At 69.5% G+C, this 43,581-nt stretch carries 36 protein-coding genes and 2 pseudogenes; 12 read left to right on the forward strand and 26 right to left on the reverse strand.

The genetic code is table 11. The annotated features are described in order from the left end of the window. Positions 1-136: 136 nt before the first annotated feature. On the reverse strand, positions 137-1,315 hold the full coding sequence (pobA, locus tag SLW56_RS18050) for a 4-hydroxybenzoate 3-monooxygenase (RefSeq protein WP_295935213.1): 1,179 nt from the start codon (positions 1,313-1,315) through the stop codon (positions 137-139). Positions 1,316-1,408: 93 nt separating this feature from the next. Between pobA and SLW56_RS18055 the strand changes: the two genes are divergently transcribed. Next, a complete protein-coding gene (locus SLW56_RS18055) occupies positions 1,409-2,308 on the forward strand; it encodes a helix-turn-helix domain-containing protein (RefSeq protein ID WP_267103470.1) in 900 nt (299 codons plus the stop codon). Positions 2,309-2,611: 303 nt separating this feature from the next. On the opposite strand, the gene SLW56_RS18060 is transcribed toward SLW56_RS18055, so the two are convergent. From SLW56_RS18060 to SLW56_RS18095, 8 genes are all read right to left on the reverse strand, one after another. Further along, positions 2,612-4,081, reverse strand: a complete 1,470-nt coding sequence (locus SLW56_RS18060) for a benzaldehyde dehydrogenase (protein WP_320695256.1) — start codon at positions 4,079-4,081, stop codon at positions 2,612-2,614. 37 nt (positions 4,082-4,118) lie between these two features. Beyond that, entirely contained in the window at positions 4,119-4,886 is a 768-nt protein-coding gene (locus tag SLW56_RS18065; RefSeq protein WP_152235708.1) for a coniferyl-alcohol dehydrogenase, read from the reverse strand. A gap of 27 nt (positions 4,887-4,913) precedes the next feature. After that, complete coding sequence (locus SLW56_RS18070; RefSeq protein WP_320695267.1) at positions 4,914-5,876, reverse strand: transporter; 963 nt, start codon at positions 5,874-5,876, stop codon at positions 4,914-4,916. A gap of 232 nt (positions 5,877-6,108) precedes the next feature. Then, on the reverse strand, positions 6,109-6,585 hold the full coding sequence (locus tag SLW56_RS18075) for a MarR family transcriptional regulator (RefSeq protein ID WP_017908083.1): 477 nt from the start codon (positions 6,583-6,585) through the stop codon (positions 6,109-6,111). A gap of 138 nt (positions 6,586-6,723) precedes the next feature. Continuing rightward, positions 6,724-8,046, reverse strand: coding sequence for an MFS transporter (locus tag SLW56_RS18080; protein WP_320695257.1), 1,323 nt, complete (start codon positions 8,044-8,046; stop codon positions 6,724-6,726). 14 nt (positions 8,047-8,060) lie between these two features. Beyond that, the gene (locus SLW56_RS18085; RefSeq protein WP_295965781.1) at positions 8,061-9,413 is read right to left on the reverse strand and encodes an alginate export family protein; all 1,353 of its coding nucleotides are present in this window, start codon (positions 9,411-9,413) and stop codon (positions 8,061-8,063) included. 132 nt (positions 9,414-9,545) lie between these two features. After that, positions 9,546-11,411: a feruloyl-CoA synthase gene (locus SLW56_RS18090; protein WP_320695258.1), complete on the reverse strand. Its 1,866-nt coding sequence runs from the start codon at positions 11,409-11,411 to the stop codon at positions 9,546-9,548. Between the two features lie 81 nt (positions 11,412-11,492). Continuing rightward, the gene (locus SLW56_RS18095) at positions 11,493-12,323 is read right to left on the reverse strand and encodes a p-hydroxycinnamoyl CoA hydratase/lyase (RefSeq protein WP_152235712.1); all 831 of its coding nucleotides are present in this window, start codon (positions 12,321-12,323) and stop codon (positions 11,493-11,495) included. 326 nt (positions 12,324-12,649) lie between these two features. Between SLW56_RS18095 and SLW56_RS18100 the strand changes: the two genes are divergently transcribed. Then, positions 12,650-12,967, forward strand: coding sequence for a hypothetical protein (locus SLW56_RS18100; protein ID WP_320695259.1), 318 nt, complete (start codon positions 12,650-12,652; stop codon positions 12,965-12,967). Between the two features lie 252 nt (positions 12,968-13,219). Here the strand turns inward: SLW56_RS18100 and SLW56_RS18105 are convergent, their stop codons facing one another. The 3 genes from SLW56_RS18105 to SLW56_RS18115 all read right to left on the reverse strand — a co-directional run bounded on the left by SLW56_RS18105 (position 13,220) and on the right by SLW56_RS18115 (position 16,120). Beyond that, a complete protein-coding gene (locus SLW56_RS18105) occupies positions 13,220-14,110 on the reverse strand; it encodes an alpha/beta fold hydrolase (protein WP_320695260.1) in 891 nt (296 codons plus the stop codon). Positions 14,111-14,112: 2 nt separating this feature from the next. Next, positions 14,113-15,213 (reverse strand): DUF3182 family protein, encoded by a 1,101-nt coding sequence (locus SLW56_RS18110; RefSeq protein ID WP_320695261.1) that lies wholly within the window; start codon positions 15,211-15,213, stop codon positions 14,113-14,115. 475 nt (positions 15,214-15,688) lie between these two features. Further along, positions 15,689-16,120, reverse strand: coding sequence for a hypothetical protein (locus SLW56_RS18115; RefSeq protein ID WP_017914839.1), 432 nt, complete (start codon positions 16,118-16,120; stop codon positions 15,689-15,691). A gap of 299 nt (positions 16,121-16,419) precedes the next feature. On the opposite strand from SLW56_RS18115, the gene SLW56_RS18120 reads away from it, so the two are divergent. After that, entirely contained in the window at positions 16,420-18,042 is a 1,623-nt protein-coding gene (locus SLW56_RS18120; RefSeq protein ID WP_295907048.1) for a SulP family inorganic anion transporter, read from the forward strand. Between the two features lie 139 nt (positions 18,043-18,181). Then, positions 18,182-18,688: a cupin gene (locus SLW56_RS18125; RefSeq protein ID WP_320695262.1), complete on the forward strand. Its 507-nt coding sequence runs from the start codon at positions 18,182-18,184 to the stop codon at positions 18,686-18,688. An 18-nt stretch (positions 18,689-18,706) separates the two neighbouring features. On the opposite strand, the gene SLW56_RS18130 is transcribed toward SLW56_RS18125, so the two are convergent. Then, entirely contained in the window at positions 18,707-19,894 is a 1,188-nt protein-coding gene (locus SLW56_RS18130; protein ID WP_295907085.1) for a putative peptide maturation dehydrogenase, read from the reverse strand. A 173-nt stretch (positions 19,895-20,067) separates the two neighbouring features. On the opposite strand from SLW56_RS18130, the gene SLW56_RS18135 reads away from it, so the two are divergent. After that, entirely contained in the window at positions 20,068-20,391 is a 324-nt protein-coding gene (locus SLW56_RS18135; protein WP_026144210.1) for an NHLP-related RiPP peptide, read from the forward strand. Here the strand turns inward: SLW56_RS18135 and SLW56_RS18140 are convergent. From SLW56_RS18140 to aceB, 4 genes are all read right to left on the reverse strand, one after another. Next, positions 20,343-22,970: a putative peptide modification system cyclase gene (locus SLW56_RS18140; protein ID WP_320695263.1), complete on the reverse strand. Its 2,628-nt coding sequence runs from the start codon at positions 22,968-22,970 to the stop codon at positions 20,343-20,345. The genes SLW56_RS18135 and SLW56_RS18140 overlap by 49 nt on opposite strands. 28 nt (positions 22,971-22,998) lie before the next feature. Beyond that, positions 22,999-24,042 carry a GGDEF domain-containing protein gene (locus SLW56_RS18145; protein WP_017908068.1) on the reverse strand — a complete coding sequence of 348 codons (1,044 nt, stop codon included), beginning with the start codon at positions 24,040-24,042 and terminating at the stop codon, positions 22,999-23,001. A 245-nt stretch (positions 24,043-24,287) separates the two neighbouring features. Continuing rightward, positions 24,288-25,583, reverse strand: a complete 1,296-nt coding sequence (gene aceA / locus SLW56_RS18150) for an isocitrate lyase (RefSeq protein ID WP_017908067.1) — start codon at positions 25,581-25,583, stop codon at positions 24,288-24,290. A gap of 140 nt (positions 25,584-25,723) precedes the next feature. Then, the gene (gene aceB, locus SLW56_RS18155; protein WP_320695264.1) at positions 25,724-27,364 is read right to left on the reverse strand and encodes a malate synthase A; all 1,641 of its coding nucleotides are present in this window, start codon (positions 27,362-27,364) and stop codon (positions 25,724-25,726) included. A gap of 108 nt (positions 27,365-27,472) precedes the next feature. Here aceB and SLW56_RS18160 point away from each other — a divergent pair, with 108 nt between their 5' ends. From SLW56_RS18160 to SLW56_RS18170, 3 genes are all read left to right on the forward strand, one after another. Then, on the forward strand, positions 27,473-28,441 hold the full coding sequence (locus SLW56_RS18160; protein WP_026144209.1) for a LysR family transcriptional regulator: 969 nt from the start codon (positions 27,473-27,475) through the stop codon (positions 28,439-28,441). Positions 28,442-28,517: 76 nt separating this feature from the next. After that, on the forward strand, positions 28,518-29,240 hold the full coding sequence (locus SLW56_RS18165) for a helix-turn-helix domain-containing protein (protein ID WP_017908064.1): 723 nt from the start codon (positions 28,518-28,520) through the stop codon (positions 29,238-29,240). Positions 29,241-29,310: 70 nt separating this feature from the next. Continuing rightward, a complete protein-coding gene (locus SLW56_RS18170; RefSeq protein WP_153751637.1) occupies positions 29,311-29,664 on the forward strand; it encodes a VOC family protein in 354 nt (117 codons plus the stop codon). Positions 29,665-29,789: 125 nt separating this feature from the next. On the opposite strand, the gene lepB is transcribed toward SLW56_RS18170, so the two are convergent. The 6 genes and pseudogenes from lepB to SLW56_RS18200 all read right to left on the reverse strand — a co-directional run. Next, entirely contained in the window at positions 29,790-30,419 is a 630-nt protein-coding gene (gene lepB / locus SLW56_RS18175) for a signal peptidase I (protein WP_295843445.1), read from the reverse strand. A 134-nt stretch (positions 30,420-30,553) separates the two neighbouring features. After that, the gene (locus tag SLW56_RS18180; protein WP_295946363.1) at positions 30,554-30,946 is read right to left on the reverse strand and encodes a hypothetical protein; all 393 of its coding nucleotides are present in this window, start codon (positions 30,944-30,946) and stop codon (positions 30,554-30,556) included. Positions 30,947-31,090: 144 nt separating this feature from the next. Beyond that, the gene (locus tag SLW56_RS18185; RefSeq protein WP_295914886.1) at positions 31,091-31,600 is read right to left on the reverse strand and encodes a hypothetical protein; all 510 of its coding nucleotides are present in this window, start codon (positions 31,598-31,600) and stop codon (positions 31,091-31,093) included. A gap of 100 nt (positions 31,601-31,700) precedes the next feature. After that, positions 31,701-33,860, reverse strand: a complete 2,160-nt coding sequence (dcp, locus tag SLW56_RS18190; protein WP_017908059.1) for a peptidyl-dipeptidase Dcp — start codon at positions 33,858-33,860, stop codon at positions 31,701-31,703. Positions 33,861-34,076: 216 nt separating this feature from the next. Further along, positions 34,077-35,042, reverse strand: coding sequence for an isoaspartyl peptidase/L-asparaginase (locus tag SLW56_RS18195; RefSeq protein ID WP_232757215.1), 966 nt, complete (start codon positions 35,040-35,042; stop codon positions 34,077-34,079). Between the two features lie 216 nt (positions 35,043-35,258). Continuing rightward, positions 35,259-36,023 (reverse strand): annotated as a pseudogene (locus tag SLW56_RS18200) (cyanophycinase); the annotation flags it as partial. A gap of 157 nt (positions 36,024-36,180) precedes the next feature. Here SLW56_RS18200 and SLW56_RS18205 point away from each other — a divergent pair. From SLW56_RS18205 to SLW56_RS18215, 3 genes are all read left to right on the forward strand, one after another. Beyond that, on the forward strand, positions 36,181-36,753 hold the full coding sequence (locus tag SLW56_RS18205; RefSeq protein ID WP_043094104.1) for a sigma-70 family RNA polymerase sigma factor: 573 nt from the start codon (positions 36,181-36,183) through the stop codon (positions 36,751-36,753). Continuing rightward, positions 36,734-37,792, forward strand: coding sequence for a FecR domain-containing protein (locus SLW56_RS18210; protein ID WP_043094103.1), 1,059 nt, complete (start codon positions 36,734-36,736; stop codon positions 37,790-37,792). The genes SLW56_RS18205 and SLW56_RS18210 overlap by 20 nt, the downstream gene beginning before the upstream one ends. A 123-nt stretch (positions 37,793-37,915) precedes the next feature. Beyond that, positions 37,916-40,945: a TonB-dependent receptor gene (locus SLW56_RS18215; protein WP_320695265.1), complete on the forward strand. Its 3,030-nt coding sequence runs from the start codon at positions 37,916-37,918 to the stop codon at positions 40,943-40,945. A 752-nt stretch (positions 40,946-41,697) separates the two neighbouring features. On the opposite strand, the gene SLW56_RS18220 is transcribed toward SLW56_RS18215, so the two are convergent. Both SLW56_RS18220 and arfB read right to left on the reverse strand, forming a co-directional pair. Beyond that, positions 41,698-42,252, reverse strand: coding sequence for a lysophospholipid acyltransferase family protein (locus SLW56_RS18220; protein WP_017915508.1), 555 nt, complete (start codon positions 42,250-42,252; stop codon positions 41,698-41,700). A 51-nt stretch (positions 42,253-42,303) separates the two neighbouring features. After that, entirely contained in the window at positions 42,304-42,735 is a 432-nt protein-coding gene (gene arfB, locus SLW56_RS18225; protein ID WP_017907723.1) for an alternative ribosome rescue aminoacyl-tRNA hydrolase ArfB, read from the reverse strand. Between the two features lie 164 nt (positions 42,736-42,899). Here arfB and SLW56_RS18230 point away from each other — a divergent pair, with 164 nt between their 5' ends. Beyond that, entirely contained in the window at positions 42,900-43,424 is a 525-nt protein-coding gene (locus SLW56_RS18230; RefSeq protein WP_017907724.1) for a DUF2059 domain-containing protein, read from the forward strand. Positions 43,425-43,466: 42 nt separating this feature from the next. Here the strand turns inward: SLW56_RS18230 and SLW56_RS18235 are convergent. Next, positions 43,467-43,581 (reverse strand): annotated as a pseudogene (locus tag SLW56_RS18235) (IS110 family transposase); the annotation flags it as partial.

Raw genomic sequence — 43,581 nt, forward strand, 5'->3', positions numbered from 1 at the left:
CCGACGGCTCTTCTGTCGAGAGTGGGAATTCGGAATTCGGGATTGAAAGAAAGCGGAGAAAGGACACCATCGACGTGCGCAGGGGAACCGGGACGCGGCTTTACGAATCCCCAATCCCGACTCCCCAATCCCCCCGCTAAAGCGCCAACGGCAATCCCGCGTAATTCTCGGCAATGGTCGCGCGTCCTGCGGCACTGCCGAGCAGGTAGTCCAGTTCCGCATCGTGCAGGCGCCGGCTGAACGCGTCCTCGTCCGGGAAGCGGTGCAGCATCGTGGTCATCCACCAGGAGAAGCGCTCGGCCTTCCACACGCGCTGCAGGGCCAGTTCCGAGTAGCGCTGCAGCGGCGCGTCGCTGCGCTCCTGCTGCGCCTGCGCGAACAGGTGCGCGAGCAGGCCGACGTCGCCGGCGGCGAGGTTCAGGCCCTTGGCGCCGGTCGGCGGCACGATGTGCGCGGCATCGCCGGCCAGGAACAGGCGGCCGTACTGCATGGGTTCGGCGACGTAGCTGCGCAGTGGCGCGATGCTTTTCTCCAGCGACGGACCGGTGACCAGCGCCTGCGCCACGTCGTCGGGAAGACGCCGACGCAGCTCGTCCCAGAAGCGATCGTCCGACCAGTCCTCCACCCGCTCGTCCGCCGGCACCTGCACGTAGTAGCGGGTGCGGGTGGGAGAACGCATGCTGCACAGCGCGAAACCACGCGCATTGCGCGCATAGATCAGTTCGTCGGCCACAGGCGGGGTGTCGGCCAGCACGCCCAGCCAGCCGAACGGATAGATCCGCTCGTACACACGCAGCACCTCGGCCGGAATCGCGCGGCGGCTGACCCCGTGGAAGCCGTCGCAGCCGACCACGTAGTCGCAATCCAGGCGCTGCGTGACGCCATCCTGCACGAAGCTCAGCCACGGCTGCAGCCCGGCGATGTCGTGCAACTGCACATCCTCGACGGAATAGAGGGTGGCGGCGCCGGCGGCGCGGCGTGCGTCCATCAGGTCGCGGGTCACTTCGGTCTGGCCGTAGACGGTGACCGCACGGCCACCGGTCGCCGCACTCAGTTCGATGCGTTCGCGGCGCTGCTCCAGCGCCAGTTCGAAGCCGTGGTGGACGATGCCTTCGCGCCGCATGCGCGCGCCGGCACCGGCGGCGCACAGCAGGTCGGCGGTGCCCTGCTCCAGCACGCCGGCACGGATCCGCGACAGCACGTGTTCCGGCGTCTGCCGCTCGACGATGACGGTGTCGATGCCGTGGCCGTGCAGCAACTGCCCAAGCAGCAGCCCGGCCGGGCCGGCGCCGACGATGGCGACCTGGGTACGCATACGTCCTCCGAAGGATGGGACAGACCCACAGTGTTCCGGTTGCGGCGTGCCGAGGACATGGATCATCGCGACCGATTCCGGTACTTTTCGCCGATGCCCCGCAATGCCTCCGCCGCTGTCGCGTCGCCCGCCACGGTCCCGGCCTTTCGCCTGTATGGCGAGACCGGCGACAGAGGGACATCGGACCTGTTGCACTGGGAATCCATCGCCGCGCGCAGCCGCCTGCACGACTGGCACATCCGCCCGCACCGCCACGGCGATCTGCTGCAACTGCTGTATCTGCAACGCGGCAGCGCCGGCCTGCACTTGGACGGAACGCAGCAGCGCCTGCGCGGGCCATGCCTGCTGCTGTTGCCGCCGCTGTGCGTGCACGGCTTCCGTTTCCAGCGCAACGTGCGCGGCCATGTCGTGACCGTGTCGGCGCCGCTGCGGCAGCGCCTGGCGGCGCAATGGCCGAATCTGGACGAAGCGCTGGCGCGGCCGCTGTGCCTGCCCGCCGGCGATCAGCAAGCGGTGCTGGACGCCTGCTTCGCCGCCATCGCCGCCGAACACACACAGCACCGCCCCGGCCGCGAGCCGATGCTGCAGGCGCTGGTCACGCAGGCCTTGCTGTGGGCGGCGCGCGGCGCGCTGGCGGATGCCCATCGCGATCCGCACGATGCCGACCGCGGCGCGCGCCACGTGCGCGCCTACACCGCGCTGATCGACGCGCATTACCGCGAGCATTGGCCGCTGGCCCGCTATGCCGACCGGCTCGGGCTGAGCCGCAGCCATCTCAACGCGCTGTGCCGGCGCCTGGCCGGCGCCTCGGCGCTGGAACTGTTGCAACGCCGGATCATGCTCGAGGCGCGGCGCAGCCTGGTCTACACCACCTTGACCGTGCAGCAGCTGGCCGAAGTCCTGGGTTATGCCGATGCGGCGTATTTCAGCCGCTGCTTCCGGCGGCATGCGGGGTGTTCGCCGATCCAGTTCCGGCAGCGTGCGCAAGGGTGACACGACCCGCAGCCAGTACGGAGATCGCGGTGCGGTCGCTTTACTGTGGGAGGGACTTCAGTCCCGACGCGTGATCGATGATCGACCAGTCCCGCTTCGTTCGTCGCAGCTGAAATGGCGAGTCACCGCAGAAGCGTCGGGACTGAAGTCCCTCCCACAATGCAGTGTCGGCGCCGGTGCCGGTGTCAGGGCCCTATTGGCCGCGCGTAGCTCAACACGCACGCAATGGAACAATCATCTCTCCCGCAATCAATGCATCCACGAGCACAACCGGGCGCCACATCGACGCCCGGCGACTTGTCCTCAGAACGGATACTGCGGCGCGCTGTCCTGGATCGTCACCCACTGCCAGTGCGTGTACTGGCCCCAGTCGGCCGGGCCGCCCATGCTGGTGCCGTTGCCGGAGGCGCCGGTACCGCCGAACGGATTGGTGACTTCGTCGGCCACGGTCTGGTCGTTGATGTGCAGCAGGCCGGTGTGCAGGCGCTCGCCCAATGCCATCGCGCGACCGACCGACGCCGACAGGATGCCGGCGGACAGGCCGTACTCGGTCTGGTTGGCCAGCGCCACCGCCTCGTCGTCACTGTCGAAGGCGATGACGTTGGCGACCGGGCCGAACACTTCCTCCTCGAACGCCGGCATGCCCGGCTGCACGTTCGACAGAACCGTGGCCGCATAGAACAGGCCCTCGTGGGTGCCGCCGGCCTCGACCACGGCGCCCGCCGCCACCGAGGCATCGACCACGTCCTTGACGTGCTGCAGCTGGCGCTGGTCGATGATCGGACCGAGTGCCACGTGGGCGGTGGCCGGGTCGCCAACCGGCAGGTGCCGTGCCTTCTCGGCCAGGCGTCGGGTCAGTTCGGCGGCGATGCTGCGCTGGACCAGCACGCGACCGGTGGCCATGCAGATCTGGCCCTGGTGGAAGTACGCGCCGAAGGCGATCGCCGACACCGCCTTGTCCAGGTCGGCATCCTCGAGCACGATCAACGAGTTCTTGCCGCCCAGTTCCAGCGCGGTCTTCTTCAGGTGCTTGCCGGCCAGTTCGCCGATACGGCGGCCGGCGGCGGTGGAACCGGTGAACGCGATCATCGGCACGCCCGGCGCTTCGACCAGCGCCTGGCCGGCATCCGCGCCGCCTGGCAGCACGTGCAGCAGGCCCTTCGGCAGGCCGGCCTGCTGCAGCACCTCGGCGATGACGAAACCGCCAGCGTACGGCGTGCGCGGATCGGGCTTGAGCACCACCGCATTGCCCACCGCCAGCGCCGGCGCCACCGAACGCAACGACAGCACCAGCGGGAAATTGAACGGCGAGATCACCCCGACCACGCCCAGCGGCAAGCGTCGCGCCAGGCTCAGCCGGCCCGGCGCGGTCGGCAGCACCTGGCCCTGCGCCTGCAGCGGCATCGCCGCGGCCTGCTGCAGCAGCACGATCGCCTCGCGCACCTCGTGCTCGCCCTTGGGCAGGATGCCGCCGGTCTCGCGGGCGATCAGCGCCGCGGCCGCCGCCGCATGCTGCTGCAATACCTGCGCGGCGCGATGGAACACGGCCGCGCGCTCGCGCGGCGGCGTGGCCGCCCAGGCGCGTTGCGCGTCGCGCGCCTGCGCTACCGCCATGGCCACGTCGGCCGCATTGGCCTGGCCGACGCGGTGCAGCGGCGTGCCGCTGCCCGGTTCGATCACCTCAAGGACGCCGCCCTGGGCGGCGACCCACTCGCCGTTGAAGATGCGCTCGCTCCAGGTGGATGCGGCGGCCAGGGGTTCGGTGCTGTGCATGCTGTGTGCTCTCGTGGAAAGAGGAAGAAAGAGTGGTTCAGAGGGCGGTGGCGGCCAGGCCGCCATCCACCGGCAGGTTGACGCCGTTGATCCAGCGCGCCGCATCGGAGGCGAGGAACACCACCGCTTCGGCGACCTCGTCGGCATAGGCCGGGCGCTTCATCTTGCCGGCATCGGCCTGGACCCGCTCGGGCCCGAGCATGGTGACGAAATCGCCCAGGATCGGCGTGAACACCGGACCAGGCGCGACGCTGTTGACCCGCACCGAATGCGCTGCGAACCAGTCGCGCGAGCGCAGCAGCGTCCACACGATCAGCGCTTCCTTGAAGTACTGGTAGCAGGTCGCCTGCGGCACCGGATGCGCCGCCAGCCAGTCGCTGCCGGCGGCGTAGCTGTCGGCGGCGGCCAGCTGCTTGTGCAGGTCCAGCCGCTGCGGCCACTCGGCGCCGAGGATGGAGGCGATGTTGATGATGCTGCCGCCGGGCACGATGCGCGGCAGCAACGCCTGGCTGAGGTGGCGCAGGCCCAGGTAGTTGACCTTCGCCACCACGTCCACCGGCGCGGTACCGGGCACGCCGGCGATGTTGGCCAGCGCATCGATGCGCTCGGGCAGCTGCGCCACCAGCGCGTCGATCGAGGCCGGGTCGCCCAGATCGGCCTGGTGGAAGCCGTGCAGGGTCATGTTGACCGGCTGGCGGTCGATGCCGATCACGGTGGCGCCGTGGAAGCGCGCCAGGCGTGCGACCTCGGCGCCGATGCCGGAGGCCACGCCGGTGACGAGGATTGTCTTGTTGTGCAGGTTCATGGCAGCGCGTGTCCGTTGCGAAGTTGGTCAGAAGACGTGGATGTATTGCAGGTTGACGTTGTGGCCGGAGGGCGCGTTCTTGACCTCCACCGGCATGTAGAAATTGGCGTTGAAGATGTTCTTCTGGTCGATCCGCCACGACAGGCCGGGGCCCAGGTAGAACTGCGTCTGCTTGCTGTCGGCGACGCGCTGGCCATTGGTGCGGTTGTCGCGCAACTGCTTGAGGTAGTAGCCGTTGATGCCCAGGTGCAGGTCCTTGACCACTTCCAGCGAGCTGGCGAAGTTGAGCCACGCCGCGTCGCCGGCCTGGCCGTTGCGGAACACGAAACCGTCGCCCTGCGGCACGTTGGAGGCCTTGTCGGCGCGGAAGTTGTAAATGTAGTTAAGCCGTCCGCTGATTTCCCAGCGCGGCGTCGGCAGGATGCTGAACGCCCAGCTCGGCAGCACCGACCAGTAGCCCGCGCCCTGGTTGACGTCGCGGTTGCGGTCGAACTTGCCGATCGGCGCCAGCACATCCAGTTCGAAGCGTTGCGAGAACACCGGGCGGCCATTGCGGATCACCGGTGCCATCTGCAGGTAGGGGCCGATGGTCAGGTCGCCCAGGCCGGCGCCGTTGTCGCGCAGCGCCACCGGGCTGTCGTACGCGAACGACGTATCCAGATCGACCAGCGCTGCCAGTGCAGTGATGCCGAGGGAGCCGCCGAACAGCTTGTAGTCGCTGAGGTAGGCGACCTGGGTGACCCACACCGAGGAGCCGATGTGCGGATCGCGAAACACCGGCACGTCGTCGCCGTGCGCGTCCTTGATCGCGTCGAAGTCGTAGCGGCGCAGGTACTGGATCGCGGTCCAGCCCGGGTTGGGCTTGCTGAAACCGTCGAAGAAGCTGGTGCCACCGATATTGATGCCGGTCGGCAAGGTGGCGCTCTGCGGCACCGATTGCGCGGCCGCCGGTGCGACCCAGGCGATGGCCAGCACGGCGAGCAGAGACAGGCGCGCAGGGGCACGCGGCGACGAGGGGACACGGTAGCGGACACGCTTCACGGGCAGGCACTCCAAGCGAAAGGGGAACGGCGGGGTGCGGGGGGACAGGAACGCGAACACGCAGCGCGCGCAGGGCGCGACCACGCGGCGACGCACGCCGTCAGCGGGACGCTGGCGGCGGGTCGGGAATCAGCGAGAAAGAAGGGCGGGCGGCAAGAACCAGCCGCGCCGCAGGGGGCCGCTACAGGCGGTCGAGCGCGTCCAGCCGGTCCAGCGCCTGCAGCAGCGCGCGTGCCGAGGTCGCGCCGAGCGCGGTGCCGAGCTGCTGCTCCATCCGCACCACTTCGGCTTCGGCCTGCGCCAGCAGCGCCGTGCCGGCGGCGGTCAGATGCAGATGCTGCATGCGCCGGTCCTGGCGCCCGCGCACCTGCCGCAGCAGTTTGCGCTTGACCAGGCGCGCGACCACGATCGCCAGGTTCGGCGGCGACACGCTCAACACCTCGCCCAGCTGCCGCTGGTTGATGCCGGGATTGGCGTCCACCAGCACCAGCAGCGAATACTCCACCGGCTTCAGCTCGAAGGCGCGCACGCAGTCCTGGAACAGGCGCCGCACCTGCAGTTCGGTGCGGGTGATGCGGTAGCCGATCAGGCTGGTCAGGCGTCGCTGGTCCACGCTGTCCGCCGTGTGCGGATCGGCGGGCAACGCGCTGTTGGACATCTCGGGACTCGGTTTCGAACTCACTGCGCTTCCTGCATGGGGCGTCCTGCGGCCAGGTCACGGCGGCTGCGCACGCATCCGTCGGCGCCGGCCGGCGGTGCCGTCGCCATTGCATTGTAGGGGCATGGCCGCGCATGGTCACAACGCCGCGTCCACGCGCCGCAGCAGCGCCCGGTAAGGCGCGGCGGCGGTCCATAGGCACAGCGCGCCGAGCAGCGCCGCACCCATGCACACCACGCCCAGCGACAGCCCGACCTGGCGCTCGTCGGCGAGCACGTGGTCGGTGCCCAGCGCCACCAGGTACGGCCCCAGGCCCAGCCCGATCAGGTTGACCAGCAGCAGGTAGATCGAGGTGACCTGGCCGCGCAGGCGATTGGGGGTGACCGCCTGCAGGATCGCCGGCGCCAGCGCCACCGGCATGCCCAGCACGAACGTGGTCAGCGCGATCGCCGCCAGCGCCGGCCACGGCCCTGGTGCCACCGCGAACAGCGCACTGCTGATCACCAGCAGCACGGCGCCGACCAGCGAGATCTTCAGTGCCGCGTCGCGGCTGCCGCGTGCGGCCAGGCGGTCGGCCAGAAAGCCGCTGAACAGCATGCCGGCGATGCCGAAGGTGAGGATGATGATGCCGTAGGCCGGGCCGATCTCGCCCGGGGTCCACTGCCAGCGGCGGATGAAGGTGGCCGGCAACCAGGCGGTGATGCCGAAGGTGATCATCGCGATCACGCCGTTGGCCAGGAACAGCGCCAGGTACACCCGCGCGTTGTCACGCAGGTGGCTCAGGTCCGGGCGCACGCTCGGCACCGCGGCGGCCTGCTCGCGCCGCGCCGGCTCGCGCACCGTGGCCATCAGCGCGATCACCGCCAGCCCGGGCAGCGCGACCAGGATGAAGGCCGCCTGCCAGGGCCGGAAGCTGCCCAGCAGCGGCAGCAGCACCGTGCTCTCCTTGCTGGTGGCCGCGATCACCAGGCCGCCGACGATGAACGCCGCCGCCGAGCCGATGTAGACGCCGGAGGTGTACACGCTCATCGCCCGCGCGCGTTTTTCCGGCGGGAAGTAGTCGGCCAGCATCGAGTACGCCGCCGGCGACAGCGAGGCCTCGCCGACGCCAACGAACACCCGCGCCAGGAACAGGGTGAAGAAGCTGGTGACGTAGGCGCCGGCGGCGGTCGCCGCGATCCATATCACCACGCCGAGCACGATCAGGTTGCGGCGGTTGCGGCGGTCGGCGACGCGGCCGAGCATCACCCCGATCAGCGTGTAGAACACCGCGAAGGCGAAGCCATGGACCAGGCTGAAGGCCGAGTCGGACAGCTGCAGGTCGCGCTTGATCGGCTGCACCAGCAATCCGAGGATCTGCCGGTCGACGAAGGACAGCGTGTAGGCCAGCAACAGCACGATGGTGACGTACCACGCATACAGCGGGCGGTACGGCGCAGACGATGGCAGCGGATCGCGCATGGAAAGGCTCCGGCTCAGAAGCGCAGGGTCAGGAAGGGGGCGATGTAGAAGTAGTCGCGGCCGCGCACCGGTCCCTCGCGCAGGAACGGCCCGGCCTGGGTGTAGTGGGCGTACACGTCCAGGCTGGCGAAGGCGTTGAAGCGATACTTCACCCACAGCACCGAGCGCGTGCCGATGTCGCGCGCGTCGTTGGCGTCGCCCGGCTGCAGCACCCGCCAGCCGGCCGCGTACACGCCGTCGTGCAGGCTCTGCCGCTGCAGCTTGAGCACGTACATGTCGATCCACAGCCGCTCGCTGGGACGCAGTACCAGTTCCGGGCCGATGGCGCGCACGTTGCTGCTGATCATGCTGCCGTCGAACACCGAGGCGCGCGCGTACAGGCCATTGAAGGTGTTCAGTTCGCCATCGCGCGGATCGCGGTCGCCGGAAGACACCTCCATGCGCCAGCCCAGGCGCGGCGACCACGTCGTCGTGGCGAAGGTGTAGCCGCCGAACAGCGTGCCCTGCCAGGCGCGCACGCGCTGGCCGGCGAAATGGCCGCGCTGGCCGATCAGCTCCAGGTCGTAGTCCCAGCCCTGCACCGCGCCGCTCAGGCGCGTGGACAAGGTGTGCCGATGCTCCTCGCCGACCACCCCGCCATAGCGACGCCCGTCCTGCACGGTGTCCAGGTACAGCGTCTCCAGCAGCGCCGCCTTCGGCTGGCTGGGCGACAGCGGCACTTCGGCGTGCGCGCCCCACAGGCGCTGGTCGCGGTTGGCACGGTCGTCGAAGCTGCCGGTGCGGGTCAGCACCGGGCGTCCCCACAGCAGGCCGCCGCTCCAGCGCGGCTGCCGGGTCAGCAGCCGCACCGCATCGAACGGCATGCGCGAGTTGGCCGGATCGCGCGGGTCGAGCAGGCGCTGCCAGGCGTAGGCGATCTGCTGGCGGCCAGCGCGCAGGCGCCAGGCCGGCGCCTTCTGTCCGTCGGACAGTTCGACGAACCCCTGCTCCAGGTCCAGCGGATTGCGGTCGGTGGCCTGCACCGGCCGCGTCTGCAGGCCGGCCACGCGGCTGTCGGCGAGTTCGCCGAACAGACGCACATACGCCGACGGCCGGTAGTCGGCCCACAAGCGCAGGCGCTGCTGCGCATAGCCGTGCGGATCGGTGGCGAAGCGGCCGAAGCCGGCGTGCTCGCGGTAGTCGTACAGCGTGCGGCTCTCGCCGCCGAGGCTGAGCCAGCCGTCGCCGAGCGGGAGGTACTTCCACTTCTCCCAGCCCTGGCGCGGACGCTCGGCCAGCGCCGAATAGTCTTCCTGATCGGCCAGCAGCTTGCCCTGCGGGCCGTTGGGTTCGGCATCGGCCTGGGCGCAGCCGACGCTGCACAACATTGCCAGGCACGCGGTACGGGGCGCACGGCGCGCGCGCGCATGAGGCACAGTCATCGATTCCCTCCCAAGTCTCGAAGCCGGTGATGCGAAGGAGCGCGGTCCGCTATCCGGTCGCGCGGCCGAGTGGTGCGGTCATGACGGCGGCGCCGCCACCGCGCCCGGTGCGGTGCCGGCGTAGAGCTGTTCGACCAGCGCCGCCCGCGCGCGCAGCACGTTGCGCTGGTTGATCGAACCCTTGTCGGTGATTTCGCCGGCCTCCAGGTTCGGCGGCTGCTCCAGCCACGCCGCGCGCGCGACATGGCTGGCGCTGCCGGTGGCGCTGCGGTTGAGCGTGTCGAGCAGGCGCTGCAGCCAGGCGCGCACCGGCGGCGCCTGCAGCACCTGCGCCGTCTCGGCCTGCGCCGGCAGCCCGGACAGCGCCTGCAGCGCGTCCAGCCGCGGGAACAGCAGCAGGCCGATGGCGTCGCGGTCGGCACCGGTGACCACCACGTCCTGCACGTACGCAGCACCTTCCATCAGCACCCGCGTGCGCAACGGGCCGACGCTGACGAACACGCCGGAAGACAGCTTGAAATCCTCGGCCAGGCGGCCGTCGAACAACAGGCCGCGCTCGGGATGCTGCGGATCGATCGGCTTGAGCGCGTCGCCGGAGCGGTAGAAGCCTTCCTCGTCGAAGGCCTCGGCGGTCTGCTGCGGCGCGTTCCAGTAACCCGGCATCACGTGCGGCCCGCGGAAGCGCGCTTCCAGCTTGTCGCCGACCGGCACCAGCTTGACCTCGCAGCCCGGTGCCGGCACGCCGACATCGCCGGGGGTATTGCTGGTGCCGTGGGTGAAGGTGCACGACGGCGCGCATTCGGTCATGCCCAGGCCGGCGAGCATGCGGATGCGTTCGCCGCAATGCGCCTCGGCGATGCGCTCCAGGCGGTCCCACACTTCCTGCGACAGCGCCGCGGCGGCGAAGAAGAACATGCGCATGCGCGACAGGAACGTCTCGCGCAGCGCCGCATCCTGTTCCAGCGCCTGCGCCAGTTGTTCCCAGCCGCGCGGCACGCTCAGGTATACGGTGGGCGCGATCTCGCGCAGGTTGCGCAAGGTCTGCTCGAACAGCGCCGGGGTCGGCTTGCCGTCGTCGAGGTAGAAGCTGCCGCCGTTGTATAGGGCGATGCCGATGTTGTGGCTGCCGCCGAAGGTGTGGTTCCACGGCAGCCAGTCGACCAGCACCGGCGTCTCGCCAAGCACCGGAAAGGTCTGCAACAGCATCTGCTGGTTCGCGCACAGCATGCGCTGGGTGGTGATCACCGCCTTGGGCAGCAGGGTGGAGCCGGAGGTGAACAGGAATTTGGCGATGCTGTCCGGGCCGCAGGCGGCGAAAGCGGCATCGGCGGCGTCCAGCGCGCGCGGCGCCAGCAGTTCCTCGAAGCGCAGGCAAGCACGATCGCGCAGGGTGCCGCGCACGCACACTGCCGGTACATCGGTGGGGAACACGGCAGCGATCGCCGGGGCGAATGCGTCGCCGTCGCTGGCGAACAGCAGGCCCGGGCGCAGCACCTCGGCCACATGCCGCAGCTTGGCGAAATCGCGCGACAGCAACGCGTAGCCCGGCGACACCGGGCAGTACGGGATGCCGGCATACATCGCCGCGAACGCGAGCTGCAGGTGTTCCAGATCGTTGCCCGACAGGATCGCCAGCGGCCGTTGCGCCGACAGGCCCATGTCCAGCAGGTGCGCGGCGATGCGGCGGGTGCGCTCGAGCATCTGCGCGTAGCTCAGCCGCCGCCACTGCCCGGCTTCGTCGCGCTGCGCCACGAAGGTCGCCTCGGGGGTGTGCAGCGCCCAGTGCTGCAGGCGCTGCAGCAGGTGCCTGGGCAGCGGCGCCAGCGGTTCGCGCGCGCGCAGGCGCAGCACGCCGTCGGTATCGCGGTGGACCTCGGTATCCGCGTGGCTCAGTCCGACAGGACGGTAGCGCGCGGCGGTGGCAACGGACTCAGCGGCATTCATCGGAACCATCCGGGGGAGAGAGACGGCACGGCGTGCGGCAACGCCGCCGCGGCCCCGCGGGGCCGCAGGCGACGCGACGGGTCAGCGCTTGTAGGTCTGCAGACCGGGCTTGATGGTTTTGTCGTCCAGGAATTGCTTCAGGCCCTGTTGCCGGCCCTTTTCGGGATCGCGGTGATTGGACTGGTCGACCTTGGCGTACAGGTAGTCCTCGTTCTGCTCCCAGGTCAGCTCGCGGCAGCGCTTGAAGCCGTGCTTGGCGAAGCGCAGCACCACCGGGTTCTTCTGCTGCAGTTCCTGCGCCAGCTTGGTCACTTCCTCACGCAGCTGCGCGCGCGGCACGCTGGTGTTGACCAGGCCCATCTGCGCCGCCTCGGTGCCGGTGAAGGTGCGCCCGGTCATGATGTAGAGCATGGCGTTGCGGTGGCCCATGGTGTCGGCGACCGCCTTGCTGACCAGGTTGCCCGGAGGAATGCCCCAGTTGATCTCCGACAGCCCGAACACCGCCTCGTCCGCGGCGATGGCCAGGTCGCAGGCGACCAGCGGCGAGAACGCACCACCGAAGCACCAGCCATTGACCGCGGCGATGGTCGGCTTGCTGTAGAAGCGCAGCAGGCGCCACTGCCACTGCGAGCAGTCGCGGCGCATGCGCTCCTGCACGATCTCTTCCTTGCCGTCGGTCTCGCGGAAGTATTCCTTCAGGTCCATGCCGGCCGACCAGGATTCGCCGGCGCCGGTCAGCACCAGCACCTCGGCGCTGCTGTCCAGCTCCAGCGTCTCCAGCACGTCGATCATTTCGCGATTGAGGGTGGGACTCATCGCGTTGCGCTTGTCCGGCCGGTTCAGGGTGACCCAGGCGATGCCTGCGTCGATCTCGACCTGGACGGTCTGCCAGCGGTCTTGGTAGCTGCTCATGGATAGGCCTGCATAGGGAGGGGGGAGAGAGCGGATCACTTAGGACTGATAATAGTTATAGATCATCATTATTTCGGCGCAAGCTGCAGTGCAGCATGGCGGGCGGCGCTGTGGCGGGAGCATGGCGGCCCGCCCATGGGCGGGGTGACAGCAACCGCGATACGGATTGCTTGGACTCGCGAAGGGAGCAAGCCATCCCAGGACCTTGGATCCGCCGCCACGTCGCCGCGAGTCTTCACGCCCAGCAAACGCAATGCTCACAGGGGGCGTTCAGTCCCGGGTTAGCATCCAGCCCACAGGGGTTCCGTCGACACCGGGGTGATGTGATGCACACCGTCTCCGCGCTTGACCAACCGACCCTCGCTCGCGTCAGCATCGATCTGGACGCCGAGATGGCGTACTGGCAGCAGGCCCATGCCGAGGGCCGTCTCGGCCGCCAGGGCTTCGCCGACTACGCGCAACTGCTGAAGATCGGCTATGACGTGTACCTGGCCTACCCGCGCGCCAACGAGGCGCAGCTGTACCGCGTGCTGCAGGACGCTTATCACCAGTGCGCGCCGATGCTGTCGGTGCCATGGGACGAGGCGCGCTGGCTGGTGCGGCATGCCTGGCAGCACCTGGCGCATTCGGGGCGGCGGCACTGAACAGCGCCCAGCGCAGCCCGGCATCTCGTCGTTGCCAGGGCAGGAGCGGCGTAAGTCGCGACGGGCGTTACGGGGAATGCCTGTCGCGGCCAACGCTGCTCCTACGCTGCGTCTTCGGTCGCGATGGAAGGCGCCCCCGAGGCGCCGTCTCCCGGCGCAGCGGCGACAACCGGATAGCAGCCCATCGCGCGCTCGGCACACCGCGGCTTGCGCCGCGTGTTGCTGTTGCACGCCTCCGGCACTGCATGCGGCTCAACGCGACGAAGCGGGTGGCGAGGCGCTGTGCTCCTTCGCTTCCAGACGCCCATGGAAGGCGTTCGATCCCTTGCCGGGCGCCGTCGCCGCCTCGCCCTCGCTGCGCTTGAGGCGCTGCTTGCGCTGTTCGACCACGCGGCTGGCCAGGGCCACGCGGCGCCCGATCACCATGTCGGTCAGCCAGTCGATCAGGTGGCGCGTATAGGCGGCCTGGTGCGCCTTCTCGGTCAGCGCGTGATCGGCGCCGGCGATCATGCGCGTGGTCAGCGAGCGCGCGCTGGAGAACGCTGCCGCGTAGTTGTGCAGTACCTGGCTCGGCACGATGGTGTCGCGTTCGGCCTCCACCAGCAGCACATCGCCGCGATAGCGTTGGCAGGCCGCCAGGGCGCGGTTGTCCGCCGGCGTCACCACGCGGTTGCGGTAGGGCATCAGATCGGGATCGCGGTTCAGCGCGACTTTCGGACCATCCCAGTGCGCGTCCTTGTATAGCGCCGGCGAGCGCAGGGCCAGCCACTCCACCGGCCGCTCCAGCGTGAGCAACGCGGCCAGGTAGCCGCCGTAGCTCAGCCCCACAACCGCGATCGCGTCCGGATCCACGTGCGGCGACGCCGCCAGGCGATCGTAGGCGGCCTTGATGTCGTCCAGGTTCTGCGCGCGCGTCACCGTCTCGCGCATCGCGGCCAGGCCTTCGTGGCCACGCAGGTCGAAGGTCAGGCACACGCAACCCAGGCCGGCCGCCTCGCGCGCGCGCACCAGATTGTGATGCTGGTTGCCGCCCCATCCGTGCACGAACAGCACGCCGGGCAGGCGGCTGGTCGGGGTCAGCAAGGTGCCGCTGAGCGCCGTGCCGTCGACCGGGATGTCGATGCTGGAAAGTTCGGCTTCCATGGTCAGGTCACGCTGCGCATGTAGCGGTACTTGGTCAGCAGGCCGGTGCGCGGCTCTTCGCCCACGTAGTACACCTGCGCCCCGGCCGGCGGCGGCGGATGCGCGCCATAGCGCTCGACGGTGGCAGCGACCACGCGTTGCAGCGTCGGCGACTGCTGGAACGCAGCGACCGCGGCCAGTTCCGCTGGCGTGGCGCCGCCGACGCGCCAGGACTGCTCGAGGACGCCGCAGGCAATGCTGCCATCGGCAAGCAGCCCCTCGATCACGTCGTAGTTGCGGCGCGACGCATAGAAGCCCGGATAGGCCGCAGCCACCAGCCGGTCGTAGTCGCGTGCCTTCAGCACCGCGGTGCGCTGGCGCGGCGGCAACGGCTGCTCCAGCAGTGTGTCGAGGGTGCCGCGGATCACCTGCAGTTCCGAGCCGCCGTACGCCTCGCGGCCGCTGCCGTCGCGGGTGACCGACTGCGTGCCGCAGTAGGCGATGGTGATGCCGGCGCAATGTGTTTCGCCGACGCTGAAGGTGGTCGGCTGCTGCAGGTGCCGTTCCAGCACCACCCCATGCTCGCGCAACGCGTGCGCGGGCAGTGTCGCCAGCGCCGCATCCAGCGCCTGCGCGTCGCCGAGCAGCACCTGCCCGAGCCCCCCGACGCCGTGCGGCAGCTTCAGCCGCACCGGGCCGCCGTCGCACAAGCGCGCGTACGCGCGTCGGGCATCGGCAGCGCTGAAGGCGGCGTAGCCCGGCAGCGTGGCGGACGCCAGCGCCGCGCCCAGGTCGGGCTGCCACCCGTCAGGTGACTGCGCATCGATCTCGATCAGCGGATGGCTGATCGCCTTGGTGGCGACGAAGGCGTACGGCACCACACCGCCCAGCAGATCGGCCGCCGCGTGCACGCCGATCTGCTCGGCCTGCGCGGTGGTCAGGGTGTCGTCGGGCACGCAGAAAGCACCCGCACCGGCGGCACAGCGCTCGTCGTGCACGGGCAGGTGCATCAGCCGCCCCACTTCGGCGACCACCCAGGCATGCGTGGCTGCCTCGTGGCCCCCGGACACGGTCTCCCGCACCTGGCAGGCGCGGACATTGGCATGCACGGTGGATCGGGCCATGCGGAACGCTCCGTGCGGATCGGAAAGACGCGCTGCCTCAGCCATGGTCGTACCACTGCAGCAGCAACACGGCGGCCACGGCCAGCGCCAGCAGCGCGGCAACCACGCGCAGCCAGCGACTGGCGCGCAATTGCCGCCACCAGGCAGCGGCTTCGGACGTGCCGCTGGCATCGCGCGCGCGTCGACGCTGTGGCGCGGACGCGGAAGGAGGGGCCGCAGAGTGGCGGTCGTCGTGACGCATGGCGCAAGGCTGTCGCGCACGCTGTCGCATGGGGGTGAACGCGATGTGGTGTGCGTGTCATCGCGCGAAAACAAGGGCCGGCGGCGTCCGGTCAACCGCGTCATCGCGTCGGCGATGCGCGTCGCGCTTGCGGTAAAGACGACTCAGTGCGAGCACACAGCCAGTGCGAGCAATAGCGTCATCACGGTCGATCGTCAGCGCAGCAGCGCACGAACGCTGTGGTCGACACCGTGCTCAGGCCGCAGCCGTCGCCGTGGCATGGTGGGTGGGCAAGCGGGCATCGATCCGATGCTTGCCGGCCAGCGCCTGCATGCCCTGCAGGGTGGCCTGTACCGCACTGGCATAGCCGCTGCGCCACAAGTCGGCGCGCGACTGCCGCGATGCCGCCGCATTCAGCGCCAGTGCGAAGGCCTGCACGCGCGGATCGGCCAGCGCGGCGCGCTCCAGGAAGGGCTGCTCCGGGGCGATGACGTCGACCGGGGCCAGCCAGGCGTCGGCGACCAGTTCGGCCACGCCGGCGCGGTGCGAGAGCTGGTGCATGGCAGTGAGCGTCTCGTGCAGCATTTCCAGGCACGCCCATTGCCACAGCGCGGCCTTGTACTGCGGGTCGGCCTGGTCCAGGGCGGACAAGGCGCCATCGACATGATCGATGCGAAGATCCTGCATGGCCGACTCCACGATACGGCATTGCGATCCGCACATTCTGCGCGGCGAAAGTGAGCGCAACGTGAGTCGTGCGGCGGCAGCGGCAGCGTACAGGCGGTCACAGCGGGCGCGGCGGCAGCCATCGCGTATACTGGCCGCGCGCCTGCTCGCGCCGCTCTCTCACTACGCGCTTCCCATGACGCCACCCTGACACCCGCAGCTTGCATCGGCCCGCCTCGACAGCAGGCCGCAGGTTGTTGGTTTTCCATTGCATACAGCGAGCGCTGCCCTGCGACAGGGCGGTGTCGGGAGCGTTTACCTTGAAGTTTTCCTCTTCCCTGCGCCAGTCCTGGTGCGGCAATCTCCGTGGCGACGTGCTCGCCGGCCTGGTCGTGGCATTGGCGCTGATTCCCGAGGCGATCGCGTTCTCGATCATCGCCGGCGTCGATCCCAAGATCGGCCTCTATGCCGCCTTCTGCATCTGCGTGACCATCGCCTTCGCCGGCGGGCGCCCCGGCATGATTTCCGCCGCCACCGGCGCGATGGCGCTGCTGATGATCGGCCTGGTCAAAGAGCACGGCGTGCCCTATCTACTCGCGGCCACGCTGCTGACCGGGGTGCTGCAGATCCTGGCCGGGCTGTTCAAGCTCGGCGCGCTGATGCGCTTCGTCTCGCGCTCGGTGATCACCGGCTTCGTCAATGCGCTGGCGATCCTGATCTTCATGGCACAACTGCCCGAACTGATCGGCGTGCCCGTGCCGGTCTACCCGCTGGTCGCGCTGGGTCTGCTGCTGATCTACGGCCTGCCCTGGCTGTCGCAGCGCAGCTTTCCCGGCATCGGCCTGTGGTTGCTGGTGCTGGGCGCCGCCTTGACCGCAGGCAGCATGGCGCCGTGGATGCTGCTGCCGGTCGCCGTGGGTGGCGCCACGGCGCTGCTGTTCGGGCACCGCTGGACGCGCGGCCTGGCCGTGCCGCCGCCGTTGGTGGCGATCGTGCTGCTGACCGGGCTGGCACTGTACTTCGGCATCCACGTGCCCACCGTCGGCGACAAGGGACAACTGCCCGATCGCCTCCCCAGCCTGCTGCTGCCGGCCGTGCCGTGGACGCTGGAAACGCTGTGGATCGTGTTCCCGGTATCGGCGACGATGGCCGTGGTCGGCCTGCTCGAGTCGATGATGACCGCACAGATCGTCGACGACATGACCGACACGCCCAGCGACAAGAACCGCGAATGCGTGGGCCAGGGCATGGCCAACATCGTCAGCGGCCTGTTCGGCGGCATGGCCGGCTGCGCGATGATCGGGCAATCGGTGATCAACGTGAAGTCCGGCGGGCGCGGCCGCCTGTCCGCGCTGGTCGCCGGCAGCGTGCTGTTGCTGCTGGTGGTGTTCGCAGGCGCCTGGGTGCGGCAGATCCCGATGGCCGCACTGGTGGCGGTGATGATCATGGTCTCGGTGGGCACCTTCAGCTGGCGCTCGCTGGCGCAGTTGCGCACCCACCCGACCAGCTCCAGCGTGGTGATGCTCGGCACCGTCGCGGTGACCGTGGCCACCCACGACCTGGCGCGCGGCGTGCTCACCGGCGTGCTGCTGTCGGCGCTGTTCTTCGCGCGCAAGGTCGGGCGCATGCTGCACATCGCGCGCAGCGAGGACGCCGATGGCGGCCACACCTACCGCATCCGCGGCCAACTGTTCTTCGCCTCGGCCGGCGGCTTCGCCGGTGCCTTCGACTTCGCCCACGCGCCGGCACGGGTCACCCTGGATCTGAGCGACGCGCACGTCTGGGACATCAGCGCCATCGGCGCGCTGGACCAGGTGGTGATGAAATTCCGCCGCCACGGCGCGCAGGTCCAGGTGCTGGGACTTAACCCGGACAGTGCGGCGATGGTCGGGCGGCTGGGCAGGCACCAGCGCGACGATGTGGAAAGCGTTCCGCTGCATTGAGGCCCGGCCGGGACGATCGTGTCGGCACGGCGGCACGGCGCAGTGCGCGGTCAAGCCGCGTGCCGTCCCGCGTGCCGACATGGCGGCGACATCGGCCGATTAGCATCGAACTGCTAACGGCCATGCAGGAGATCCGCCGATGTCACTGGACCACTGGCAACTGCCGCCACACGACTGGGTGCCCAACCATCCGTTCCTGCCGGTGCTGCACTACCGGCAGTGCGTGGGCACCATCGACGCCGACGGCTTCGAACGCCGCTTCGCCGCGCACGGCTGGCCGCCGCAATGGCGCGACGGCATCTACGACTATCACCACTACCATTCCACCGCGCACGAAGTGCTCGGCGTCGCCCGCGGCAGCGCCCGCGTGCTGCTCGGCGGCCCCGGCGGCATCGAGGTCGCGCTCGCGGCCGGCGATGCGCTGCTATTGCCGGCCGGGACAGGCCATTGCCGGCTGTCTGCCAGCGCCGACTTCATGGTCGTCGGCGCCTATCCGGACGGCCAGGACTGGGACATCTGCCGTCAGGCGCCCGACGCCACGATGCTGCAACGGATCGCGCAGGTGCCGGTTCCGCAGAGCGACCCGCTGCTCGGGACGGGTGGACCATTGCTGGAGTATTGGACGAAGCCTACCGCCGTCGACTGACCTTGTCGTCCAACATGGTCACACCTGCCGCGAAGCGGGCCCCGCCGCCCAGACGTCGCATGCCGGATCGAACTCGGTCGTCGCTGCGTGCTCGGAACGCCAGCCGAAGCCGCAGATCGCCATGACGCTCTGGCGCATTGGATCCAGGCCCAACGCGTTGCCGAGATCGACATCATTGATGGCGGAGGTGACGAACGCGCCCAACCCCAGATCGGTCGCCGAGAAGTACAGCGCCTGCGAGATGTGGCCGACGTCCAGGGTCAGTGCGCGATAAGCCTTGGCGTGCTGGCGATACTTCCAGAACGTCCGGTTGAATCGCGGCGCCAGCAGGACCAGCACGTGAGCGCCGGCGAACCAATGCTGCCCGGCCAGCGCCACCCTCGCGAAAGTATCGATGTCCGGTCCCGGGCACGGCAGCTGGGTTAACGCGTGATCCACAGGGTGGTAGTGGTACAGGCCGGGTTCGATTCCTTCCACCCGGCGTATCAGCAGGTAGGCTTCGGTCGGGTGCAGCCCGCCGGCGGACGGCACGTTCTTCTTCAGGAACACCGTGTCGTCCTGGACCTTCAGCGTCGCCCGCGCCATCAGCACGCGCTGCAACATCCGCAGGAACAGCGCGTGCGGCAGCGGGCGGCTATCGTCGTAATTGCGACAGGTAACGCGACGCGCAAGCATGGCCTCAAAGGCGCCATCGTCCAGCCGCGGCAATGGAATCCTGGCAAGGCCGGACCCGACCTCCTGCACCTCCGGCGGCGGCGCGCCCAGCTTGCGGCGCAGGTCCGGGGCGGACACCATGCCGTTGCGCTCCATCGCGGTCACCCCATCGATGCCCTGCCAACGGCTCGCCCAGTGCGCCACGGCGGCGGCCGGCCACCAATGCGCGGACCGCAATGCCTCGTCGCGTTCGCGAAACGCCGCAGAACCTGCGTCGTCGCCGATCAGCAGGCCGCGCTCGAGCGCCCGCTCGATCGCATCATCGGCATGGTCAACCAGTTGTGCGCGCTCGACCCATTCCGTTGGACTGACCTGGCCGAGCAACGGCAGGTCGGCCGCGTCCAGTTCGAGCTCGCCGTCCAGGTGCGGCGCCAGGGCGACCCAGGCCCGCCGGCGACGCAGGCCCGCACCGCCCCGCAGCAGGCTGGCCAGGTCGAACGCCACGCTTTCCCTCGCCTCGACGAACAGCACGGCGCAGCGCCTCAGGCGCATGAATTCCTCGTTTCCGCTGTGTTTGAGCGCTGCATCGATTGGCCACATTGGAGAGATGCTGGACTGCTAGGATACCGTCGCGGCCCCGGTCGTTCCTGCGAGCACCCGTGGCAACCGCACCTCCACCATGCGTGCATCGCATGTCCACCGCTATCGCAACAGGGGACCACATCATGACCGATCAGCCGCAGGGGCATCCGCCCTTCGATCTCGCCACCGCCCAGCAATTGCTCACGCTTCTGTCCACCGACGACGACTTCCGCGCGCTGTTCGCGCAGGATCCGGGCGCGGCGCTGCGTAGTTTGGGCCTTTCCGAGCAACGCGTCGCCGCCGCGCTGGAGGAGCCGACCTGCCTGTGCACGTCGGACCTGGCGAGCAAGGAAGAAATCCAAGAAGCCCTGGAGTTGCTGCTGGCCTACCTCACCGCCGAGGGTACGCACACGGTCGTTCACTGTTTCGAGGCGGGTTCCGTCGTCGCCAGCCTGACCGCCAGATAGTTCGGTAGCGCTTGTCCCGCCCAGGCGCGTCGGAAGGTTTCCGCCTTCTGCCGCGCCTGGTCGGTCTGGCCAAGGCTGGCCAGGATTTCCGTGGTACTCACCACCGCCAGGTTCGCGTCGGCGACATTCATCGCTTGCAGCACCAGCCCACCGATCGGTTCGATGTACGCCAGCCCGCGACGCGCGACCAACCAGTCGTTTTCGGCCATGGCCTGCTTCTTCTCGCCGGCCGCGAGCAAGGCATCGCGCAGGCTGACGTGAAGCTGGTACGGCTCCCTGCCATCGATCTGCTCGCGTAACAGAGCGACCGCACGCGCGGGAGTTCCGCTGTCGACGAGCTGTTGCGCCTGCAGCAAGGACAGCAGCTTGGTCATCGGCGGAAAGCCCGACTCCGCGACCAGGGACGCGAGCTGCGCGGCGTGCACGTCGTACAGCGTTCGGTCGCCGCTGCGCTGCGCCAGGCGGATCGCCGACATCGCCACGATGATCAGGTCGTCGCGATCGCCGGCGTCACCGTGGACCGCGCGCTCCAGCGCTTCGCCGGCAATTCGCGCCAACAAGGCCCTGTCCACCGTCCGCGGATCGGTAACGAAGGCGACCGCCTGCTGCGCGATCTGCAAGGGATAGCGAATCACCGGCTCCGCATCCGCCGACGCCGCTACGGCGGCCCGCGCGGCGGCGGCGGCATCGCCCAAGCGGCCCTGGTCCAGCGGAATGGAAATCTGTTCGAAGCGGTCGGTCAATGCCGAGCCCGATGCCGCCAGCGCCGCCATGATCCTGCCAGCCGCCGGATAGTCTTTCATCGCCGCGAACGCCGCAGCATGGCGCCGGGTCGCCGGATAGCCGCCAAGTTCCTCGGCCTGCTTGAAGGCGTTCAGCGCGTCGCCATATCGGCCCTGCGCCAGGTAGATGCGACCCTGCAATTCCACTGCCACATCGCGCAGCGGATTCTGCGGCACCGCGAACTTCTGCACGCTATGCTCGGCGGAAGCGTAATTGCCCTCGGTGAACTCGTCCCAGGCGAACTGCGCCGCGCCGGCGTAGTAGTCCGGATACAGTTCCGACAGCATCTTCCACTTCTGCTTGGCCTGCCGCCATGGGTGCGGGCCGAGTTCGCTCGCCCACGCGTCCAGGTACAACGCATCGCGCTCGGAAAGATGGTCGCGCAGGGCCATGGCCTTGGCCAGGTACTGCAGCGCCGCGCGATTGTTGGCGGTGGAGATCTCGACTCGCATCGACCCCATGTAGGCCAGTGCGAAATCCTTGTCGATCTCCGCGGCCTTGGCGAAGTACTGATCGGCGGTCCGGAAGTCGCGCCGGGTGAAGTACTTCATCGCGATCGCATAGGCCTTCAGGGCGTCCAGGCTGCTGGTGGTGACGCTCGGCAGCGGAGGCGAATTCTTCCTGATGACGTCCTCGCCTTCGCCCAGCTGCTCGCGCAGCGATGCGGTGACCGCGTCGATCGACGCCAGCACCGAGCCGGCGCCACGGCCGTCGCGGGACTCGGCATAGACGGTCGCCTGCGTCCGCGGATCGACCACCTCGGCGCTCACCCGCACCCGCCCGCCGACCTCCGACACCGTGGCCAGCAGCACGGCGCGCGCGCCGTCGCGCTGCGCGATCTCCGATGCCGTGGCGCGATCGAGCGGCGTGTGCTCCGGATCGCGGCGCATCCGCGTGAGCGTGTCGCGCACCTTCAGATCACTGAGCACATTGACGTAGCGCGACTGTTCCAGACTGATGCGGAAGGCCTGCTGCAGGGAGTCGTCCAGTGCGACGTCGCCGGTCAGATTGCGCAAATCCCCCACCACCACCCAGTCGCGTTCGGCGAAGGCGATGGCCGGCTGCGGGCGGGTGACGAACCAGGCGCCGACGGCGAACGCGGCGATCAGCGCCGCTTCCGCCGCCAGCGCTGCCGGCCGCCGCCATAGCGGGATGTCGCGCCAGGCCTTGGGCGTGGGCTTGGGCGCGCGCAGCGGGGTGTGGCCGATCTCGCCGACTTCGTAGATCTCCAGCGGGGTCGGCACACCCTTGAAGCGCCAGCGGCCGTGCGATTTCCACAGCAGGCGCTCGCCGCGTTCGCCCAGCTCGCGGGCGGCGCGGTGGGTCAGCGACTCGGCCACCGCCGAGAGCAGAATCTGCCCGGGCCGGGCCAGGGTCATCAGCCGCGCCGCGGTCGGCTTGGCCAGGCCTTCCACTTCCAACGGCTTGGCGCCCACCTGCACGGCGGCGTCGCTGTTGCGCCAGGTCAGCACTTCGCCCACATGCAGGCCGGCGCGCACCTTCAGGTCCAGCGCGCGCGACGCGCCCAGCGCATGCAGGCCGCGGCTGTAGTCCAGGGCGAAACCAAGGCCGTCGATGGGTCGTTCGAACAGCAACAGCAGGCCATCGGAGCGGTCGATCAGGCGGCCACGCCAACGCTGCTGCAACTCCAGCACCAGCGAATCGTGCCGCTTGAACAGGTCGGCCGCATTGGCGTCGCCGAGCTTTTCCACCAGCGCCACCGAATCGCACAGGTCGGTCAGCAGCAGGGTACGAAGCTGCGGGACCTCGGGCTGCGGTGCGGTGGCATCGGTCATGGCGGCGGCTCGGCAGGGACGCGGTGACTCAGCAGGGGGCGGAGGCGAGGTCGTGCCAGTACAGCCGGTTGCCGCCCTGGCGCTTGGCTTCGTACAGCGCCGCGTCGGCGTTGGCGTACCAGTCGTTCCAGTCCGAATGCGGATCCACCCGGCTGATGCCGATGCTGACCGGGCAGATGTGCGGCGCCGGGTGCGGCACGCCCAGCAGGTTCTGCACGGTGGCGAGCACGAACTCGCCGATGCGGCGCAGGTCCTCGACCGTGCCGGCGGCCACCAGCAGGCAGAACTCGTCGCCGCCCAGGCGGCACGCCGTGTCGTCCGGCCCGGCCACCGAGCGCAGGATGTTGGCGACGTTCTGCAGCACGCGATCGCCGACCAGGTGACCGTGGGCGTCGTTGATGTGCTTGAAGCGGTCGCAGTCGATCAGCAGCAGGCCCGGGCCGGGCGAGCGGCCATCGCGGCGGCACTCCTGCAGGCGCAGGATCAGTCCGCGGCGGTTGTGCAGGCCGGTCAGTTCGTCGGTCCGCACCAGTTCCTCGGTCTGGCTGAGCTGGTGGGTGGTGGCGTAGAGGTTGTCCAGCGCCGCTTCCAGGTCGCGGTTGCGCCGGCGCAGCTGACGGATCAGGGTCTGCTCGTTCATCACCACGCGCATGATCGTGCGGCGCAGGAAGTAGGCGACCACGCCCGGGTCGCGCTCGACCAGGCGCTGGAAGTCGTCGTGGTCCAGTTCCACCAGGGCGCCGTCGCTGGCGGCGAGCGCGTCGGCGCTGCGCATGTGGTTGCCGATCAGCAGGCCCAGCTCACCGAAGAACTCGCCATGGCCGAGGTGCTTGACCACCAGGTCCTCGCCGAAATCCAGATCGATCACGCCGCTGGTGATCACGAACATCGCGCTGCCGCCGTCGCCACGGCGGAACAGCACATCGCCGGCGCGCACCGTCCGGGCGCGACCGAACTCGGAAAACAGACGCAATTCTGCGGCGGTCAGCACCGCCAGCTCGTTCGGCTTCGGAGCGACCGCAGCGTTGGAAATTGTGCCGCGTGCGGTGGATGCGGCGCTGTCGCAGCTCATCCGGCCCCCTAATGTGACGTCGCTGGCCCTGTCCGCGGAGCATAGCACCTACACGCCGCGCTCACGATACGTTTCACAGGCAATCTCGCCCCTGCAAGAGACATCGCAAGCCGCCGCTGCGACGATCTGTCGCACGCGGTAGACAGCGCCGTTCCGCCGACGGCAGCGCAAAAAAAGCCCGGGCGAACCCGGGCTTCCCACCTCCTGCCAGGGAGGGGCGATCGATCGGCGCGCCTGGCTGCAGGTCAGGCCGCTTTCTCGCCATGGAACTGCTCTTCCTCGGTCGAGCCCTTCAGCGCGGTGGTCGAGGACTGGCCCTGCTGGATTGCCTGGGTCACCGCATCGAAGTAGCCGGTGCCGACCTCGCGCTGGTGCTTGACCGCGGTGAAGCCGCGGTCGGCGGCGGCGAACTCGGCCTCCTGCAGTTCGACGAAGGCGCTCATCTGCCGGCGCGCGTAGCCGTGCGCCAGGTTGAACATCGAGTAGTTCAGCGCATGGAAGCCGGCCAGGGTGATGAACTGGAACTTGTAGCCGTAGCTGGCGATCTCGCGCTGGAACTTGGCGATGGTGGCGTCGTCCAGGTTCTTCTTCCAGTTGAAGCTGGGCGAGCAGTTGTAGGCCAGCAGCTTGCCGGGGAACTTGGCGTGGATGGCCTCGGCGAACTTGCGCGCGAACTCCAGGTCCGGCTTGCCGGTCTCGCACCAGATCAGGTCGGCGTAGGGCGCGTACGCCAGGCCGCGGCTGATCGCCTGGTCCAGGCCCTTGTGGGTGCGGAAGAAGCCCTCGACCGTGCGCTCGCCGGTGGTGAACGGGCGATCGTTGGGGTCGATGTCGCTGGTCACCAGGTCGGCGGCCTCGGCATCGGTGCGCGCCACCAGCAGCGTCGGCACGCCCATCACGTCGGCGGCCAGGCGCGCGGCGTTCAACTTCTCGATCGCCTCGCGGGTCGGCACCAGCACCTTGCCACCCATGTGTCCGCACTTCTTCACCGAGGCCAACTGGTCTTCGAAGTGCACGCCGGCCGCGCCGGCCTCGATCATCGCCTTCATCAGCTCGAAGGCATTGAGCACGCCGCCGAAGCCGGCCTCGGCATCGGCCACGATCGGCTGCAGGAAGTCGATCTCGTCCTTGCCCTCGGCGTGGTGCAACTGGTCGGCGCGCAGCAGGGTGTTGTTGATGCGCTTGACCACCGCCGGCACCGAGTCGGCCGGGTACAGCGACTGGTCCGGGTACATCTGCCCGGCCAGGTTGGCGTCGGCGGCGACCTGCCAGCCGGACAGATAGATGGCGTTGAGCCCGGCCTTGACCTGCTGCATCGCCTGGTTGCCGGTCAGCGCGCCCAGCGCGTTGACGAAGTCCTTTTCATGCAGGTACTTCCACAGCTTCTCGGCGCCGAGCCGGGCCAGCGAGTGCTCCACGTGCACCGTGCCGCGCAGGCGCACCACGTCGGCGGCGGTGTAGTTGCGGGTGATCCCGGCCCAGCGCGGATCGGTGTCCCAGTCGCGCTGGATCTGTTCGGCGGTCTGCAGCGTGGTGCTCATCTGGCGTTCTCCTCGAAAAAAGGGATGCAGCGATGAAACGGTGGGGGTGTGCCGGATAACGAGCTTGGAAGGCTCGGCAGGGATCAGACGCAGGGACATCGCTCTCACGATTCCCCATTCCCGACTCCCCACTCCCGGCTTCAATCAATCAACTGATAGGCCGGCAAGGTGAGGAAGTCGGCCAACGCCTCGTCGCGCGTCAGGCGGTCGAGCAGCGCGATGGCCTCGTCCACGCGCGCCCCGCCCGGCAGCAGCGCGCGCTCGCCCAGCCGCGCCGGCAACTGCCGCAGGCAGGCGTCGAACAGGGCGAAGTCGATGGCGGTGCCGTCGTCCAGGTGCAGGCCGCCCACGTGCAGCCACTGCCACAGCTGGCTGCGGCTGATCTCGGCGGTGGCGGCGTCTTCCATCAGGTGGTGGATCGGCACGCAGCCGTTGCCGTCCAGCCACGCCGCCAGGTAGCGCACGCACACTTCGATGTTGCCCTCGAAGCCGGCGCGGGTGATGGTGCCGGTGGACGGGGCGATCAGCGTGTCGCGGTCGGCCTGCACGTCCTCGCGGCGCACCGCGTGCTGGTTCGGCGTGCGCATGTGCTCGTCGAACACGGCGCGGGCGATCGGGATCAGCGCCGGGTGCGCCACCCAGGTGCCGTCGTGGCCGGCGGTGACCTCGCGCAGCTTGTCCGCGCGCACCCGCGCCATCGCCTGCTCGTTGGCCGCCTCGTCGTGGCCGATCGGGATCTGCGCGGCCATGCCGCCCATCGCATGCGCGCCACGGCGGTGGCAGGTGCGGATCAGCAGTTCCGAGTAGGCCTTCAGGAACGGCTGGGTCATGGTCACCTGGCCGCGCTCGGGCAGCACCCGGTCCGGATGCCGGCGGAAGGTCTTCAGGTAGGAAAAGATGTAGTCCCAGCGGCCGCAGTTCAGGCCGACGATGCGTCCGCGCAGCGCATGCAGGATCTCGTCCATCTCGAACACCGCCGGCAGCGTCTCGATCAGCACGGTGACCTTGATCTGGCCCTGCGGCAGGCCGAGCATGTCCTCGATGTGGGCCAGCGCGGTCTCCCACAGCGCCGCTTCCTCCATCGACTGCAGCTTGGGCAGGTACAGATACGGACCGCGGTCCTTGGCCTGCAGCGCGCGACCGTTGTGGAAGGCGAACAGCGCCGCATCGAACAGGCCGCCGGCCAGGGGCTGGCCATCGACCAGCACGTGCTTCTCGTCCAGGTGCCAGCCGCGCGGGCGCACGATCAGCACCGCCTGCTCCTCGTAGGGCCGCAACGTATAGCGCTTGCCCGGGCTGCCGTCGCGCGCGGCCGGCGCGGTGAAGGTCAGGGTCCCGGCCACCGCCTCGGCCAGCGCGCGCTGGCCGGCGACCAGGTTGCGCCAGGTCGGCGCGGTCGAATCCTCGAAGTCCGCCATGTACACCTTGGCGCCGGAGTTCAGCGCGTTGATGACCATCTTCGGATCGGTCGGGCCGGTGATCTCGACCCGGCGGTCCTGCAGCGCCTCGGGCAGCGGCGCCACCTGCCAGTCGCCGTCGCGGATCGCGCGGGTGTCGTCGCGAAAGTCCGGCAGGCCGCCGGCGTCGAAGAACGCCTGGCGCTCGCGCCGCGCGGCCAGCCGCGCCTGCCGCTCCGGCTCGATCGACCGGTGCAGCGACACCAGCAGGGCCAGCAGCGGCGGCGGCAGCAAGGCGTCCTGGCCGGCCAGCGAGGTGGTCAGGGCGATCCCCGGCGTTGAACGCGTGGGGTCTGGAGCGACAGCGAAAGCGGGGGCGGACATGTGGGGATTCCTCGATGTTTCCGGGGCTCCACCCTGCTTCCAGGCCATGTATTTGACAAAGCAGTTTTGTCAATGCTTTATATAAGTAAGCCTTATATCTGTCACATCATGGCCACGGGAAGCGCTGCAACCCCCCGATTTCCTTACAAATCCGACCGGCTCAAGCCGTTGCGCGCGTTCTGCCAGACGGTGCGCCTGGGGGCGGTGTCGCGGGCCGCGGAGGCCTTGTTCGTCAGCCAGCCGGCGGTGACCCTGCAATTGCAGGCGCTGGAACGCGAACTGGGCGTGGTGCTGTTCGAGCGCAGCGGCCGGCGCCTGGTGCCCAGCCGCGAGGGCCAGTTGCTGTACGAGATGGCGCAGCCGCTGGTGGAGAGCCTGGACCGGCTGGAGGCGGATTTCCGCGAGAAGGCGCGCGGACTGGACGCCGGCGAGCTCAATGTCGCCGCCAACAGCTCCACCATCCTCTACCTGCTGCCGAAGATCGTGGAGGCCTTCCGTGCACGCCACCCGCAGGTGCGGCTGACCCTGCACAACGCGATCAGCGCCGACGGCACCGACCTGCTGCGCGAGGACGCGGTGGACCTGGCGGTCGGCTCCATGCTCGATGTCCCCGCCGACCTCAGCTACGCCCCGGTGTACCGGTTCGAACAGTTGCTGATCGCCCCGCACGACCATCCGCTGGCGCGCAAGCCGAAGCTGACCCTGGAGGACCTGTCGCCGTACCCGCTGATCCTGCCGCCGCGGCGCCAGGTCACCTACCGCCTGGTCGACCTGGTGTTCCAGCAGGCGCGCGTGCCCTACACCGTGGCGCTGGAAGTCGGCGGTTGGGAAGTGATCAAGCAGTACGTGGCGATGGGCATGGGCGTGTCCATCGTCAGTTCGATCTGCCTCACCGACGCCGACCGCGCGCGCCTGGCCACCCGCGCGCTGGGCGATTACTTCCCTGCGCGCAGTTACGGCGTGGTGGTGCGCAAGGGCAAGTACCTGTCGCCGCAGGCGCGCGCCTTCATCGAGCTGATCCAGCCGGACCTGTTCACCCCGCGCGGCTACGACGAGAGCGGGCCGTCGGAGCGGTAGCCGCGCACGGCCGCGCGTCAGCGGCGCGCTTGGGCTCTGCTACCGTGGCGGCACGCCCGCTGCACACCGACCGCCCGTGTCCCTGCCCTCCCGCTACGCCGAAGCCGACGCACCCCCGGCGCTGCGCGACCGCCTGCGCTGCAGTTGGCGATTCCGCCAGGGCGAAGCCGAGACCGCCGCGACGCAGGTGCTGCCGGATGGCTGCGTCGACCTGATCTGGGACGGCCGCGCCCTGTTCGTCGCCGGGCCGGACCGCCGCGCCACCGATGCCAGATTGGCGCCAGGCAGCGTGCTCACCGGCGTGCGCCTGGCCGCCGGTGCCGGCGCCAGCCTGCTCGGCGTGCCGCTACACGCCATTGCAGACCAGCGTGTGCCGCTGGAGGCGCTATGGGGCGTCCGCGGCCGCGACTGGCAGGCACGGATGGAAGACACCGCCGATCCGCTGACGGCTTTGCACACGCTGTGCGCGAGCCGGCCGCTGCACCGCGACTCCGCGATGGCCTGGCTGTTCGCACAACTCGCCGGCGACGCACCGCCGCGGCTGGACTCGCTGACCCATGCGCTGGGCGTCAGCGAACGCACCTTGCGGCGACGCAGCCACGACGCGTTCGGCTACGGCGCCAAGACCCTGGAGCGCATCCTGCGCCTGCAACGCTTCCTGGGCCTGGTCCGCCAGCATCCCAGCCTGACCGCGGCCGCCCTCGAGGCCGGCTACGGCGACGCACCGCACCTGGTGCGCGACAGCCGGCAACTGACCGGCCTGCGCCCGCGCGACCTGGTGCAGCGGCACGCGCGCTGAGCTGGCCGTTTTCGCCAAGCCGGCGGCCGCACGGTGGTCGATACTGGCGCCCCGTCCAAAGGAACCGCCCATGTCCCGCGCCGAACAGCATCACCGCATCGACTATCTGGAATTCGCCGTCGCCTCGATCGCCGCGGCCAAGGCCTTCTACGGCCAGGCCTTCGACTGGACCTTCCAGGACTACGGCCCGGACTACTGTGAATTCCGCGACGGCCGCCTGAGCGGCGGCTTCTTCCACGGCACGCCGCAACCCGGCGGCGCCCTGGTGGTGCTGTACTCCAACGACCTGGCCGCCACCCAGGCGCGCATCGAAGCCGCCGGGGGCCGCATCGTGCGCCCGGTGTTCGACTTCCCAGGCGGGCGCCGCTTCCACTTCGCCGACCGCGACGGCTACGAGCTGGCGGTGTGGTGCGAGGGCTTCTGACGGCACCGCGGCACCAGCAGGTTGCCTCCGCAGGAGCGGCTTCAGTCGTGACGGGCACTCCCGGTAACGCCTGTCGCGACTGAAACCGTTCCTACGGATCAGGTCGCGTCATTGCGCGCGGTGCCCTACAGCCGCGCCCACTCGAATCCCTCGCCGCGGCGGTAGAACACTGCCAGCGCCTTGCCGTAGACGCTGTCGGCATCGACGAAGCCGAAATAGCGGCCATCGAAACTGTCGCCGCGATGATCGCCCATGACCAGCAGTTTGCCGGGCGGCACCCGCACGTCGTGCAGATCCGGGCCGCCACCCGCGTCCAGATCCAGCCGCGCGATGCGCGCGCCGAAGCGCTCCGCATCGCCCGCCGCGCCCACCTGCAGCGGCTGGCCGTTGATGGCGAGATGGCCATCGCGCACGTCGACGCGATCGCCCGCCACCGCCACCACGCGCTTGATCAGCCGGGTGCCGTCGTGCGGCGAGTCGAACACCGCCACATCGCCGCGCTGCGGCCGGCCGCGTTCGAACACGCGGTATTCGGTGAACGGCACGCGCAGCCCGTAAGCGCTCATGTCCACGGCGACGCGATCGCCGGGCTGCAGGGTCGGCTGCATCGAACCGGAGGGCACCACATAGTGATTGGCGAAGGACGACCGCGCGGCGGTGAGCAGCAACAGCATCACCACCATCGGCAGCAGTTCCTTGCGGCTCCAGCGCGCGGCGCGCTGCAGGCGGGTGGCATGCGGATCGGCGTGGGTCATGGGGCACCTGGGATGAGCGAGGGTGGCACGGGTCGTGCCATCGCGACAGTGCGCGCTTGGCGGCTCGGAGGGCCAGTGACGAAAGGCATGGCGCCGCCCGGCACAGACGCCTGCCGACACCATGCAGACGGCAACTACTTGCAGTCCGGAAACTCGCCCACTTTGACGACCGGAGGCAGACGTTCCTCGTTTCCGCCATCACTCCCTTGCTCGCCATCGAGATAGGTGATCCGCGCGCCTTTACCGTCGCGACGCACCGCGTAAAGCGGTTCGTTCCGGTCGGAGTACACCACGAGCTTTCCGTCTTCGACGCGCGTCGACAACAAGGCCGGCGTCAAAGCCCCGCCCTCGTAGCGCTGGATCAACAGCCGAGTGCCATCGACGGCAGGCAGGATCCATAGCGTCGTCCCCAGCAACTCCCCCTCTTCCTCGATGCGACAGACGTTGGAGAAGCTTTGCGGCCGCGATGCGCTGAAATGCGCCGGCCCCGTCGCCGCGCCCACCAGGAGCGCCATGGCAAACATCATGCTTCGATACTCCCATGCATCAGATGGATAAATCAGCAGCGATCATGCCGCCCTGTCGAGACACGTTACCAGGGCGCCCTTTCCCGGCCGCAGCGCGCGTCAGCGTGCGAGCAAAAGAACGGCGGTTACGCCGTCGGCCGATGCCTACGGCATGACCTCGATGCGGTTGGACGTAGCGGCCTTGAGGGAACCCACCTGACCGGAAACATTCGCGGCGGTGGTCGCCGGAAGTTCGCGGTATCGCAACAACGGCTGCACAGCCACCAGGTAGCGGCGTCCAGGCACGACCCGGTAGTTCCGGGACAGATCCACCGCCGCGGATTTCGACTCGCCCGGACCCAGGATCACGTCGGGCCTCGAACCCGGCAGCTGGCTCACGTAGATGCCGCGGTAGGCCACAGCGCTTCCGTCCTCCTGCAGCACTCGTAACACATTCGCTTGCAGTCGCCCGTCGCGGTTCACCTCGGGGATATCGGCATCCGGCACCGCGATCGGCTGATCGCCCGCATTGACCAGGGTGATCGTGATGACCGCTGCGCCCGCGCGCTTGCTGCCTGCTTGCGCGTGTTCCAGCCGGATCTCCAACCGCCCTGCGGCAGACGCCGCAAAACAGGCGCCCAGCAGCGCCATACCGACAATCCAGCGTCCCTTCATGACCATCTCCTTGTGGATGGAGTATCCGGACACTCCAACAAAAAACGGGATGGCCGCAAGGCCATCCCGTTCTCCACACACCAGATCGGCGCAGCGCCGATCAGTTCTTCAGACCGCGGTTTTCCAGCAGCGGCTCGACGCTGGGGTCCTTGCCGCGGAAGTCGCGGTACAGGGTGGCCAGGTCGACGGTGTTGCCGCGCGAGAGGATCTTGGCGCGGAAGATGTCGCCGTTGGCGCGGGTCAGGCCGCCGTGTTCCTTGAACCACTGGAACGCGTCGTCGTCGAGCACTTCCGACCAGAAGTAGGCGTAGTAGCCGGCCGAGTAGCCGCCGCCCCAGATGTGGTCGAAATAGGTGGTGCGGTAGCGCGGCGGCACTTCCGGCAGGTCCACCTTGTACTTCTTCAGCGAGTCGGCCTCGTACTTGTCCACGTCCTGCAGCGGCGCGTCGGCCGGCAGGGTGTGCCAGGACAGGTCGAGCAGCGCCGCCGACAGGTACTCGGTGGTGGCGTAGCCCTGGTTGAAGGTGCGCGACTTCTTGATCTTCTCCACCAGGTCGGCCGGCATCGCTTCGCCGGTCTGGTAGTGCTTGGCGTAGTGCGCGAACACCTTCGGATCCGACGCCCAGTGCTCGTTGAACTGCGAGGGGAACTCGACGAAGTCGCGCGAGGTGGCGGTGCCGGCCAGGGTCGGATACTTCACGTTGGAGAACATGCCGTGCAGCGCATGGCCGAACTCGTGGAACATGGTGGTGACGTCGTCGAAGCTCAGCAGCGCCGGCTGGCCGGGAGCGGGCTTGGTGAAGTTGCAGACGTTGTAGACCACCGGCTTGGTGCCGGTCAGGCCGTTCTGGCCGACGAACTCGTCCATCCAGGCGCCGCCGGACTTGCTGTCGCGCTTGAAGTAGTCGGTGTAGAACAGCGCCAGCGACTTGCCGTCCTTGTCGAACACTTCATAGACCTTCATCCCGTCGTGGTAGGTGGGGATGTCGGTGCGTTCCTTGAAGGTGAGGCCGTACAGCTGGTTGGCGGCGTAGAAGACGCCGTTCTGCAGCACGTTGTCCAGTTCGAAGTACGGCTTGATCTGCGCTTCGTCGAGGTCGTACTTGGCCTTGCGCACCTGCTCGGCGTAGAAGTCCCAATCGGCGGCGGTGAGCTTGAAGCCGCCCTTCTGCGCGTCGATCACCTTCTGCATCTCGGCCGCTTCGCTGCGCGCCTTGGCGGTGGCGGCGGGCACGGTGTCGGTGAGCAGCTTCAGCGCCGCGGCCGGGGTCTTGGCCATCTGGTCGCTGAGGCTGTAGGCGGCGTAGCTGTCGAAGCCGAGCAGCTTGGCCTTCTGCGCGCGCAGCTGCGCCAGGCGCTGCACGGTCTGGCGGGTGTCGTTGGCATCGCCCTTCTCGGCGCGCGACTGCGAGGCGGCCATCACCTGCTGGCGCAGGTCGCGGTCCTTCAGCGAGGCCAGCACCGGCTGCTGGGTGGTGTTCTGCAGGGCCAGCAGGTACTTGCCGTCGAGCTTGCGCGCGGTGGCGTCCTGCGCGGCCGAAGCGATGTCGCCGTCGGACAGGCCGTCGAGCTTGGCCTTGTCGTCCACCACCACCGCACCGGCGGCGGTGGCCGCGACCAGCTTGGTGTGGAACTGCGTGGCCAGGGTGGTCTCTTCGACGTTGAGCTTGCGCAGGGTGGCCTTGTCGGCGTCGGACAGCTGCGCGCCGGCGCGCACGAACTCCTGGTATTCGTACTCGACCAGGCGCTTCTGCTCCGGGTCGAGGGTCAGCGTGTCGCGCTGGTCGTACAGGCTCTTGATGCGCGCGAACAGCTTCGGGTCCAGGCTGATCTCGTCCTGGTGCGCGGCCAGCTTGGGCGCGATCTCTTCCTGGATCTTCTGGCGGGCATCGTTGGTGTCGGCCTGGACCAGGCCGAAGAAGATGCGCGACACGCGGGTCAGGGTCTCGCCGCTGCGCTCCATCGCTTCCAGGGTGTTGGCGAAGGTGGCCGGTTCCGGGTTGTCGGCGATCTTGCGGATCTCGGCCAGGTGCTGCTTCATGCCCTCTTCGAAGGCCGGCAGGTAGTCGCTGTCCTTGATCTTGTCGAACGGCGGCGCCTGGAACGGCAGCGTGCTGGGGGTCAGCAGCGGGTTGGCGGCGGCGGCGGGCTGCGCGGCGGCCGGAGCAGCGGGGGCGGCGGGCACGGGGGTGGACTCCTTACCGGAACAGGCAGCCAGCGCCAGGCTGATGGCGGCGGCCAGAACGACGTTACGCGACATGAGGTGGAACTCCTGGGAGGACCTTGGGGCCAAGACAGCCGCCCACGTTACCGGGTTTGCATGGCAGCGGCATGTGCCATTGGCTCGGCCCGGCGCGGCAGCCAGCCGGCGTACAGATGGCCGGGCGCAGGCATGGCGCCAGCGCCCTACTCACGGTGCCGGCCACGCGACGCGTTGCACGGCCGGCGCCCCGCAGGGAGCGCCGGCGCGCGAGGCTCACTGCCCGCCGGGCAGCGGCAACGCCTCGTCCTTGAAGATGGCCACGTGCGGCACGCCGTCGGCGCCGATCCAGCCGCGGTACATGCCCTCGGTGTTGAACGGGAAGGCCACGCTGCCGTCGGCGCCCAGCGCGATCGCACCGCCGTCGCCGCCGGCCTTGGGGATCTGCTGGTCGATCACCGCGTCGGCGGCCTGGGCCAGGCTCTGTCCGGCGTACTTCACCCGCGCGCAGATGTCGTAGGCGGCCACCGCGCGGATGTAGAACTCGCCCCAGCCGGTGCCGGACACCGCGCAGCGGCTGTCGGCGAAGGTGCCGGCGCCGATGATCGGCGAATCGCCGACGCGGCCGTAGCGCTTGTTGGTCATGCCGCCGGTGGAGGTGCCGGCGGCCAGGTTGCCCTGCAGGTCCAGCGCCAGCGCACCGACCGTGCCGAAGTGCTTGGCGGTCTCCAGATCGGCGTGCGCCTGCTTGTTGGCTTCTTCCTTCAGCGCCTGCTGCAGTTGCTGCCAGCGCTTCTCGGTGCGGAAGTAGGACGGCGCGACCAGCGCGATCCCGTGCTGCTTTGCGAAGACCTCGGCGCCATCGCCGACCAGCATCACGTGCTCGGACTGGTCCATCACCGCGCGCGCCAGTTCGATCGGGTTCTTGACCCGGTGCACGCCGGCCACCGCGCCGGCCTTGCCGGTGCGGCCGTCCATGATCGCCGCGTCCAGTTCGTTGCGGCCGTCGTGGGTGAACACCGCGCCCTTGCCGGCGTTGAACTGTGGCGAGTCCTCCAGCACGGTGATCGCCGCGGCGACCGCATCCACCGCCGGCTTGCCCTGCGCCAGCAGCGCCTGCCCGGTACGCAGCGCCTTCTCCATGGCCGCGCGCGCCTCGGCCAGGTCGGCCGGGCTGCTGCTGGCGCGCTCGACGCCGGCGCCGCCATGGATCACCAGGGTGGTGGCGGGAATCTCGCGCATGCGCCCGTCCTGCACCGCGTAGTAGCGGTGGAAGATCGGTGCCTCGACGCGGCCGTCGGGCAGGTGCAGGGTGGAACCGGGGCCGACCCCGACGGTCTCGATGCGGGCGGCCTGCAGCGGCTGCCCGGCCGGGGTGGGCGGTTGCAGCGGCCCGGCGACCACGGTGGCCACGGCCTGCGGATCGGTGGCATAGACGCGCGCGGTACCGTCGCCCTCCACCGCCAGCGCGGCGCTCTCGTCCACGCCCAGGCCGATCAGCGGTTCCCCCTTGGGCGCCAGCGTGGCGGCCTTGGCGCGGAACGCGAACAGGCGACCGAGGCGGTCGCGCTCGCGGAAGTGGGTATCGGTGATGACCCGCTTGAGCAGATCCAGGTGCAGGAAGTCGGTCTCGATGGTGACCGCCGGCCCCAGCGGATCGGCCAGCGCCGCCGGGCTGGTGATGCTGCCGCCGTCCATCGAGCCGTACAGGTACTCGCCCAGCATCGCCAGGCCGGCGCTGGTGCCGCCCAGCGGCTTGCCGGCGCGCACGTGCGCATCCAGCGCGTCGGCCACCGGGGTGTTCTTCCAGTAGCGCACGTAGCGCGACTGGTCGCCGCCGGCGATGAAGATGCCGTCGGCGCGGGCCAGCGCGCGCAGCAGCGCCGGATCGCTGGAGGCGCCGCGGCCGCTGAACACGAACGTCTCGACCGAGGCCACGCCGCCGACCTTGCGGTAGAACTCCTCGCCCACCTCGTTGGCCTGCGAGGCGCGCAGCACCACCACGTGGCCGTGCCCGGCCTTGGCCATGAACCAGCGCAGCGCGTCGTAGTTGCGGTCGCCGCCCCCCATCAGCAGCAGGCCGGGCGACACCGGGCCGGGTGTGGGCGCGGCCGGATCGCCGACCAGGTACTGGCGGTAATCGCGCGCGACGGCGGGCGTGGCCAGGCACAGGCCCAGCAGCAGCGACATCCAGGGCCGGAACATGCCGACGGAACGGGTCATGCGGATCTCCTCGGGAACGGGGCGGGCAGGCGAGCGTGCGGCTCGTTGCTGAGAGGGGACGAACGGCGGCACGGTTTCCCCCCGCCGCCGTCACCCTCCCACGTCGGCGCGCGCGGCACTTGCCCGCACGCACCGGCGATCGGCTAATGTGGGATCCATGTCCGCTTCCCTCGACGATTGGTTCGTCCAAGAAATCCTCGTCCACGAGCAGGCGCTCAGCGGCTACCTGCGGCGCTGCTGGCCGCATCGCGAGGAGTGGCACGACCTGCGCCAGGAGATTTACGTGCGCGTCTACGAGGCCGCCGGCAAGGCCCGGCCGAGCCTGCCCAAGTCGTTCCTGTTCGCCACCGCGCGGCACCTGATGACCGACCGGTTGCGCCGCAACCGGGTGGTGTCGATCGAGGCAGTGGGGGATCTGGAGTCGATGCACGTCCTGATAGACGAGCTGTCGCCGGAACGCTGGTGCGGCGGACGGCAGGTGCTGGGCCGGCTGGCGGCGGCCTTCGACCGGTTGCCGGACCGCTGCCGCAGCGTGGTCTGGCTGCGGCGGGTCGAGGAACTGCCGCAGAAGGAGGTGGCCGTGCGCCTGGGAATCAGCGAGAAGAGCGTGGAGAAGCACGTGGCCCGGGGCATGCGCCTGCTGGCCGATCATTTCCATGGCGACGACGGCGCGGCGGCGCCGGCGAAGCCGATGCAGGCGCGGGCACGCGATGGACAGCAGGTGGATTGAGGCGCGTGCGGCGGCCTGGCTGGCGCGGCGCGACCGCGACGACTGGTCCGACGCACGGCAGGCGCGCCTGGATGCCTGGCTGGCCGCGGCCACCGCGCACCGGGTGGCGTTCCTGCGCCTGCAGGCCGCCTGGCAGGAGAGTGGGCGCCTGCAGGCACTCGGCGCCGGCCAGCGCGATGGGCAGGTGCCCGAACGCGGCCGCTGGCAGGGCCTGGGCGGCCGCAGCACGCTGGCGCCGGCCGCCACGGCCGCCACCGCCGCGCCGGACCTGCGTGGCCTGCGCTTCGCCCCGCGTCCGCGTGCGCCGCGGCGACGGCGCTGGCCGGCAGCGCTGGCGGCCGCGCTGCTCGGTGCCGCGGTGCTGTCCCTGGTCTGGCGGCATGCCGTCGAACCGGTGCCGACCGCCTATGCCAGCGTCACCGGCCAGCTGCGCCCGGTGGCCCTGGCCGACGGCTCGCAGGCCACGCTGAGCAGCGACAGCCGCATCGCGGTGGCGCTGTCGCGCGCGCAGCGGCGCATCGACCTGCAGCGCGGCGAGGCGTTCTTCGCGGTGAGCAAGGACCCGGGCCGGCCCTTCGTGGTCGACAGCGGCGCGCGCCGGGTGGTGGCGGTGGGCACGCGCTTCGCGGTGCGCCGCGAGGCCGATGCGCTGCGCGTGGTGGTCACCGAAGGCACGGTGCGGCTGGAATCGGCGGGCGCGCCGCAGGCGCCGCCGCTGCTGCTGCATGCCGGCAGCATCGCCCAGGCCGGGCCGCACGGGGTGCTGGTACGCCGGGTCGCGCTGGCCGAGGCCGAGCGCGCGCTGGACTGGCGCAGCGGCTACCTGAGTTTCGACGACACCCCGCTGCAGGCGGCGGTGGCCGAGTTCAACCGCTACAACACGGTCAAGCTGCAGGTCGCCGATGCCGGTGCCGCGGCGCTGCGGGTCGGCGGCAACGTGCGCTGGTCCAACGTCGACGCCTTCGTGCGCCTGCTCGAACAGGGGTTCCCGATCCGCGCCGAGCGCCACGGCGACACGGTGTTGTTGCACAGCCGGTAAGCCGTCCCGCGCCGCGCCGCGCCGGGCGGGCGCGGCGGCGGGGGGATTTGTCGGTCTCGTTCGTCTGGAGCTACTGAGGCGCGCTCCGCGCCCGTTTGGGGAGAAAACTCGATGCGGTATCCGATGCGTGCCCTGCTGCTGAGCATGGCCTGTGCGAGCGCCTGTGCGGCGCAGGCGCAACCCGCTGCCGTTGCCGCCACCGGCACGGTGGACGTCCCCGCCGGCCCGCTGCGCGCGGCGCTGGACACCCTGGCGCGGCAATCCGGCGCGCAACTGATTTACCGTGCCGACCAACTGGGCCAGGCCCGCAGCGGCGGCGCGCACGGCCAACTGGACACCGCACAGGCGCTGCAGCAGGTGCTGCGCGGCAGCGGCTTCGTCGCCCAGCGCGACCCCTCCGGCGCCTGGCTGGTGCGGCGCCAGGAGCCGGCCCCGGCCCGCGCGCAGCCGGTCCGTGCCACCGCGCCGGCTGCGGCGGCCGAGGCGCCGGTGGCGCAACTGGACACCCTGCGCGTGACCGGCTCGCGCATCCCGCGCACGCAGGTGGAAGGCCCCGCGCCGATCAGCGTGATCAGCGCCGAGCAGATCAAGGCCAACGGCTTCACCTCGGTGCCGGACGTGCTGCGCGCGATGACCCAGAACGGCGGCGAGACGCAGAGCCCGCAGTCGGCCAGCGGCGCGGACTTCTCCCCCGGCGCGCAGCAGGTGGACCTGCGCGGGCTCGGCCCCAACCACACCCTGGTGCTGGTCAACGGCCGCCGCATCGCCGACTTCCCGATGCCGTTCAAGGGCCGCAGCAACTTCACCGACATCTCCAACATCCCGCTGGGCATGATCGACCGCATCGAGATCCTGACCGGCAGCGCCTCGGCGATCTACGGCTCGGACGCGATCTCCGGCGTGGTCAACTTCATCCTCAAAAAGCACGCCGACGGCACCACGCTGGACTACCGTTTCGGCGACACCACCCGCGGCGGCGGCGAGAGCTTCAACCTCAGCCTCAGCAGCGGTTGGTCGCGCGGCAATTTCGACGCGGTGTTCGGCGCCGAACTGGTCTCGCAAACGCCGCTGTGGGCCTACGAGCGCAGCCGCCAGGACAGCACCCTGGACGGCCCCACCGCACGTTCGCAGGTGCCGCGCCGCACCTTCCTGCGCACCGACGGCAACGACGACTACCTGGACCCGGGCGCGGACACCTGCGCGGCGGTGTCCGGCCTCAACGGCGGCAGCACCGGCTACGCCACCCGCCCCGGCTACGGCGCGTTCTGCGGCAGCAGTGCCTCGATCGGCTACGGCACCATCACCAACAAGCGCCGCGGCCTCAACGGCTACGCCTCGCTGCGCTACGCCTTCGACAACGGCAGCGAGTGGTTCGCCGACGTGCAGGTGGGCTACCACGAGCTGTCGCTGTTCCGCGACGTGACCCAGTGGGGCTACATGGCCCCGGACGGCAACGAGGAAGGCTATTTCTACAACCAGGCCACCGACCAGGTGGAAGCCTGGGGGCGCCAGTTCAGCCCGGAAGAAATGGGCGGCCTCAACGCCGGCACCATTCGCACCCGGCAGAAGACCTTCAGCGTCACCACCGGCTTCAAGGGCCACCTCGGCGCGGACTGGGACTACGAGACCAGCCTCAGCCACTCGCAGTACCAGGCCACGATCAGTTGGCCGCAGATCGTCGCCGCGCGCGCCAATGCGCTGTTCCTCGGCCCGCAGCTGGGCGTGGACGAAGACTCGGGGCTGCCGATCTTCAACGCCGACCCGCAGCGACTGTACACGCCGCTGAGCCGTGCCGAGTACGACAGCATCGCCCAGCGCACGGTGTACCAGCCGCGCTCGCGCACCGACACCCTCGCCTTCACCGCCACCAACACCGCGCTGTTCTCGCTGCCCGGCGGCGATGCCGGCATGGCGGCGACCGCCGAATTCGGCAACCAGTCCTACAACCTGCGCCCGGATCCGCTGGCCACGCAGTACTACTACTACAGCTGGAAGGACTCCGACGGCCACGGCAGCCGCAACCGCTGGGCGCTGGCCAGCGAGCTGCGCCTGCCGGTGCTGTCGACGGTGTCGCTGAGCCTGGCCGGGCGCTACGACCAGTACCGCTTCGCCGGGCGCTCGCTGGGCAAGTTCACCTACAGCGGCGGGCTGGAGTGGCGGCCGGTGGCCACGCTGCTGGTGCGCGCCTCCTACGGCACCGCGTTCCGCGCCCCCGACCTGCACTACGTGTATGCCGGCCCCGGCAATGACGAGACCACCGGCGTGGACTACTACCGCTGCGCCAGCGAGGAACCGGGCGTGGCGATCCAGGACTGCAGCTACAACGAAGAGGCGGTGATCCGCGGCCGCAGCGGCAACCGCGCGCTGAACCCGGAGAACAGCACCTCGTGGACCGCCGGCCTGGTGTGGTCGCCGATGGCCGACCTGGACCTGTCGGTGGACTACTTCAACATCGACATGCGCGACCAGGTGCAGGACCTGCGCGTGGACCAGGTGCTGCGCGACGAGGCCGACTGCCGCCTCGGCGTGCTGCAGGCCACCTCCACCACCTGCCAGCAGGCGCTGGCACGGGTCACCCGCAGCGCCGACGGCCGCCTGTACGGGGTCTACGTCAACCCGATCAACATCGCCCGCGAACGCACCAACGGCATCGACCTCAGCGCGCAGTACCGCCTCGACACCGGCATCGGCACCTTCCGCCTGAGCGGCAACTACACCTGGGTGCGCCGCCACGACATCCAGGTGTACGCCGGCGAAGCGATGGTGGACGAGTTCGCGGTCAACAGCGGCTACGACATCCCGCGCACCAAGGCCAGCGCCAGCGTGTCCTGGGAGCGCAACGCCTGGACCGCGACGCTGCACGGCGAACGCCTGGGCCGCCTGCCGACCTCCGATTCCTACGACCAGGTCTACGACCCGGAGAGCGGCGACAGCCCGTGGATCGGCGCCACCTACCGCTACAACGCCTCGCTGCAGTACCGCTTCACCGACCACGCGCAGTTGTCGCTGACGGTGACCAACCTGTTCGACAAGATGCCGCCGCACGACCGCACCTATACGTCGTACCCGTACTACGACGTGTCCTGGTTCGACACCGTGGGCCGCAGCGTGTACCTGCAGTACACGCAGAAGTTCGGCGGCAGCGCGCTGTAGCGCGGGGGTCAAGGCCTGCATGTGGGAGCGGCGTCAGCCGCGACGAGCGGAAGGTCGGCTGACACCGTCCGTCGTCGGGACTGAAGTCCCTCCCACAGTGCAGTCCTCCAGCGATCCTGGCACCGCATTTGTGGGAGCGGCTTCAGCCGCGACGAGTGAAGCCCAAAGCCACCCGGCACCTTCCTGCGTCGGACTGAGTCCCTCACACAGTGCGGTCTTCCGGCGATCCTGGCGCCGCACTTGTGGGAGCGGCTTCAGCCGCGACGAGTGAAGCCCAAAGCCACTTGGCACTTTCCTGCGTCGGACTGAGTCCCTCCCACAGTGCAGTCCTCCAGCGATCCTGGCACCGCACTTGTGGGAGCGGCTTCAGCCGCGACGAGTGAAGCCCAAAGCCACTCGGCACCTTCCTGCGTCGGACTGAGATCCCACACACAGTGCAATCTTCCGGCGATCCTGGCGCCACACTTGTGGGAGCGGCTTCAGCCGCGACGAGTGAAGCCCAAAGCCACTTGGCACCTTCCTGCGTCGGACTGAGATCCTCCACACAGTGCAGTCTTCCGGCGATCCTGGGGCGGCACTTGTGGGAGCGGCTTCAGCCGCGACGAGTGAAGACCAAAGCCACCTGTTACATTGCTGCGTCGGGACTGAAGTCCCTCCCACAACAACATCCGACCCATTCACTGCTCCTACGGCATCGGTTGGCGCCGTGGGGCAAAACGGCGGATGGCGCCGCCGTCAGCCGCCGCTGCCCGTCACAAGGTATCGCGGTGCTTGCCGCGCCACGGCCGGTACCATTCGCGGATCGCGGCGATGTCCGCCTGCATGTCCTCGCCGGTCCACACCACCTCGCCGAGGCCGACGGTGCGGCTGGGGTAGTCGAAGTACACCGGGAAAATCGGTACCTGCGCGCCGTGGGCGATCTTCCAGAACCCGGTCTTCCACTTCTCCACACGCTTGCGCGTGCCCTCGGGGGTGATCACGTACCACATGCGTTCGGCGCCGCGGATCAGCGCCACCGCCTGTTCGACCACGCCGCGTGGCGAGTTGCGGTCCAGCGGGATGCCGCCGAGCCTGCGCAGCAGCGGTCCCAGCGGCCACCAGAACAACTGGGTCTTGCCCAGCACGCGCACCTCGAAGCCGACCGCGAACTTGACTGCGAAGCCCAGGAACCCGTCCCAGTTGGACGAATGCGGGGCCACGATCATCACCAGCTTGGGCACGTTGGGGAACTCGCCCACGACCCGCCAGCCGGTCAGCCGCAAGGCGGTGCGGCCAAGCCAGCGCATGAAGCGGCTGGGCCTGACCATCGGCATGTTCGGGGGCGCTGCGGGCAGGCGGTAATCGCGTTCGGTCAAAAGTCACTCCCAGCGGCCGGGCGAGCGGCCGCGTTTGATCTGGCTGCGCTCGCGCTTGGCGTCCAGGCGTCGCAGCTTGGCGCCGTGCGAGGGTTTGGTGGCGATGCGCCGCTTCGGCACCGACAGCCCGGCGGCGATGAACTCGGCCAGGCGCTGGCGCGCATCGTCGCGGTTGCGGTCCTGGGTACGGAAGCGCTGCGCATCGATCACCAGCACGCCGTCGGCGGTGATGCGGCGGTCGCGCCGCGCCAGCAGGCGCGCACGCAGCGGCTCCGGCAGCGACGGCGAGCCGGCCAGGTCGAAACGCAACTCGACCGCGGTGGCGACCTTGTTGACGTTCTGCCCGCCGGCGCCGCTGGCGCGCACGAAGCGCTCGACGATTTCGTCCTCCGGAATCGTCAGGCTGCTCGAGATGTGGATGGCCCCGTTACCCATGGCGCGGATTGTAGGGTATTCGCCGGACCGCCCGGTTTCCGCGTCGGCGCCGCCTGAACGAGCCAGGGAGCGGACGCCGGCCGGTCGCACGTCCCCACGCGCGGCGGCGGCGGCGCGGCGATTGCCGTATTCTGGCCGCCGGTCATCGTTCTGCAGGATGCTCCATGCCCCCGATTCCGCGCTTCTTCCAGTGGCCGCAGCGCCTGCTGCTGGCCCTGCTGCTGGCCCTGGCCGCGCTCCCGGCGCTGGCCGAACCGCCCACCGATGCCGACGTCAACCGCCTGCTGTCGGCCTCGCGCGCGCAGAACATGCTCGACACCATGCTGCCGCAGATCGAGGCGATGCAGCGCCAGCAGTTCGCCCAGCTCACCGCGCAGCACCCGCTCGACGCCGCCCAGCAGCAGAAGCTGCAGCAGATCCAGGAGCGCACCCAGGCCACCGTGCGCAAGGCGCTGTCCTGGCAGGAAATGCGTCCGCTCTACGTCAACCTGTACAAGCAGACCTTCTCCAAGCAGGACGTGCTGGCGATGGCCGAGTTCTACGAGAGCCCGGCCGGCCAGAGCCTGCTCGACAAGACCCCGCAACTGATGCAGAACCTGATGGGCGCGATCCAGCAGAAGATGACCCCGCTGTTCGCCGACCTGCAGAAGGACCTGGAACAGACGGTCAACGCGCCGCCGGCCAAGTGACGCGGCATCGATTTTGCGCTGTCGTAGATACCGTCTTCCCCCCTAGCAGGCAAGGCCCCTTTTCGGATCGAACGCCGTGCCCGATTTGAGAACCCCGTAGGCCAGGTGCAGGAGCTTGCGCATGGCGGCACACACGATCTGCTTGCCGGTTTTGCCA

The organism is Xanthomonas sp. LF07-6 (genome assembly GCF_034105445.1).
In the GTDB taxonomy this organism is placed as follows: domain Bacteria; phylum Pseudomonadota; class Gammaproteobacteria; order Xanthomonadales; family Xanthomonadaceae; genus Xanthomonas_A; species Xanthomonas_A sontii.

Bases quoted from the DNA above. Each gene is read 5' to 3' on its own strand.
- pobA (WP_295935213.1), bottom strand. From the start codon at position 1,315: ATGCGTACCCAGGTCGCCATCGTCGGCGCCGGCCCGGCCGGGCTGCTG.
- SLW56_RS18055 (WP_267103470.1), top strand. From the start codon at position 1,409: ATGCCCCGCAATGCCTCCGCCGCTGTCGCGTCGCCCGCCACGGTCCCG.
- SLW56_RS18060 (WP_320695256.1), bottom strand. From the start codon at position 4,081: ATGCACAGCACCGAACCCCTGGCCGCCGCATCCACCTGGAGCGAGCGC.
- SLW56_RS18065 (WP_152235708.1), bottom strand. From the start codon at position 4,886: ATGAACCTGCACAACAAGACAATCCTCGTCACCGGCGTGGCCTCCGGC.
- SLW56_RS18075 (WP_017908083.1), bottom strand. From the start codon at position 6,585: ATGTCCAACAGCGCGTTGCCCGCCGATCCGCACACGGCGGACAGCGTG.
- SLW56_RS18080 (WP_320695257.1), bottom strand. From the start codon at position 8,046: ATGCGCGATCCGCTGCCATCGTCTGCGCCGTACCGCCCGCTGTATGCG.
- SLW56_RS18085 (WP_295965781.1), bottom strand. From the start codon at position 9,413: ATGTTGTGCAGCGTCGGCTGCGCCCAGGCCGATGCCGAACCCAACGGC.
- SLW56_RS18090 (WP_320695258.1), bottom strand. From the start codon at position 11,411: ATGAATGCCGCTGAGTCCGTTGCCACCGCCGCGCGCTACCGTCCTGTC.
- SLW56_RS18095 (WP_152235712.1), bottom strand. From the start codon at position 12,323: ATGAGCAGCTACCAAGACCGCTGGCAGACCGTCCAGGTCGAGATCGAC.
- SLW56_RS18100 (WP_320695259.1), top strand. From the start codon at position 12,650: ATGCACACCGTCTCCGCGCTTGACCAACCGACCCTCGCTCGCGTCAGC.
- SLW56_RS18105 (WP_320695260.1), bottom strand. From the start codon at position 14,110: ATGGAAGCCGAACTTTCCAGCATCGACATCCCGGTCGACGGCACGGCG.
- SLW56_RS18110 (WP_320695261.1), bottom strand. From the start codon at position 15,213: ATGGCCCGATCCACCGTGCATGCCAATGTCCGCGCCTGCCAGGTGCGG.
- SLW56_RS18115 (WP_017914839.1), bottom strand. From the start codon at position 16,120: ATGCAGGATCTTCGCATCGATCATGTCGATGGCGCCTTGTCCGCCCTG.
- SLW56_RS18125 (WP_320695262.1), top strand. From the start codon at position 18,182: ATGTCACTGGACCACTGGCAACTGCCGCCACACGACTGGGTGCCCAAC.
- SLW56_RS18130 (WP_295907085.1), bottom strand. From the start codon at position 19,894: ATGCGCCTGAGGCGCTGCGCCGTGCTGTTCGTCGAGGCGAGGGAAAGC.
- SLW56_RS18135 (WP_026144210.1), top strand. From the start codon at position 20,068: ATGACCGATCAGCCGCAGGGGCATCCGCCCTTCGATCTCGCCACCGCC.
- SLW56_RS18140 (WP_320695263.1), bottom strand. From the start codon at position 22,970: ATGACCGATGCCACCGCACCGCAGCCCGAGGTCCCGCAGCTTCGTACC.
- SLW56_RS18145 (WP_017908068.1), bottom strand. From the start codon at position 24,042: ATGAGCTGCGACAGCGCCGCATCCACCGCACGCGGCACAATTTCCAAC.
- aceA (WP_017908067.1), bottom strand. From the start codon at position 25,583: ATGAGCACCACGCTGCAGACCGCCGAACAGATCCAGCGCGACTGGGAC.
- aceB (WP_320695264.1), bottom strand. From the start codon at position 27,364: ATGTCCGCCCCCGCTTTCGCTGTCGCTCCAGACCCCACGCGTTCAACG.
- SLW56_RS18160 (WP_026144209.1), top strand. From the start codon at position 27,473: ATGGCCACGGGAAGCGCTGCAACCCCCCGATTTCCTTACAAATCCGAC.
- SLW56_RS18170 (WP_153751637.1), top strand. From the start codon at position 29,311: ATGTCCCGCGCCGAACAGCATCACCGCATCGACTATCTGGAATTCGCC.
- lepB (WP_295843445.1), bottom strand. From the start codon at position 30,419: ATGACCCACGCCGATCCGCATGCCACCCGCCTGCAGCGCGCCGCGCGC.
- SLW56_RS18180 (WP_295946363.1), bottom strand. From the start codon at position 30,946: ATGATGTTTGCCATGGCGCTCCTGGTGGGCGCGGCGACGGGGCCGGCG.
- SLW56_RS18185 (WP_295914886.1), bottom strand. From the start codon at position 31,600: ATGAAGGGACGCTGGATTGTCGGTATGGCGCTGCTGGGCGCCTGTTTT.
- dcp (WP_017908059.1), bottom strand. From the start codon at position 33,860: ATGTCGCGTAACGTCGTTCTGGCCGCCGCCATCAGCCTGGCGCTGGCT.
- SLW56_RS18195 (WP_232757215.1), bottom strand. From the start codon at position 35,042: ATGCGCGAGATTCCCGCCACCACCCTGGTGATCCATGGCGGCGCCGGC.
- SLW56_RS18205 (WP_043094104.1), top strand. From the start codon at position 36,181: ATGTCCGCTTCCCTCGACGATTGGTTCGTCCAAGAAATCCTCGTCCAC.
- SLW56_RS18210 (WP_043094103.1), top strand. From the start codon at position 36,734: ATGGACAGCAGGTGGATTGAGGCGCGTGCGGCGGCCTGGCTGGCGCGG.
- SLW56_RS18215 (WP_320695265.1), top strand. From the start codon at position 37,916: ATGCGTGCCCTGCTGCTGAGCATGGCCTGTGCGAGCGCCTGTGCGGCG.
- SLW56_RS18220 (WP_017915508.1), bottom strand. From the start codon at position 42,252: ATGGTCAGGCCCAGCCGCTTCATGCGCTGGCTTGGCCGCACCGCCTTG.
- arfB (WP_017907723.1), bottom strand. From the start codon at position 42,735: ATGGGTAACGGGGCCATCCACATCTCGAGCAGCCTGACGATTCCGGAG.
- SLW56_RS18230 (WP_017907724.1), top strand. From the start codon at position 42,900: ATGCCCCCGATTCCGCGCTTCTTCCAGTGGCCGCAGCGCCTGCTGCTG.